At 63.2% G+C, this 53,369-nt stretch carries 54 protein-coding genes and 1 tRNA gene; 19 read left to right on the top strand and 36 right to left on the bottom strand.

What is annotated here, in order from left to right; genetic code table 11:
• Positions 1-108: 108 nt before the first annotated feature.
• From ABH939_RS26795 to ABH939_RS26760, 8 genes are all read right to left on the bottom strand, one after another.
• On the bottom strand, positions 109-306 hold the full coding sequence (locus ABH939_RS26795) for a hypothetical protein (protein WP_003946112.1): 198 nt from the start codon (positions 304-306) through the stop codon (positions 109-111).
• A 152-nt stretch (positions 307-458) separates the two neighbouring features.
• Positions 459-881, bottom strand: a complete 423-nt coding sequence (locus tag ABH939_RS26790) for a DUF2752 domain-containing protein (protein ID WP_007732476.1) — start codon at positions 879-881, stop codon at positions 459-461.
• Positions 882-911: 30 nt separating this feature from the next.
• Complete coding sequence (locus ABH939_RS26785) at positions 912-1,481, bottom strand: RDD family protein (protein WP_021342696.1); 570 nt, start codon at positions 1,479-1,481, stop codon at positions 912-914.
• Positions 1,482-1,602: 121 nt separating this feature from the next.
• A tRNA-Thr gene (locus ABH939_RS26780) sits at positions 1,603-1,675 on the bottom strand.
• Between the two features lie 30 nt (positions 1,676-1,705).
• On the bottom strand, positions 1,706-2,935 hold the full coding sequence (locus ABH939_RS26775) for a DNA polymerase III subunit delta' (protein WP_404650396.1): 1,230 nt from the start codon (positions 2,933-2,935) through the stop codon (positions 1,706-1,708).
• Between the two features lie 33 nt (positions 2,936-2,968).
• Entirely contained in the window at positions 2,969-5,905 is a 2,937-nt protein-coding gene (gene topA, locus ABH939_RS26770; protein WP_003946104.1) for a type I DNA topoisomerase, read from the bottom strand.
• Positions 5,906-6,074: 169 nt separating this feature from the next.
• The gene (locus tag ABH939_RS26765) at positions 6,075-6,659 is read right to left on the bottom strand and encodes a hypothetical protein (protein ID WP_003946106.1); all 585 of its coding nucleotides are present in this window, start codon (positions 6,657-6,659) and stop codon (positions 6,075-6,077) included.
• Positions 6,660-6,842: 183 nt separating this feature from the next.
• Positions 6,843-7,046: a cold-shock protein gene (locus tag ABH939_RS26760; RefSeq protein ID WP_003946117.1), complete on the bottom strand. Its 204-nt coding sequence runs from the start codon at positions 7,044-7,046 to the stop codon at positions 6,843-6,845.
• 456 nt (positions 7,047-7,502) lie between these two features.
• Here ABH939_RS26760 and ABH939_RS26755 point away from each other — a divergent pair, with 456 nt between their 5' ends.
• On the top strand, positions 7,503-9,791 hold the full coding sequence (locus ABH939_RS26755) for a DEAD/DEAH box helicase (protein ID WP_054186588.1): 2,289 nt from the start codon (positions 7,503-7,505) through the stop codon (positions 9,789-9,791).
• Here the strand turns inward: ABH939_RS26755 and ABH939_RS26750 are convergent.
• The 7 genes from ABH939_RS26750 to ssd form a co-directional block, all read right to left on the bottom strand.
• Positions 9,784-10,134, bottom strand: coding sequence for an Rv3654c family TadE-like protein (locus ABH939_RS26750; protein ID WP_064112056.1), 351 nt, complete (start codon positions 10,132-10,134; stop codon positions 9,784-9,786). The two genes, ABH939_RS26755 and ABH939_RS26750, sit on opposite strands and share 8 nt — an antisense overlap.
• Positions 10,131-10,490 carry a TadE family type IV pilus minor pilin gene (locus ABH939_RS26745; RefSeq protein ID WP_003946102.1) on the bottom strand — a complete coding sequence of 120 codons (360 nt, stop codon included), beginning with the start codon at positions 10,488-10,490 and terminating at the stop codon, positions 10,131-10,133. Before ABH939_RS26745 ends, ABH939_RS26750 begins: the two co-directional genes overlap by 4 nt.
• Positions 10,490-10,693: a DUF4244 domain-containing protein gene (locus ABH939_RS26740; protein ID WP_007732448.1), complete on the bottom strand. Its 204-nt coding sequence runs from the start codon at positions 10,691-10,693 to the stop codon at positions 10,490-10,492. The genes ABH939_RS26745 and ABH939_RS26740 overlap by 1 nt, the downstream gene beginning before the upstream one ends.
• A 65-nt stretch (positions 10,694-10,758) precedes the next feature.
• Positions 10,759-11,343, bottom strand: coding sequence for a type II secretion system F family protein (locus ABH939_RS26735; RefSeq protein ID WP_058038260.1), 585 nt, complete (start codon positions 11,341-11,343; stop codon positions 10,759-10,761).
• Entirely contained in the window at positions 11,340-12,128 is a 789-nt protein-coding gene (locus tag ABH939_RS26730) for a type II secretion system F family protein (protein ID WP_058038259.1), read from the bottom strand. Before ABH939_RS26730 ends, ABH939_RS26735 begins: the two co-directional genes overlap by 4 nt.
• Positions 12,125-13,306, bottom strand: a complete 1,182-nt coding sequence (locus ABH939_RS26725) for a TadA family conjugal transfer-associated ATPase (RefSeq protein ID WP_042446712.1) — start codon at positions 13,304-13,306, stop codon at positions 12,125-12,127. Before ABH939_RS26725 ends, ABH939_RS26730 begins: the two co-directional genes overlap by 4 nt.
• The gene (gene ssd, locus ABH939_RS26720; protein WP_372026099.1) at positions 13,303-14,397 is read right to left on the bottom strand and encodes a septum site-determining protein Ssd; all 1,095 of its coding nucleotides are present in this window, start codon (positions 14,395-14,397) and stop codon (positions 13,303-13,305) included. The genes ABH939_RS26725 and ssd overlap by 4 nt, the downstream gene beginning before the upstream one ends.
• Positions 14,398-14,709: 312 nt before the next feature.
• Between ssd and ABH939_RS26715 the strand changes: the two genes are divergently transcribed.
• Positions 14,710-15,528, top strand: a complete 819-nt coding sequence (locus ABH939_RS26715) for an HAD-IB family hydrolase (protein ID WP_003946123.1) — start codon at positions 14,710-14,712, stop codon at positions 15,526-15,528.
• 391 nt (positions 15,529-15,919) lie between these two features.
• Here the strand turns inward: ABH939_RS26715 and ABH939_RS26710 are convergent, their stop codons facing one another.
• The 5 genes from ABH939_RS26710 to ABH939_RS26690 form a co-directional block, all read right to left on the bottom strand.
• Positions 15,920-16,669 (bottom strand): hypothetical protein, encoded by a 750-nt coding sequence (locus ABH939_RS26710; protein ID WP_003946100.1) that lies wholly within the window; start codon positions 16,667-16,669, stop codon positions 15,920-15,922.
• A 56-nt stretch (positions 16,670-16,725) separates the two neighbouring features.
• Positions 16,726-18,450, bottom strand: coding sequence for an ABC transporter ATP-binding protein (locus ABH939_RS26705; protein WP_087503825.1), 1,725 nt, complete (start codon positions 18,448-18,450; stop codon positions 16,726-16,728).
• Between the two features lie 5 nt (positions 18,451-18,455).
• Positions 18,456-19,412 carry an ABC transporter permease gene (locus tag ABH939_RS26700; RefSeq protein WP_019746638.1) on the bottom strand — a complete coding sequence of 319 codons (957 nt, stop codon included), beginning with the start codon at positions 19,410-19,412 and terminating at the stop codon, positions 18,456-18,458.
• Positions 19,405-20,331, bottom strand: a complete 927-nt coding sequence (locus ABH939_RS26695) for an ABC transporter permease (protein WP_003946101.1) — start codon at positions 20,329-20,331, stop codon at positions 19,405-19,407. The genes ABH939_RS26700 and ABH939_RS26695 overlap by 8 nt, the downstream gene beginning before the upstream one ends.
• 125 nt (positions 20,332-20,456) lie before the next feature.
• A complete protein-coding gene (locus ABH939_RS26690; RefSeq protein ID WP_404650395.1) occupies positions 20,457-22,061 on the bottom strand; it encodes an ABC transporter substrate-binding protein in 1,605 nt (534 codons plus the stop codon).
• Positions 22,062-22,425: 364 nt separating this feature from the next.
• Here ABH939_RS26690 and acs point away from each other — a divergent pair, with 364 nt between their 5' ends.
• On the top strand, positions 22,426-24,357 hold the full coding sequence (acs, locus tag ABH939_RS26685; RefSeq protein WP_007732429.1) for an acetate--CoA ligase: 1,932 nt from the start codon (positions 22,426-22,428) through the stop codon (positions 24,355-24,357).
• Between the two features lie 37 nt (positions 24,358-24,394).
• On the opposite strand, the gene ABH939_RS26680 is transcribed toward acs, so the two are convergent.
• Positions 24,395-24,820, bottom strand: a complete 426-nt coding sequence (locus ABH939_RS26680; RefSeq protein ID WP_042446697.1) for a MarR family transcriptional regulator — start codon at positions 24,818-24,820, stop codon at positions 24,395-24,397.
• A 107-nt stretch (positions 24,821-24,927) separates the two neighbouring features.
• On the opposite strand from ABH939_RS26680, the gene ABH939_RS26675 reads away from it, so the two are divergent.
• The 5 genes from ABH939_RS26675 to ABH939_RS26655 all read left to right on the top strand — a co-directional run bounded on the left by ABH939_RS26675 (position 24,928) and on the right by ABH939_RS26655 (position 30,704).
• Positions 24,928-26,007 carry a substrate-binding domain-containing protein gene (locus ABH939_RS26675; protein WP_007732424.1) on the top strand — a complete coding sequence of 360 codons (1,080 nt, stop codon included), beginning with the start codon at positions 24,928-24,930 and terminating at the stop codon, positions 26,005-26,007.
• A 122-nt stretch (positions 26,008-26,129) separates the two neighbouring features.
• Positions 26,130-26,750: an AmiS/UreI family transporter gene (locus ABH939_RS26670; protein ID WP_404650394.1), complete on the top strand. Its 621-nt coding sequence runs from the start codon at positions 26,130-26,132 to the stop codon at positions 26,748-26,750.
• A 26-nt stretch (positions 26,751-26,776) separates the two neighbouring features.
• Positions 26,777-27,814, top strand: coding sequence for an aliphatic amidase (locus ABH939_RS26665; protein WP_063315184.1), 1,038 nt, complete (start codon positions 26,777-26,779; stop codon positions 27,812-27,814).
• A 10-nt stretch (positions 27,815-27,824) separates the two neighbouring features.
• Positions 27,825-28,883, top strand: coding sequence for an AAA family ATPase (locus tag ABH939_RS26660; protein ID WP_404650393.1), 1,059 nt, complete (start codon positions 27,825-27,827; stop codon positions 28,881-28,883).
• A gap of 135 nt (positions 28,884-29,018) precedes the next feature.
• Positions 29,019-30,704 (top strand): purine-cytosine permease family protein, encoded by a 1,686-nt coding sequence (locus ABH939_RS26655; protein WP_404650392.1) that lies wholly within the window; start codon positions 29,019-29,021, stop codon positions 30,702-30,704.
• Between the two features lie 57 nt (positions 30,705-30,761).
• On the opposite strand, the gene ABH939_RS26650 is transcribed toward ABH939_RS26655, so the two are convergent.
• A complete protein-coding gene (locus ABH939_RS26650; protein WP_003946096.1) occupies positions 30,762-32,153 on the bottom strand; it encodes an MFS transporter in 1,392 nt (463 codons plus the stop codon).
• Positions 32,154-32,328: 175 nt separating this feature from the next.
• Between ABH939_RS26650 and nhaA the strand changes: the two genes are divergently transcribed.
• The 3 genes from nhaA to ABH939_RS26635 are packed head-to-tail and all read left to right on the top strand — an operon-like array spanning position 32,329 to position 35,120.
• On the top strand, positions 32,329-33,663 hold the full coding sequence (nhaA, locus tag ABH939_RS26645) for a Na+/H+ antiporter NhaA (protein ID WP_007732414.1): 1,335 nt from the start codon (positions 32,329-32,331) through the stop codon (positions 33,661-33,663).
• On the top strand, positions 33,660-34,169 hold the full coding sequence (locus tag ABH939_RS26640) for a phage holin family protein (protein WP_007732413.1): 510 nt from the start codon (positions 33,660-33,662) through the stop codon (positions 34,167-34,169). Before nhaA ends, ABH939_RS26640 begins: the two co-directional genes overlap by 4 nt.
• 15 nt (positions 34,170-34,184) lie before the next feature.
• A complete protein-coding gene (locus tag ABH939_RS26635) occupies positions 34,185-35,120 on the top strand; it encodes an alpha/beta fold hydrolase (RefSeq protein WP_019746624.1) in 936 nt (311 codons plus the stop codon).
• A gap of 3 nt (positions 35,121-35,123) precedes the next feature.
• Here the strand turns inward: ABH939_RS26635 and ABH939_RS26630 are convergent, their stop codons facing one another.
• From ABH939_RS26630 to nth, 4 genes are read right to left on the bottom strand one after another with little or no spacing between them, the layout of a single operon-like run.
• The gene (locus ABH939_RS26630; protein WP_209911121.1) at positions 35,124-36,314 is read right to left on the bottom strand and encodes a MarP family serine protease; all 1,191 of its coding nucleotides are present in this window, start codon (positions 36,312-36,314) and stop codon (positions 35,124-35,126) included.
• Positions 36,311-37,030 carry a CoA pyrophosphatase gene (locus tag ABH939_RS26625; RefSeq protein WP_007732411.1) on the bottom strand — a complete coding sequence of 240 codons (720 nt, stop codon included), beginning with the start codon at positions 37,028-37,030 and terminating at the stop codon, positions 36,311-36,313. Before ABH939_RS26625 ends, ABH939_RS26630 begins: the two co-directional genes overlap by 4 nt.
• Positions 37,027-37,680: a TlpA disulfide reductase family protein gene (locus ABH939_RS26620; RefSeq protein ID WP_003943500.1), complete on the bottom strand. Its 654-nt coding sequence runs from the start codon at positions 37,678-37,680 to the stop codon at positions 37,027-37,029. The genes ABH939_RS26625 and ABH939_RS26620 overlap by 4 nt, the downstream gene beginning before the upstream one ends.
• A gap of 6 nt (positions 37,681-37,686) precedes the next feature.
• A complete protein-coding gene (nth, locus tag ABH939_RS26615) occupies positions 37,687-38,472 on the bottom strand; it encodes an endonuclease III (RefSeq protein WP_003943471.1) in 786 nt (261 codons plus the stop codon).
• Between the two features lie 80 nt (positions 38,473-38,552).
• Here nth and ABH939_RS26610 point away from each other — a divergent pair, with 80 nt between their 5' ends.
• The 6 genes from ABH939_RS26610 (at position 38,553) to ABH939_RS26585 (ending at position 43,285) form a co-directional block, all read left to right on the top strand.
• Positions 38,553-38,825 (top strand): hypothetical protein, encoded by a 273-nt coding sequence (locus ABH939_RS26610; RefSeq protein ID WP_019746620.1) that lies wholly within the window; start codon positions 38,553-38,555, stop codon positions 38,823-38,825.
• 255 nt (positions 38,826-39,080) lie between these two features.
• Positions 39,081-39,755, top strand: coding sequence for a Crp/Fnr family transcriptional regulator (locus ABH939_RS26605; protein WP_003943506.1), 675 nt, complete (start codon positions 39,081-39,083; stop codon positions 39,753-39,755).
• Positions 39,756-39,883: 128 nt separating this feature from the next.
• On the top strand, positions 39,884-40,354 hold the full coding sequence (locus ABH939_RS26600) for a DUF1348 family protein (RefSeq protein WP_404650391.1): 471 nt from the start codon (positions 39,884-39,886) through the stop codon (positions 40,352-40,354).
• A 15-nt stretch (positions 40,355-40,369) separates the two neighbouring features.
• Entirely contained in the window at positions 40,370-40,930 is a 561-nt protein-coding gene (locus tag ABH939_RS26595) for a TetR/AcrR family transcriptional regulator (protein ID WP_054827456.1), read from the top strand.
• Positions 40,931-41,015: 85 nt separating this feature from the next.
• Complete coding sequence (locus ABH939_RS26590) at positions 41,016-42,308, top strand: carboxylesterase family protein (RefSeq protein WP_404650390.1); 1,293 nt, start codon at positions 41,016-41,018, stop codon at positions 42,306-42,308.
• A 50-nt stretch (positions 42,309-42,358) separates the two neighbouring features.
• Entirely contained in the window at positions 42,359-43,285 is a 927-nt protein-coding gene (locus ABH939_RS26585; protein ID WP_003943516.1) for a LysR substrate-binding domain-containing protein, read from the top strand.
• Positions 43,286-43,343: 58 nt separating this feature from the next.
• On the opposite strand, the gene ABH939_RS26580 is transcribed toward ABH939_RS26585, so the two are convergent.
• The 9 genes from ABH939_RS26580 to ABH939_RS26540 form a co-directional block, all read right to left on the bottom strand.
• Complete coding sequence (locus ABH939_RS26580) at positions 43,344-44,702, bottom strand: MFS transporter (RefSeq protein WP_042446679.1); 1,359 nt, start codon at positions 44,700-44,702, stop codon at positions 43,344-43,346.
• Positions 44,703-44,886: 184 nt separating this feature from the next.
• A complete protein-coding gene (locus ABH939_RS26575) occupies positions 44,887-45,882 on the bottom strand; it encodes an amidohydrolase family protein (RefSeq protein WP_404650389.1) in 996 nt (331 codons plus the stop codon).
• Positions 45,883-45,885: 3 nt separating this feature from the next.
• A complete protein-coding gene (locus ABH939_RS26570; protein ID WP_003943511.1) occupies positions 45,886-46,407 on the bottom strand; it encodes a 3-hydroxyanthranilate 3,4-dioxygenase in 522 nt (173 codons plus the stop codon).
• The gene (locus ABH939_RS26565; protein ID WP_218695416.1) at positions 46,404-46,856 is read right to left on the bottom strand and encodes a RidA family protein; all 453 of its coding nucleotides are present in this window, start codon (positions 46,854-46,856) and stop codon (positions 46,404-46,406) included. The genes ABH939_RS26570 and ABH939_RS26565 overlap by 4 nt, the downstream gene beginning before the upstream one ends.
• Positions 46,853-47,626, bottom strand: coding sequence for a 2-keto-4-pentenoate hydratase (locus tag ABH939_RS26560; protein WP_042950503.1), 774 nt, complete (start codon positions 47,624-47,626; stop codon positions 46,853-46,855). Before ABH939_RS26560 ends, ABH939_RS26565 begins: the two co-directional genes overlap by 4 nt.
• A 42-nt stretch (positions 47,627-47,668) precedes the next feature.
• Positions 47,669-49,144 carry a 2-hydroxymuconic semialdehyde dehydrogenase gene (locus ABH939_RS26555; RefSeq protein ID WP_020905966.1) on the bottom strand — a complete coding sequence of 492 codons (1,476 nt, stop codon included), beginning with the start codon at positions 49,142-49,144 and terminating at the stop codon, positions 47,669-47,671.
• 126 nt (positions 49,145-49,270) lie between these two features.
• Positions 49,271-50,056, bottom strand: coding sequence for an MBL fold metallo-hydrolase (locus ABH939_RS26550; RefSeq protein WP_007732381.1), 786 nt, complete (start codon positions 50,054-50,056; stop codon positions 49,271-49,273).
• Complete coding sequence (locus tag ABH939_RS26545; RefSeq protein ID WP_003943508.1) at positions 50,056-50,526, bottom strand: RidA family protein; 471 nt, start codon at positions 50,524-50,526, stop codon at positions 50,056-50,058. The genes ABH939_RS26550 and ABH939_RS26545 overlap by 1 nt, the downstream gene beginning before the upstream one ends.
• Before the next feature lie 5 nt (positions 50,527-50,531).
• A complete protein-coding gene (locus ABH939_RS26540) occupies positions 50,532-50,696 on the bottom strand; it encodes a hypothetical protein (RefSeq protein WP_003943454.1) in 165 nt (54 codons plus the stop codon).
• 53 nt (positions 50,697-50,749) lie between these two features.
• Between ABH939_RS26540 and ABH939_RS26535 the strand changes: the two genes are divergently transcribed.
• Both ABH939_RS26535 and ABH939_RS26530 read left to right on the top strand, forming a co-directional pair.
• Positions 50,750-51,763 carry an ArsA-related P-loop ATPase gene (locus ABH939_RS26535; RefSeq protein ID WP_037130910.1) on the top strand — a complete coding sequence of 338 codons (1,014 nt, stop codon included), beginning with the start codon at positions 50,750-50,752 and terminating at the stop codon, positions 51,761-51,763.
• A complete protein-coding gene (locus ABH939_RS26530) occupies positions 51,763-52,941 on the top strand; it encodes an ArsA family ATPase (protein ID WP_277377880.1) in 1,179 nt (392 codons plus the stop codon). The genes ABH939_RS26535 and ABH939_RS26530 overlap by 1 nt, the downstream gene beginning before the upstream one ends.
• Positions 52,942-52,959: 18 nt before the next feature.
• On the opposite strand, the gene ABH939_RS26525 is transcribed toward ABH939_RS26530, so the two are convergent.
• The gene (locus ABH939_RS26525; protein ID WP_007732375.1) at positions 52,960-53,283 is read right to left on the bottom strand and encodes a WhiB family transcriptional regulator; all 324 of its coding nucleotides are present in this window, start codon (positions 53,281-53,283) and stop codon (positions 52,960-52,962) included.
• Positions 53,284-53,369: the final 86 nt, after the last annotated feature.

Below are 53,369 nucleotides of genomic sequence, written 5' to 3'. Positions count from 1 at the left end.
ACCCTCGCAGGTGGGAGTCGGTGTCCGTGTCGCTCTGACCTGGACAAAGTTACGCGAAGATCAACACAACACCAAATCGCCAGGTCAGAGCACTGCGGTCGGTTAACTTCACGGAACCCAGTACCTCTCGGCCAGTTCTTCGACGATCGGATCGCCTTCCTCGGCCTGTTCCAACGCTTCGAGATCGTCGTTGATCGACACCAACCGCGGATCGTCACCCTCAGCTTCCTGAATCGGGTGCCGACCGTCCTCGGCGAGTTGCCTCAGCAACTTTTCCTTGACGCGGGCTTTCAACGAATCAGCCATACCGCCAGCATGTGCCGCGCGGGCCCAGTTGTCGAGGCCTACTCGTCGTCCTTCTTGCCGAAGACACGTCGTGCCGTCGGAATCAAGATGATCAGCGCGCCGAGCAGAACGATGAGCGAAAAAACCTGCAGTGCCATGTCGACCTCTTACCGTCACGCCGGCGCGAGCCAGCTCCCCCACGGGGTGTTTCGAACAACCGTAAATGCAACGAGAACTCCGAGCACCACGATCGTCACAGTCGGCCGAAGCACGATCATGCGATCCCGCGTGCCTTTCCAACGGCGCACTGTCCAACCGATCCACGCGATCACCAACACCGCGATAAACGGCACGATCAAGGCATTGCTGGACACTGCGGCGCCAATATCCAGATTAGTCAGGTCATTGACCGCACGAAGGCCACCACACGCCGGGCACCACAATCCCGTCAACGCGTACATCGGACAAACGCCGTAACTACCCGCGCTGTGGGGATCACGGAAGTGGAGTACCGCGGCGGCCGTCACGGCCACTGCAGCAACACCGACGGGTGCGGCCAGCGAGCGTCGTCGACTTGTGACCGCTTCCAACTCCATGGCACCCACTGTAAGAGACCCCGGCAGCGACTAGCGGGCGCGAACGACTACCGACCGGACCACCATGTCGTGCCAGCACTGGTGCTTCGAGTCCCAGAGCGGCCAGAGATAGTTGAGGAAGCATGCCCCACCCAGGATCGCCATCATGATCCAACGAAGCAGCGCCATAACCGGGCCGAGCGGTACACCGTCGGACTCCCGAATCACCGAAATTCCCAGCCACTTCTTGCCGAGCGTCTGTCCGGTGTTCCCTTGTCTGAAGACGAGGTTCCATACCTCGATCAAGAAGATCGCCAGTATGCCGACGACCATGACGATCACGCCGACCGGATTGCCGCCTTCAGCGCTCACGCTGCCGTCGTCGTATGTGGTCACTTCGGATCCGGAGAACGCGATCACTGCTCCGATGCCCGCGAGGATGACGCCGGGGAGCGGAACGACAAAGCCGTCGAGGATTGACGCGAACACCCGCGAGATCCAGCTTGCGTACGGATAGGCGGGCGTCGGCGGCTGATAACCCTGCGGCGGCATCGGCGGCATCTGCCCGTACGGCGGCTGATTCTGCGATGGTTGGCCTGGTCCCCAGTTCTGATCCGACATCGAGGTCTCCCCTGTTCAGGCACGTGTTCGCCGAACTCAGGATAAACCGCACATACGCAAGAATTGGGAACTAACGACAAGAGCCCCACATCCGGATTTCCGGGTGTGGGGCTCTTGGCTGAGCTGCCTGAGAGAATCGAACTCTCGACCTTTTCATTACGAGTGAAATGCTCTACCGACTGAGCTAAGGCAGCGTGCCTTTCGGCGGTGGCGAGTCTATCTGGTCAACCCCCGGATCGCGAAAACGGGGGTCGGAAAGCGGCTCCGATGGAGGCAACCATCGCATCGAGCGCCCACTGCAACTTGACGTTGAAGTCGACGGCCTCGCGGCATTCGAGCACCGCTTCGATGCACTTGAGCAACCCCTCCGGGGACGTTCGTGCAGCCAACTCGGCGGCCTGCCGAGCCATGTCGGGATGGGTCGCCGTCGACGTCGACCCCAGCGAACAGGAGAGCGCGTCCCGGTACATGCCGGCCAGGTCGATCAGCGTCCGGTCGAGAAGATCGCGGCGGGCCCGGGTGTCGCGCGATTTCTGACGCGCTTCGAGGTCCTTGATCAGACCAGCCGATCCGCGCAGAGTCCCGGCTGTTCCCTTGCCGGTTCCACCGCCACCCAAGGAGACCTTGAGTTCCTCGAGTTCCTGTTCCTTGAGTTCGGCGTAGAACGCCTTGGTGTCAGCCTCGATCGACTTCACCAAGTTCTCTGCGGCCTTGTACGCCGTCGAAGCCCCGATCGCGTCTGCGGCAAGTCGAAGCGAACGCTGACGCTCGTTGCGCGCGCTCTCGTCGGTGGCGAGACGCCGAGCCCGGCCGACATGTCCGCCGCTGATCGATGCGGCGATTCTCGCCCGTTCCGGATCCAGCCCGTCGCGGTCGATCAGCACCTGAGCGATCGATTCGACGGACGGCGTCACCAACGGCATGTGCCTACACCGCGATCGGAGGGTGACAGACATGTCTTCCGGATCGGTCGTCGGCGCGCAGAGCAGGATGACCGTGCGGTCCGGCGGCTCCTCGACAACCTTCAGGAGGGCGTTGGCTGCGCCTTCGGTCAAACGATCGGCATCCTCGACCACGATCACCTGCCACCGCCCCGTCGTCGGCCGACGCGAAGCGATGTTGACTATCTCGCGCATGCCTTTGACGCTGATGCTCAGGCCGTCGGGGATGATCCGTCGTACGTCACCGTGGGTTCCACCCATCGTCGTCGTACACGCATGACACTCACCGCACCCTGGTGCACCGTCGGAGGTGCATTGCAGGGCAGCGGCGAAGCAGAGAGCAGCCACCGAACGACCAGAGCCGGGTGGCCCGGTGAAGAGCCACGCGTGGGTCATCTCCGAGCCGCTGGAATCGCCACGAGCCGACAGTGCAGCATCACGCAGGCTCTGCTCGACGTCGTGCTGACCCACCAGCCGACCGAACACACCTCGTTCGGCCACTTCAGTACTCATGCAAAAACCCTAACCGTCGGCACCGACGAAGCCTTACGAGTCCTTCTTCGCCGGAGCCTTCTTGGCGGCGGCCTTCTTTGCCGGGGCCTTCTTTGCGGCTGTTTTCTTGGCAGCGGCCTTCTTGGCCGGAGCCTTCTTGGCTGCTGCCTTCTTCTTGACCGGGCCGCGCGCACGACGATCAGCCAGCAACTCCGACGCCCGAGCATCGGAAATGGATTCGACGTCGTCGTCCTTGCGAAGGCTGGCGTTGGTCTCGCCGTCGGTGACGTACGGACCGAAACGGCCGTCCTTGATCACCATCGGCTTCTCGCTGACCGGATCGACGCCCAACTCACGCAGCGGAGGCGTTGCCGACGCCTGACGCCCACGACGCTTCGGCTCGGCGTAGATCTTGAGGGCCTCGTCGAGCGTGACGGTGAACATCTGCTCTTCGTTGGCGAGCGAGCGTGAGTCCGTGCCCTTCTTCAGGTACGGACCGTAACGGCCGTTCTGCGCGGTGATCTCTTCCTTCGATTCGGGGTCGACACCCACGACGCGCGGAAGCGACAGCAGACGCAGCGCATCTTCCAAGGTGATCGTCGCCAAGTCCATGGACTTGAGCAGCGATCCGGTCCGCGGCTTGGGGCCTGCGACCTTCTTGGCAGCCTTCTTCGCAGGCGCCTTCTTGGCCGCGGCCTTCTTCACCGCAGTCTTGGTGCTGCCCGAGCTGATTTCTTCCGGCTCGGGAGCGGTGACGGGAACGATGTCCGGTTCCGGCTCGGCCGGCGGTTCGGGCAGGATCTCGGTCACGTAGGGACCGAAGCGGCCTTCCTTCGCGACGATCTCGTGGCCCGTCAGCGGGTCGACGCCCAGCTTGCGGCCCTCTTGAGGCGTCGAGAACAACTTCTCGGCGTACTCGGGAGTGAGCTCGTCCGGTGGCAGGTCATCGGGAAGATTTGCCCGCTGCGAGATCAGATCGCCTTCGGGATCGTCCGGATTCTGAACCATGCGCTCGAGATACGGCCCGAACCGGCCGACGCGCACATGAACCTCGCGGCCCTCGGCGTCGTCGAAGAGACGGATGGAGTTGACCTCGCGTGCGTCGATCTCCTCCAGGTTGACTCCGACCATCTTCTTCAGCCCGCCCTCGCGGGCGACCGAACCTTCGGCGCCTGTCTCGCCGCCGAAGTAGAAGCTGCTCAGCCAGTTGCCGCGCTGCTCACGGCCGCCGGCGATCGCGTCGAGATCGTCTTCCATTCCCGCTGTGAAATCGAAGTCGACCAGCCGGCCGAAGTGCACCTCGAGCAGCCCGATGACGGCAAACGCCACCCAGGACGGAACCAGCGCGCTGCCACGCTTGTAGACGTATCCGCGATCGAGAATGGTCTTGATGATCGACGAGTAGGTCGAAGGACGGCCGATGCCGAGTTCTTCGAGCGTCTTGATCAGGCTGGCTTCTGTGTAGCGAGCGGGCGGGTTGGTGCTGTGCCCGTCCGGATCGAGCTTGGTGGCCGTGACTTCCTGACCCTTGACCAGCACCGGAAGCCTGGATTCGGCGTCGTCGGACTGACCGCCGGCCTCTTCGTCGACGCTCTCGACGTAAGCCTTGAGGAAGCCGGCGAACACGATGGTGCGACCCGAAGCGGAGAACGTGCAGTCCTCGCCGGTGCCTGCCGTGCCGGAGATGCGGAGCGTCAACGTCGTACCGCGGGCGTCGGCCATCTGCGAAGCGACGGTCCGCTGCCAGATGAGCTCGTACAGCTTGAACTCGTCGGAGTCGAGCTTGGAGTGCAGCTGACCCGGGGTCTGGAACACGTCGCCGGCGGGGCGGATCGCCTCGTGGGCTTCCTGCGCGTTCTTGACCTTGCGGGTGTACTGACGCGGCGTCGGATGCACGTATTCCGGACCGTACAACTCGGTGGCCTGCGCACGAGCGGCAGCGATCGCCGACTCCGAGAGAGTCGTCGAGTCGGTACGCATGTAGGTGATGTAGCCGTTTTCGTACAGACGCTGCGCGATACGCATGGCGCGCTCGGACGTGAAACGAAGTTTGCGTCCGGCTTCCTGCTGGAGCGTCGACGTCATGAACGGCGGGTAAGGCTTGCGCGTGTACGGCTTGTCCTCGGCGGAGGAAACAGTGAGGTCGACGCCCTGCAACGCTTCCGCGAGACGACGCGCGTACGCCTCGTCGAGCACGGTGACCGCGCTGCCCTTGAGCTTTCCGTCAGCTCCGAAATCACGGCCGGAGGCGACACGCGAACCGTCGACGGAGACCAGGCGAGCACCGAAACTACGCGGGCTGGCCTCTGCACCGGCGTCGAGCGTCGCGGAAATGTCCCAGTACGACGCCGACTTGAATGCCATGCGCTCGCGTTCACGCTGGACGATGACGCGAGTGGCCACCGATTGGACGCGGCCGGCCGAGAGCTTCGGCATGACCTTCTTCCAGAGAACCGGGCTGACCTCGTAACCGTAGAGACGGTCGAGGATGCGGCGGGTTTCCTGAGCATCGACGAGGTCGGTGTCGAGTTCGCGGGTGTCTTCGGCAGCAGCACGGATTGCCGGCTCGGTGATCTCGTGGAAGACCATTCGACGAACCGGAATCTTGGGCTTGAGAGTCTCGAGGAGATGCCAGGCGATTGCCTCGCCCTCGCGGTCGGGGTCAGTTGCGAGGAAGAGCTCGTCGGCGTCCTTCAACAGAGACTTGAGTTCGGCGACCTTGCCCTTCTTTTCCGGGCTCACGACATAGAGCGGCTCGAAGTCGTGATCGACGTTGACGCCGAGACGGGCCCACGACTCGCCCTTGTACTTGGCCGGAACGTCCGCTGCGCCGCGCGGGAGGTCGCGAATGTGACCGACCGATGCCTCTACGACGTAGTCCTTACCGAGGTAGGGAGCGATTTTGCGCGCCTTGGTCGGTGACTCGACGATCACGAGGCGACGAGGGTTACCGGACGCTCCCTGACCGCTGCCGTTGTCCGCTTTAGCCACCTGCTGCCCGAGCCTTCCTTTGGACGTTCACTGCCGTCGGCAGATCTTCAGAACTAGACGTGTGGAGCAAGTTATACCCCGTGTCTCTCTTTACAGAGTGACATACCCGCAAGACATTCGTGCAGATCAGTACAGTATGGGCTCCGTCGGACACGCGGCATGAGCACTGTCAGACGTGTGGCCAGGCGACCGAGGTGTCGACGTGTTTCGGCGCCTCACCGAGGTATTCGACGAGCTTTGTCAGTCTCTTCTTTCCCGACACACGGAGCCCCGGACCCGGTGTCCGGTTACCCAGTTGAGTCGGCGCGATACCAACCCTCATCAAGGCCTGAGCCAGCGGTGCGTGTGTCTCCTTCGCATGGGGGTCGAGGCCGAACACGAATCGTTCACCGCCTTCTTCGAGTCGGCCGGCGGCGACGGCCCACACTCGGAGTTGGCGAGAATTAGGAACCCACCCGACCGGCACCGCCTTCACTGCTCCCTTGGTCCATTGCACGGACAGCGGAAGGAGTGCGGGCGTCGACTGAGTTCGGACGAGTGGGCTGCCTTCTTCGCTACGCGTCACCTCGGCCCCGAGTCCGCACTGCGCGATCAACTCGGCAACGGCCTGTGCTCTCCAGTCCCGATCCACGACGATCGAGATCCGCGCGCGATCCTCCGAGGTCACGACCTGCCCCGGTCCGGCCAGCATTCCGGCGAGGTCCGTCACGGCAGGTGGAATCGACTCGGCAGAGAAAAAGGACAGTTGGCTCACAGAGTGAAACGTAAGCCACGAAGGTACTGACGGCATAGACGACCGGCCGTGGTCGGACAGCTGCGTGCATTACCTCGGACAGAGAAAGACTGGCTCAGCCCGAAAAGATTTGTCCCCCACCGCACGGATGCGATGGGGGACAAATACTGTCCGAACTAATCGCTCAGCGAGTGAGCGGAAAAATCAGACCGCGCGAACGCCGGTAGCCTGGGGACCCTTGGTGCCCTGGCCGACCTCGAACTCCACACGCTGGTTCTCCTCGAGGGTACGGAAGCCGTTGCCCTGAATTTCGGAGTAGTGAACGAAGACGTCTGCGGAACCGTCTTCGGGAGCGATGAAGCCGAAGCCCTTTTCAGCGTTGAACCACTTCACAGTGCCCTGTGCCATGCTTTTCCTTCTCTTTCTAACACCGGATTCGGTGAACAGCCCTTACAGTCCACCGGGCCGGTTCCGACCGCTGTACGTCTTTATTTCCCCCTCAGGAAAGGCAGAGCACCGCGCCCGCAACAACGATCCTGCGAGCGTGCACTTTCTCAAGCCTACGAACACAGAAGCTGCGACCGATTGTCAGTCAACCATGTTCTCCGCGTGCACAACAGTCGAAAAGGGAACTAAAAACGTTAAAAGTTCGCTACGAGAAAAACAGCCCACGATCGTGGTTTCCCGCGCGCGCGCCGAGCACCCGGTTCCACCAAGACCGCCGACCGTTGCGTATCATCAAAACTGCAGGTAGCGACAGTTTCCGATTGCCGCCACACCCCAACGCCGAGCCCGGAGAGTCACGTGAACGCACCTTCCCCGATCCCCGCCCCGGGAGGGAAGCCTGGCGAGACCTACGGGCAGATGCTGCTCGATCGGGTCGTCGCCGGGGTCAGTGGAAGCGAAAAACCACTGATGTTCACCGCGCAGTTACCTGCTCGCGTAGCCGAGTTCACCGAATGGCCGGAGTGGGTGCACCCCAGCGTCGTACGTGCGCTCGCCGAGCACAGCGTGCGGTCCCCGTGGATCCACCAGAGTGAGGCCGCCGACCTCGCTTACGCCGGAAAACACGTGGTCGTGGCCACCGGTACGGCGTCGGGTAAGTCACTGGCGTACCAACTCCCGGTGCTGACGGCCATGGCGACCGATCCGCTCGCAACAGCCCTGTACCTCTCCCCCACCAAAGCGCTGGGCTCCGATCAACTGCGAGCAGTGCTGTCCCTCACCGACTTCGACGTCGAACTTCGCAGCACGAACGCCAGTGCGTACGACGGCGACACCTCGCAGGAACTCCGCACTTGGGCACGTGAGAACTCACGCTGGCTCTTCACCAACCCCGACATGATCCACATTTCGCTGCTTCGTACCCATCAGCGATGGGCGCACTTCTTCCGCAACCTGAAATACGTGATCATCGACGAATGCCACTCCTACAGGGGAGTCTTCGGATCCAACGTCGCGCTCGTGATCCGGCGACTACGCAGAATTGCAGCCCGTTACGGCGCCGAACCTACCTTCATCCTGGCGAGTGCGACCACAGCAGATCCCGGCGCAGCGGCATCGCGGCTGATAGGCGCACACTGCACCGAGGTCACGAAAGACGGATCGCCGCACGGCCCACGCACCGTCGCGCTGTGGGAGCCGCCGCTACTCGAGGCATTGACCGGCGAAAACGGTAGCCCGGTACGACGTCCCGCGGGCGCGGAAGCCGCGCGGATCATGGCCGACCTCATGATCGAAGGCGCCCGCACTCTCACCTTCGTCCGCTCCCGCCGCGGCGCCGAACTGACCGCGATGGCCACCAAACGTCTACTCGCCGAGGTGGACCCGGACCTCGCCGAGCGAGTCGCGTCGTATCGCGCCGGATATCTGGCCGAGGACCGTCGCGAACTGGAAGCTGCGCTCGCCGACGGCACGCTGCTGGGCGCAGCCACCACCAACGCGCTGGAGCTCGGCGTCGACATCGCAGGCCTCGACGCCGTTGTCGTGGCAGGCTTCCCGGGGACCGTTGCCTCGTTCTGGCAGCAGGCCGGTCGCTCCGGGCGACGCGGTGAGGGTTCACTCGTCGTGTTGATCGCCCGCGACGATCCACTCGACACCTACCTCGTTCACCATCCGTCAGCGGTACTCGACAAACCCGTCGAGGCGACGGTGACAGATCCCGGAAATCCGTACGTCCTGGGACCACAACTTCTCTGCGCTGCAATGGAACTCCCACTTTCCGATGCCGAGGTGGACGCGTTCGGGGCTCTCGAGGTTCTGACCAGGCTGTCGGAGGAAGGCAAGATCCGGCGCCGAAAGCACGGATGGTTCGTCACCGCCGATTCGAACCCCCACGGCTCTTTGGACATTCGCGGCGGCATCGGAACTCAGGTGGCCATTGTCGACGGGGAATCCGGCCGGATGCTGGGCACTGTCGACGCGGGCCGCGCTCCGGCCACAGTTCATCCCGGCGCCGTGCACATCCATCAAGGCGAGACCTACGTCGTCGACGAACTGGACCTCGACGTCGGACTCGCACTGGTGCACACCGAGAATCCGGACTGGACCACCTCGGCTCGCGAGACCACCGAAATCACGATCACCGAACAACTCGAGCACAAGAACTACGGCGACATCGCCGTCGCTCTCGTCCAGGTCGAGGTGACACATCAAGTCGTCGGGTACCTACGACGGTTGACTTCGGGTGAAGTCCTCGACTCGATCGAACTCGACATGCCCGCACACACTTTGCCCACCAGGGCAGTGATGTACACGGTCACGCCGGAACTCCTCGAATCCATCGGGGTCCCGCCCGAACGGTTCCCCGGATCACTGCATGCCGCCGAACATGCCGCAATCGGCCTGCTGCCACTGGTGGCGATCTGCGACCGCGGAGACATCGGCGGAGTGTCCACCGCGATGCACGCGGACACCGGACTCCCGACCGTCTTCGTCTACGACGGTCATGCCGGCGGCGCCGGGTTCGCCGACCGAGGGCACAGCGAACTGTCCCGATGGCTCACCGCGACGCGCGACGCCATACTGTCCTGCGAGTGCGCTCACGGTTGCCCGTCCTGCGTCTATTCACCCAAGTGCGGCAACGGAAACGACCCACTCGACAAAGACGGCGCGGTCAAGGTTCTGACCGCCGTGATCGACACGATCAGCTGACCGGACCCGCACGCGCGTAAGCCTGCGCATCCCCGATCCCGAAGCCCGACAACAACACCGGTGCGCGTATCTCGACGACTACATCCCACCCCTGCACCTCGCACTCCGCGAGCACCGTACGCATCCGCTCCGCGATCACCGCGGACATCTCACACGCCGACTCGTCGCCGCCGTCCAAGGCGCCCGCACCGCCGAGAGCCGAAAGATCAGCGGCCGACTGAGCCGTGTGCCGAGCCACCACTGCGGAACCGACATGCAGCATCCCACCGGTCACCATCACGATCGCTGCCAGAACGCAGCACGCCAGAACCGTGGCAACACCTTCGTCGTCACGTAGGTTCACCCCTCCTCCACTCCCGACTCCACAGCTGCCACCGCCTCGGAAGAAATGTCGACCAACGGCAGCAACGCACTCTCGGCGCTGACAACGGCAACGGCAAAACCGTCCACGATCTCCACCGAGATCGACGCATCTTCGGGTGCGATCCGGCGGGCCGTGGCGACCGCAGACTCACGATCACCACGTGCCACCAACCGCGCGGCCTCACGAGCGGCGTCGACACACCGAACCTGCATCGACACCGCCAGGACTCCGCCGATACACAGCACGACCACCGTGACGATCGAAGCCAGAGCAATCGCGGCCTCCACCGTCACGGCGCCGTCGTCGGCTTGCCGAATACCTCTCGTGGACAACATCACACAGCTGTCTTGAGCGCCTTGTCGATGATGCCTGTCAGCGCCGAGACAATGGAGTCGCCAGTGACAACCGTGTACAGGACGGCACCGAATGCGGCAGCCGCAATCGTGCCGATCGCATACTCCGCGGTGGACATGCCGTCGTCCTCGGCAACCAACAGCGCAAATCTGGCCGACACCGTCCTCAACGTCTTCGAAATCATTTCTCCCCCTTCAATCGAAACCTGTGGCAGCACTTCTGCCGCAGGAGCTTTCACTCGGATCCGGCTCACAGCAGGCCGTTACCGAGCACAGTCGTGGCAAGCCCGATCACCACCGGGACGATGCCCAAGGCGATGAACGCCGGCAGGAAACACAGCCCGAGTGGACCGCTGATCAGCACTCCCGCGCGTTCGGCTGCGGCAGCAGCAAGATCCTCGGCGTCACCTCGACTGCGCTCGGCGAGTTCGGCCATGGATGAGGACAGCGACGAACCCGAACGGGCGGAACGCCGAGCCATTCTGGCGAGCGCCTCGGTATCGGGATCGAGAGCGGCTTCGCTCCACGCGGCGTCGGGATCGGCACCGAGCGCCAGAAGGTCGGCGACGCGACGAAGCGAGTCGGCCATCGGTTTCGGTGCCGTCGACGCCATCGCTGTGATCGCGGCGGAGACGGGAAGCCCCGCTCGTAGGCAGGCCCCGAGAAGGTCGAGACTTGCGGCAACTGCGAGTGGATCCGGCTTGTCCGGGACTGAAACCGAATTTTCTGTTGTTGTGTCCGCGAAGAGAATTTCTGCCGCCCTGGCCGAAGCACCGCGCCGATCGGGAATGATCGCGAGCGCCAACGCCATCATCACCACGGATGCCCAACTCACGACGTGACCTTCGCAGCTATCCGGTCGGTCCAGAGCAGACCAGCTGAGACACAAGCGGTTCCGATCACCAGGAGCACGCCGCCGAGCCCACCTCCGAACAGCACGCGCAGCGGCGAAGCCCCCATCAATTGCCCGAGACCGATCCCCAACAGCGGGAGAAAGGCCAACACCGCAGCGGTCGCCCGAGCGCCCGCCAACCCGGCCTCGGTACGCTGACGAAAGCGTCTACGTCCCAACATGTCCGTCCGGACGGCGCCGAGTAGTTCCGCCAGCGCCAGCCCGTGTTGGTCTGCGACCCGCCAGACGGATCCGATGCGGGAGAACTCACGCTCGATGCACGAATCCGGTACCGCGAAGGCCGCTGCGGCAGAACCACCGAGACGCGCCCTGGCCCCAGCGGAACGGAATACGGCACTCACTTCTCCGGTACATTCCTCGCCTGCAACAGAACTGGCCGCTGCAGGATGCGCGCCGACGCTCAGCTCGGCGATCAGCACCTCCAGACCGGAGAGCAGCATCTTCTGTGAGAGGTCCCGGGTTTCGGCTGCATTCGCGCGTCGGCCACGGAGGATCAGGGTCCCGGCGAGGACGACAGCCGCACACCCTGCCGGAAGACCTCCGAGGATCCACGCGGCCGAAATCGCGAGAAATGCGGCGACGAACTGCCACGGAATCTGCCGGGAGGGCTTGCGGACGCTCGGGGTGTACGTGGCGAGCCGAGCACGTGAATCCCGCACCGGCGCAATCGAGACCGCCAACGCGAAAGCCAAGAGGGAAACCGTCACGTCCCGACCTCTCGATTGCGAAGCCGGAACATCCGCTCGAGCCGCTCACGACCCGAACCGCCGTCCGGCCACGCCTGCATGATTCGTACATACCCGTCCGCACCGCGGTCGATGACACCGATCTGTTCGAGACGCCTCGATCCGTCAGCCAATCTGTGCACGTGCAGGATCACTTGAACTGCCGCGGCAAGTTGACTGTGCAACGCGTGGCGATCCATCCCGCCGAGCGCCGCCAACGCCTCGAGTCTGGCCGGCACCTCTTCGGGCGAATTGGCGTGAACGGTGCCGGCGCCGCCGTCGTGGCCGGTGTTCATCGCCGTGAGCAGATCCGTCACCTCTGCGCCGCGGACCTCACCGACGACGATGCGATCGGGACGCATTCGTAGTGCCTGCCGAACCAGATCGCGCACCGTCACCTCTCCGACGCCCTCGACGTTGGGAGCTCTGGCGACGAGGCGGACGACGTGCGGATGCGGCGGCGCCAGTTCGGCCGCGTCCTCGACACAGACGATTCGCTCGCGCGGGTCGACCGCGCCGAGCATGGCGGACAACAACGTGGTCTTTCCCGCACCGGTCCCGCCGATCACCAGAAAAGCCAAGCGACAAGAAATGATGCGATTGAGGAGCTCTCGCGCGTCCGGTTCCACGGCGCCGTGGGCGGACAGCGCGTCGAGACCCTGGGTCGCGGGCCGCAACACTCGCAGTGACACGCAAGTTCCACCCTGGGCCACGGGTGCGAGTACGGCATGAAGTCGTACCCCGAAGTGCCCGTCGCCGACGCCCCGCAGGCGGCCGTCGACCCACGGTTGGGCGTCGTCGAGGCGTCGACCTGCCGACAGTGCCAACCGCTGCGCCAATCGACGCACAGCTGCCTCGTCGGTGAACCGCACCCCTGACCTTTCGAGGCCGACCCCGCGGTCCACCCAGACCTGATCCGGCGCGGTCACCAGTACGTCGGCGACCCCGGGTTCGTGCAGCAGAGGTTCGAGCGGCCCCGCTCCTGTCAGTTCCGTCTGGAGCACCCTGACGACCTCCAACAGATCCGTGTCCGCCAGAACGCCGGAGGACTCGGCTCGCACGGCATCGGCAACGGTGGCCGCCGTCGGCTCGCCGACCGACGACGCCGTCAATCGCTCGCGAACTCGGTCGAGCAGTTCGGCCGTGACCAACGCACTCATGCCGCAGCCCTGCGCGGGCGTGCGCCGGATTCGACGGCGTCGAGTACCGCTGTTGCCGCCACACTCAACGGACAACCGCGGGTCAATTCGAGGCCACCACGCTCGAGCATCGGCGCCAGCGATCGGTGGCCGCGCATCACGGCCGTCAGGGGCAGGCCGAGCATGTCTGCCACATCGGTGCCGCGTAGGCCTCCCGGTGCCGGCCCACGCACGACGAGCCCGACGTTGGAGTTGTGTCGCACCACCCAGGCTCCGACCTTCTCGGCCGCGACGCATGCGGCCACGGTGGCCGGAACCACCACGAGCACCGAATCCGACATCTCCAACACGGCCTGACCTACCTCGCTGGGATGACGTGGCACGTCGCAGACCACGAGCCCGCCGGAACTGCGACCTGCGTCAAGCACGGCGCGAACGGCGGTCACTGTCGGACCGTCGATCTCCCGGCGACTGCTCGCCAGAACCCTCAGAAACTTTCCCTTTGCCGGCAGTGCATCGCGCAGCGCATCCGGGGACAACCGCCCGCCCTCGACGGTCAGTGCACCCCAACGTAATCCGGGAGCAATCTCGATACCCAACAGCACGTCGGCGCCGGAACCGAGTGCGTCGACGTCCACCAACAGCGTCGGGACGTGACGTGCCGCCGACGTCAACGCGACAGCCGCAGCAGTTGCCGAGGCTCCGCCGCCACCACAACCACCCACCACGCTCACGACGGTGCCGTCACCACTGACGTCTACGTGATCGGCCAGAACTGCGACCAGCGCGTTCTCTTCCTCGGGCAAGGACAGAACGCTGTCGGCTCCGATCGCGGTGGCGCTCTTCCAATCGTCGACGGTCGGTGTTCCGTCGCACACGAGGAACACTCGCGTTCGCTTGGGGGAACGAGCCAGAGCATCTCGCGCCGCCGACGCGTCCAGTACCACCGCCGAGGCCCGGTTCCACTGTTGCCGGGACACGGGATGCTCGGCCTCGTCCAGCCGGCGGTCCACCGCGGCAGCGACGCGTCGCACGCTCGCGAGGATTTTCGCGTCGTCGACGAGAACCAGAATGGGAGCCCCGGTTTCCTGAGAGCTGATCGTCGTGTTCATGACTGCAGAGCCTGAACGAGCACCGGCACCGAAAACAGTGGGCCGAACAACCCTGTGGACAACTGGGAGGTTGGGGAGAAACAGGCCTGAGACAGAGGACGACCCCCGCCAATGGGGGGAGGAGGCGGGGGCCGTCTGAGTTCAGCCCCGGGGGGTCGGGCTGAACAAGTTCGAACGAATCGAACAGCAACGATCTTACACCCGCCATCGGCGAGAAATGCAAGCCTGAGCTGCACTGAACTGCTGTTTTTCGCCGAAAGAGGACGCTTGCCGAAGAGCACACGAACCGCCTGTCGGACTATCCTCAATCCTGTGACCGACAAGCCTGCGAACGGACTGAATACCGGGCGGACAGCCGCTTTCTTCGATTTGGACAAAACGATCATCGCGAAGTCGAGCACCCTGGCGTTCAGCAAGCCATTCTTCGCACAGGGTCTGATCAATCGACGCTCGGTTCTCAAGAGCAGCTATGCGCAATTCCTGTTTTTACTGTCCGGCGCCGATCACGATCAGATGGAGCGCATGCGCGAGCATCTGACGGCGATGTGTGCGGGCTGGGACGTGGAACAGGTGAAGGCCGTCGTCGCGGAGACTCTGCACGACATCGTCGATCCACTCGTCTTCGCCGAGGCGGCCGATCTGATCGCAGATCACAAGCTGCGTGGACACGACGTCATCGTCGTGTCTGCTTCGGGGGAAGAGATCGTCGCACCGATCGCCCGCGCCCTCGGCGCCACCCATTCCGTCGCGACGTCGATGAGGGAGGAAGACGGCCACTACACCGGCGAGGTGGACTTCTACTGCTACGGCCCCGGCAAGGTCGAAGCCATGGAAAAACTCGCCGCGGAGTACGGTTACGACCTCGCCGCCAGTTACGCCTACTCCGACTCGGTGACGGATTTACCCATGCTCGAGGCTGTCGGACATCCGACCGCAGTCAACCCCGATCGAGCGTTGCGCAAGGAAGCGGCCGTAAACGGTTGGCCCATACTGACTTTCTCGAATCCGGTCTCACTTCGTGCCCGATTGTCGGCCCAGTCCACGACCACGGTGGCTACTACCGCTGCGGTGGGAATCGCAGCTCTGGTGGCCGGCGCCATGACCTTCGGGCTACTGCGCCGGAAACGCTGAAATCCAAGGCCCACAAACAAAAATTGGTACTTGCTGTGAGCCCGGACACAGGGTACAAAGGAGTTACGGAAGAACGGAAGGCCAGGAACGGCTCGGAAGAGAAGGACCGTTTCCCCAACCGAAATTCCTAGCACGGGCACTAGGGCACCCACGCGGAGCACAAGCCACTATAAGGGCAGAAGCGTTGTGGGCCTGCGAGATTCGTTCAATTTGAGCGAGGACCCCGCACAGGTTGCGGGGACGACCTCAGAAAGCGCGATCCCTCGCCGAGGCCACCCACACAACCCACCGAGCACGCTTGGTAACGAGTAGTCCGTGCTGACGGGCGGCGAAGTCGATTTATCGGCAGCGCCGCCCGTTCGTTATGTTCCGACAGGCGCAATTTGCCGGACTATCCGGTAGCGGCGTCGGCAATCGAAGTCGCCTCTCGCGCACCGGCTTCGAGAGCACCACAGCACAGAATCACCCAGCTGCCGACGCCCGCCGGATTTCCCGAAGCGAATCCTGCCGCGCCGTCCGTGTACGCCTGTGGCCGCCGAAGCCAACTGACCTCGGGGACCCCGAGATTGTGCGGATCCAGTCCCGACGAGACCGCAACCAGGCGCGAGGCCGCGCGGGCGACGATGCCGTCAGCGGTGCCGAACGGGCTCAGCGCCAAGAGTTCTCCGTGTACGACGGCCGCCAGAACAGGTGCCGGTGCACTGGTTCCGCCTGTAACGAGTTGGGCGAGAGCGTCCAACCGCTCCCCCACTCCGCGATCCGACCGTGGCCGCCCCAGTTGATCTGCGTCCTCGACGAGATCCGCCGCGGCCAACAGGTGCAGCCGGGCCAGAGCCTGAAGTGGGGCGCGCTTCCACGTCGACTCCATGAGCGGAAGGCTGTCGCCGTCGAGAGCCTGAGCCACGCGCAGAGCACCCGCGAGAATCGGATCACCGGCCATGCCCTCGGTCGGCAATTCGGTGGTGCCACCGGCGAGCGATGCGGAAGCGCGCGCGGCACGAACCGCGGCTTCGGCGGCAGTGGTGGGCCAACCGCGACGGTTGGTCTTGTGCCGATGAACCTCACCCAGAGCATCGCGCGCATGATCGGCGGCGGCGCGTACGCCTGGAAGATCGACGAGGGGCTGCAAGGGGTCCGTCACGATCAACGACGGTACCCTTGCAGCCCCTCTGCGGACTTGCCTACCTACCTGTTGCGTCAGCTTCCCAGCTTGATGGACCCACCGGGAATCGCGTCGAGCAACTTGCGGGTGTAGTCCTGTTGCGGATTACCGAACACGTCGTCGATCGGTGCCGATTCGACGATCGAGCCACGCGACATCACCAACACGTTGTCCGCGATCTGACGAACCACGGCCAGGTCGTGCGTGATGAAGAGGTACGTCAACCCGAACTCTGCCTGCAGGTCGTTGAGCAGGGTCAAGATCTGATCCTGCACGAGCACGTCGAGAGCGGAGACCGCCTCGTCGCAGATCACGACCTCCGGTTGCAGTGCCAACGCTCGCGCAATTGCGACGCGCTGACGCTGTCCGCCGGAGAGCTCGTTCGGGAACCGTCGCATGACCGACTGGGGCAGACCGACCTTGTCGAGAAGTTCGCGGACGCGAGCCTCCCGTTCGGCTTTGGTCCCGACCTTGTGGGTACGCAGCGGCTCTTCGATCGTGCGGTAGATCGAGTACATCGGGTCGAGCGTGCCGTAAGGGTTCTGGAAGATCGGCTGCACTCGACGACGGAACGCAAATGTTTCCTTCGCACCGAGTTTCGACACGTCCTGACCGTCGAAGACCACGTTGCCTGCAGTGGGCTCGAGCAGACCGAGGACCATCTGTGCGACCGTCGACTTACCAGAACCCGATTCGCCGACGATTGCAGTCGTGGTTCCGCGGCGGACCTTGAAGGACACGTCGTTCACGGCTGTGAAGTCGGTGGTCTTGCGGAAACCCTTGCGCAGCTTGAACACCTTGGTCAGATGATCGACGACAAGAACGTCGTCGGTCACCTTGCCGAAGGACTCTGCCGCACTTTCCTCGGCCTTGACCGCTTCGGCGACCTCTTCCGCCTGTTCGCGAATCTCGGCGCGCGCCACCGACGAGCTGAGCCGCTTCGACGCCAACGACGGCGCAGCCGCGACCAGCTTCTGCGTGTACGGATGCTGCGGGCGCTTCAGAATCTCCAGTGCCGGACCGGATTCGACGATACGACCCTTGCTCATCACGATCAGATGCTCGGCGCGCTCGGCGGCCAGGCCAAGATCGTGAGTGATGAGCAGAACGGCGGTGCCGAGTTCCGTAGTCAGACCGTCGAGGTGGTCGAGGATCTGACGCTGGACGGTGACGTCGAGCGCCGACGTCGGCTCGTCCGCGATCAGGAGCTTCGGACGAGCGGACAACCCGATCGCGATGAGTGCGCGCTGACGCATACCGCCCGAGAACTCGTGCGGGTACTGCCCCAACCGGCTCTCGGCTTCGGCGAGTCCTGCCTCCTCGAGCAGTTCGGCGGCCCGAACCTTGGCTGCCTTGCCCTTGGCGATCCCGTTGGCGGCCAGTGCTTCCTCGATCTGGAAGCCCACTTTCCACACGGGATTCAGATTCGACATCGGGTCCTGCGGAACCAAACCGATCTGGCTTCCCCGGATGTGGACGAAGTCCTTCTCCGAGACCTTCGAGATGTCCTTGCCGTCGAAGATGATCTCGCCTGCCGTCACCTTGCCGGTGCCGGGAAGCAGATTGATGATCGAGTGGGCGGTGGTGGACTTACCCGAACCCGATTCGCCGACGATCGCGACCGTCTGACCCGGGTAGACGGTCAGGCTGACGCCTCGAACTGCCGGAACCGGACCGGAATTGGACTGGAAAGACACCTCGAGATCACGAATCTCGAGCAACGGAGTTTCCTCCGAGGTGAGAGTTTCCTTGGTGGTCATCGTGCTCACCGCTTCCGCGACTTGGGATCGAGGGCGTCGCGCAGAGCGTCACCCATCATGATGAATCCGAGAACGGTGATCGCCAAAGCCGTTGCCGGGTAGAACAGAATGGTCGAACCCTGACGCAGCGTCACCTGAGCGTTGCTGATGTCGCCGCCCCACGAAACCTCGGTGGACGGAAGACCGATACCGAGGAAGGACAGCGTCGCCTCGGCAACGATGTACGTACCGAGCGAGATGGTGGCGACCACGATGATGGGCGCCAACGAGTTCGGGATGACGTGGCGGATCAGTGTCTTGAGCTTCGAGACACCCAACGCTTCCGAGGCCATGACGTAATCGTTGTTCTTCGCCGAGATCACCGCGCCTCGAGCGATTCTTGCCATCTGCGGCCAGCCGAAGAGCGCCAGCACGCCGACGACGGTCCAGATGGTGCGATCGGTGAACAGCTGCATCAGGACGATGGCAGCCAGGATCAGCGGGATGCCGAAGAAGATGTCGGCGACACGGGAGAGGATCGAATCGGTCCATCCGCCGTAGAAACCGGACAGCGCACCGAAGATCACGCCGATCACCAGCACCGACGCCGTGACGCCGACGCCCACGAGTACGGATGCGCGAGCACCGTAGATGGTGCGCGAGTACACGTCACAGCCCTGGCGGTCGAAACCGAACCAGTGCCCTGAGGTCGGCCCCTGCATGCTGTAGGTCAGGTCGCAGAACCGCGGATCGGTGCTCGTGAACAAGCTCGGAAACGCTGCGATGACGATGACCGCGAGGATGATGATCGTCGAGATGATGAACAGGGGGCGCTTGCGTAGGTCGCGCCACGCATCGGTCCACATGCTGGTCGGCGCCTGATCGAGTTTGACGGCGTCCGTCTCCCCGGGTGCCGCAACTTCGGGCGGTGCCACGAAATGACTTTGCCGGACGGCGCGTCCGGTCTTCACGGTCTCAGACATAGCGGATCCTCGGATCGAGCGCGGCGTACAAGAGGTCGACGAGCAGATTTGCGATCAGGTAGATCACGATGAGAATGGTGACGAACGAAACCACCGTCGGCGCTTCACCTCTGGTCACAGCCTGGTAGATCGTGCCGCCGACGCCGTTGATGTTGAAGATGCCCTCGGTGACGATGGCGCCGCCCATCAATGTTGCGAGGTCGGCGCCCAGGAACGTGACCACGGGGATCAGCGAGTTGCGCAACACGTGCACGCGAACCACTCGTCCACGGGAAAGTCCCTTGGCGGTGGCAGTGCGCACGTAGTCGGCACTCAGGTTCTCCGCCACGGATGTTCGGGTCAGTCGCAGGACGTACGCGAACGAGACCGAACCCAGAACCAGGGCGGGGAGCAGGAGATTCTTGAAGCTGGTGTTGCCACCGACCGTCGGCGGGACGATGCCCCATTTGACGCCGATGAAGAACTGAGCCAGGAAGCCGATCACGAAGATCGGGATGGCGATGAGAACGAGGCTGAACAGCAGGACGGTGCTGTCGAAGAATCCGCCCTTACGCAGGCCGGCGATGAGGCCGAAGCCGACACCGAAGACGGTCTCGACGATCAGTGCCATGAAGGCAAGTTTCATCGTGATCGGAAATGCCTGTGCCAGAACTTCACTGACAGGTCGTCCGGAGAACGACGTGCCGAAGTCCAGCGTGAAGATGCCCTTCAGGTACAGCAGGTACTGCTGATAGAAGGGGAGATCGAGGTGGTAGCGCTCCCGAAGCTGTGCTGCCACAGCCGGACTGAGCGCCTTGTCGCCCGCCAACGCGGCAATCGGATCACCGGGAAGCAGGAAGACCATGGCGTAGATCAGAAGAGTGGCCCCGAGAAAAACCGGGATCATTTGAAGCACTCGGCGACCGATGTACCAGAGCATCGGATCACCTCCTTGTCGATGATCGTGTACGTCAGCGGACAGTCCGGTGTGAACACGAGTTCGGGACGGCAGGCAGGGCGCCTGCCGCCCCGAACTCACGTTTCAGATGCGGATCGTTCTACGCGTCAGTTCTTTTCGATGTCTTCGTAGACCGGAACACCGTTCCAGCTGATGGTCACGTTGGAAACGTTCTCCGACCATCCACTGGCAGCGTTGCGGTACCACGTCGGAACTGCGGGCAGGTCCTTGAGCAGGACTTCCTGGGCCTGATCGAGCAGTTCCTGAGCCTTCGCCTGATCGGTCTGGCCGGCCGATTCGCGCAGGAGGCGGTCGAACTCGGGGTTGGAGTACTCACCGTCGTTGGAGCTGCCGCCGGTCTGGTAGTTCTGCGCCAGGAAGCCGTACTGCTGCGGGTAGTCGCCCTGCCAACCGGAGCGGAAAGAGCTCTGGATGGTGCGGTCGGTGGCTTCGGTGCGGATCTGAGCGAAGGTGGCGTACTGCTTGCCCTTTGCGTCGATACCGAGGGTGTTGCGGATGCTGTTCGCCGTGGCATCGACCCATTCCTGGTGTCCGCCGTCGGAGTTGTAGGCGATCTCGAAGCTGCCGGACCACGGTGCGATGGCGTCGGCCTTGGCCCAAGCAGCCTTGGCCGCCTCGGGATCGAACTTCACGTTGCTGTTACCGGTCAGCGAGTCGTTCCAGCCCTTGATTGCGGGGCTGGTGAAGTCGAGTGCAGGCGTCCTGGTCTTGTTGAAGATCTGCTGGGTGATCTGATCGCGGTTGATCGCCATCGAGATCGCCTGACGGCGGAGCATGCCCTCTTCGCCGCTGAAGTGCGGCAGGCGACCCGGGATCGTGAACGTCTCGATGGTTGCCGACGGCTGGTTGACGGTGCGTCCGGGCAGGTCCGACTCGAAGGTCGTGACGGCGCTCGGCGGAACCTGGTCGAGAACGTCGACGTTGTTGGCCAGGAGATCGGTGTACGCCGTGTCGAGGCTGTTGTACATGATGAAGTCGACGCCGGCGTTCTTCGGCTTACGGTTGCCGTTGTAGTCCGGGTTCACGACGGTGTCGATGCGGACGTTGTGCTGCCACGCGCCGGTTCCGTCGAGCTTGTACGGGCCGTTGCCGATCGGGTTCTCACCGAAGGCGGTCATGTCCTTGAACGCGACCTCGGGCAGCGGGTAGTACGCCGTGAAGCCGAGGCGATCGGGGAACGCCGACTCGGGCTGCTTGAGTTCGATGGTGAAGGTGGAGTCGTCCACAACCTTCAGACCCGACATGGTCTGTGCCGTCGGAACCTCGGCGGCAACTTCGTCGTAGCCCTTGATCGGATCGAAGAACGATGCCTGAAGCTGAGCGTTGGTGGAGAGGGCGCCGTAGTTCCACGCGTCGACGAACGACTTCGCGGTGACGGGGGTGCCGTCCGTGAAGGTCCAACCGTCCTTGAGCTTGACGGTGAAGTTCTGACCGTCGGTGCTCTCGATGGACTCGGCAACCTCGTTCTCCGTACCGCCGTCTGCGGTGTACGAAACGAGACCGGAGAACAGCGAGTCGAGGACGCGGCCGCCCATGTTCTCACTCGTGTTCGTGGGGATCAACGGGTTCTGAGGCTCGCCCGCCCAGGCGTTGACGACGCCACTGGACGATCCGCCCGACGAACATGCCGTGATCAGCACTGCCGTCATTCCGAGCGCGACCGCGCCCGTCGCTATGCGTGAGATACGCAAAGGAATTCCTTCCACATCTAAGTGACCCCGAGCATGCTCGCGGCCTGCCGACAGCCGTAACTGCCGGCGTCGTGTCGCCTACAACTGAAAGTGAACGTGACTTCGAGTTGTGGTCGAATAATGGTTTGACAATAGACACATCCGACGCGGGGCGCGCATCGCACCCATTGTCCGCAATTCCGAGGGAAATCTGTCCGCGCCCATTCACTCGTCGGCGGAAGCGACCACCCGTCGCATCAATTCGACCGATCGTCGCAGGACAACGGGTTGCAACGTGATGCAACGGTGCGTTTACGCGAGCTTGTGACTACCCTCACACGGAGTCAGAAAAGTGTCGATCAAAGTGGAAAGAAGGCCGTCAGCCATGACAAGCGCAGCCGAAACAGACGTCCCCCAGGCATATCCGCCGAGCGCAGAGTTCGCTGCGGCCGCCAACGCGGGACCGGAGTTGCAGGCTGCCGCAGATACCGACCGCCTCGCTTTCTGGGCGAATCAGGCTGAGCGCCTTCACTGGCACGAGAAATGGACCGACGTCCTCGACTGGACCGACGCCCCCGTCGCCAAGTGGTTCGTCGGCGGAAAACTCAACGTCGCCTACAACTGCGTCGACCGCCACGTCCTCGCCGGCAACGGCGACCGCGTCGCCATCCACTTCGAAGGCGAACCAGGCGATTCCCGCGACCTGACCTACAACGACCTCCTCGCCGAAGTCAGCCGCGCCGCAAACACTTTCACCGACCTCGGCCTCGTCGCCGGTGACCGCGTCGCGATCTACATGCCGATGATCCCCGAAGCGATCGTCACCATGCTCGCCTGCGCCCGCCTCGGCCTGACCCACTCGGTCGTCTTCGCCGGATTCTCCGCCACCGCCCTACGCTCGCGCATCGACGACGCCCAAGCCAAACTCGTGGTCACCGTCGACGGGCAGTGGCGACGCGGCGCAGCAGCACCCATCAAAACAGCGGTCGACGAATCCGTCGCCGGCGCCGAATCCGTCCAGAACGTGTTGGTGGTCAACCGGACCGGCATCGACGTCGACTGGACCGACGGCCGCGACCTGTGGTGGCACGAAACCGTCGCACAGGCCTCACCCGAGCACGAGGCGCAGGCCTTCGACGCCGAGCATCCCCTGTTCATTCTCTACACCTCCGGCACCACCGGAAAGCCCAAGGGCATCATCCACACCTCCGGCGGCTACCTCACCCAGGCCTCGTACACCCACCACAACGTCTTCGATCACAAAGCGGGACAAGACGTCTACTGGTGCACCGCCGACATCGGCTGGGTCACCGGACACTCCTACATCGTCTACGGACCCCTCTCGAACGGCGTCACCCAGGTCGTCTACGAAGGCACCCCCAACTCCCCGAACGAGCACCGCCACTTCGACATCATCGAGAAGTACGGCGTCTCCATCTACTACACCGCACCCACCCTCGTGCGCACGTTCATGAAGTGGGGCCGCGAGATCCCCGACGCCCACGACCTGTCCTCGATCCGCCTCCTCGGATCTGTGGGCGAGCCCATCAACCCCGAAGCGTGGCGCTGGTTCCGAGAGGTCATCGGCGGCAACAAAGCCCCCATCGTCGACACCTGGTGGCAGACCGAGACCGGCGCGATCATGATCTCCCCACTCCCCGGTATCACCGCCACCAAACCCGGATCCGCCATGGCACCACTGCCCGGCATCTCCGCGAAGATCGTCGACGACGACGCCAAGCCCCTCGGCCCCGGCGGCAACGGCTACCTCGTCCTCGACGAGCCGTGGCCGGCGATGCTCCGCGGCATCTGGGGCGACATGGACCGCTACCGCGACACCTACTGGTCCCGCTACGCCGAAGAAGGCTGGTACTTCGCCGGTGACGGCGCCAAGTACGACGACGACGGCGCACTCTGGGTCCTCGGCCGCGTCGACGACGTCATGAACGTCTCCGGTCACCGCATCTCCACCTCCGAAGTGGAATCAGCACTGGTGAACCATCACGGAGTCGCCGAAGCCGCCGTCGTCGGTGCCGCCGACGAGACCACCGGACAGGGCATCGTCGCGTTCGTCATCCTCCGTGAAGGCGTCGAGAACACCGGCGACGTCCTCATCGCCGAACTCAAGGCTCAGGTCTCCACCGACATCAGCCCCATCGCCAAACCGCGTCAGATCACGATCGTGCCGGAACTGCCGAAGACCCGATCCGGCAAGATCATGCGCCGCCTCCTGCGCGACGTCGCCGAAGGCCGCGACCTCGGAGACACCTCGACCCTGGTCGACCCCAAGGTATTCGACGCCATCCGCGGCAAGTAGGACCTTCGGCCCCTGTGCGCCTTTTTGGTAGTCCCCACTACCGGAAAGGCACACAGGGGCGAAGCCCCTCTCGCAACTTCACTTCCTCTTTCGACGTCAGCCAGGACTCCTCGGCTACGCGGATGTCTGCGGCAACCCTCTTGTGCAAGGACTTTCCGCGCGAGGAGAGAAACACGCGTACCTTCCGACGGTCGTCCTCCCCGACTTCGCGGTAGATAAGCGCCAGCGAGACCAACTTGTCCGCAACTCGCGTCAGCGTCGGAGCCGGTGTTCCCGTTCGATCGCGCAACTCAGCCATCGTCAGCCCCTCGGTCGACGCCAGGGCTTCGAGCGTCATCCAGTGATCGAGAGTGAGATTCTCTGCCGCCAGCGCCTTCTCCGCCGCTGCCGCGGCCATTCGAGCTGCTCGGACCAGCGCAGTCGTCAGCGACGCATCAAGAATTCCGGAGTCACTTTTTCCCACTGATCGCTCCCCCGCTGTTGCGCAGTTCACACTTCTCGGGCAATACTTTCAAATGAAATGATAGTAACCCAGGCCAGGCCGCTGACTCCCGATTCCGGCGGCGACGCATGAGCGCTACCGGCGCGCTCGAACGCGCGCGCAGCGCGGTGTGGCGCCTGGGCATGGTGGTTCCCCTTCAGGGGCCGGCCGGACTGTTCGGCCCCTCCTGCGAAGCAATCAGCGAGTTGGCCGCCCGCGACCTCAACAACTCCGGTGGCGTGCTGGGACGCGAAGTCCAGATCGAAGTGATCGACGGCGGCGCTTCGCCGAGCGTCGTCGCCGCCCGCGTGGGACAACTACTCGACGCAGGCGACATCGACGCGGTCAGCGGTTGGCACATCTCCTCTGTCCGCCACGCTCTTGCACCCGTGGTCGCGGACCGCATTCCGTACTCGTACACCTCGCTCTACGAGGGCGGCGAGGTCAGATCCGGCATCTACTGCTCCGGCGAAACACCACGGCAGCAGATCGCGCCGGCGCTGAAGTGGCTGCGCGACAACGTCGGAGCGCGTAAGTGGTTTGTCGTCGGGGACGACTACATTTGGCCGCACAGCTCTCTCGGAGCCGTGAGGCAATTCGCCACCGAACTCGATCTCAGCCTTGTCGGCGGTTCGTTTGTCGACCTGGGGCGCGGAAACATGAAGCAGTTGGTCGAGACCGTCTCGAACTCCGGTTGCGACGGCGTGATCATGCTCCTCGTCGGCCAGGACGCCGTCGATTTCAACCGCGCCTTCGCCCGCCGCGGCCTCGACGAGTCGATGATCCGGTTCAGCCCGTTGATGGAAGAGAACATGCTGCTCGCGAGCGGGCCGAGGGCAACCCGCAACCTGTTTGCCTCCGCCGCGTACTTCCGTTCGATGGTTGACGGCAACTCCATGGATCTTCTCGGGCGCTACGTTGCACTGCACGGCGCGCACGCTCCGGCACTGAACAATGCCGCCGAATCGTGTTACGAAGGGATACATACCCTTTCGGCCCTGGTTCGACGCGCCGACAGCACTCATCCGCGTGACCTGGACGCCGTCGTCGAGGGTGCCGCGTACGACGGGCCTCGCGGAACCGTCGAGTTTCGTGATCGTGTTGCACGGCAGAAGATTCAGCTCGCCGTCGCCGACGGACTCGACTTCTCGATCATCGCAACGCTCTGAGATTTTCCCTGAGATCTCCCTCTTGACTTCTGTGGCGCGCATCACTTAGTTTCATTTGGAATCATTTCATTTGAAAGTAACCCGTCCCGAAGTAACCGTCCCGAAGTAACCGGAGGTGCCCGATGGGCAGTGTTGGTTTGCTTTACGTGGGAGCCGTCCTCTTCGTCAACGGACTGATGCTGCTCGGCACAGTTCCCGTTCGATCCGCCTCGGTCCTCAACCTCTTCGTCGGCGCACTTCAATGCGTCGTCCCCACCGTCATGTTGATTCAGGCTCAGGGAGATTCGAGTGCCGTCCTGGCGGCCTCGGGGCTCTATCTGTTCGGATTCACCTATCTCTACGTGGGCATCAGCAATCTCGCCGGCTTCGAGCCGGAAGGAATCGGGTGGTTCTCGCTGTTCGTCGCGTGCGCCGCGCTCGTGTACTCCTTCCTCTCTTTCACAGTGAGCAACGACCCCGTCTTCGGGGTCATCTGGCTCGCATGGGCAGCGCTGTGGACGCTGTTCTTCCTGGTACTCGGGCTCGGCCGCGAGAATCTCAGTCGCTTCACCGGCTGGGCAGCGGTCCTCCTGAGCCAGCCCACGTGCACGGTCCCCGCATTTCTGATCCTGACCGACAACTTCCACACCACACCCGCCGTCGCGGCCGGTTGGGCCGGAGCACTTCTGGTTCTCCTGAGCCTGGCCAAGATCCTCGCTGCACCCAAAACCGCAGTACCCCAATCCCGTCCAGTCTTCAACTGATCGACACAACCAAGGAGTGAAAGACAATGCGACACGGTGACATCTCCTCGAGCAACGACACGGTCGGCGTAGCAGTGGTCAACTACAAGATGCCCCGCCTGCACGATCGCGCCGGTGTCCTCGAGAACGCGCGCAAGATCGCCGACATGATGATCGGCATGAAGACCGGCCTCCCCGGAATGGATCTGGTGGTCTTCCCCGAATACTCCACGCAGGGAATCATGTACAACGAGGAGGAGATGTACGCGACAGCAGCCACCATCCCGGGCGACGAGACCGCGATCTTCTCCGCAGCGTGCCGCGAAGCCAACACGTGGGGAATCTTCTCCATCACCGGCGAACAGCACGAAGACCACCCGAACAAGCCCCCGTACAACACGTTGATCCTCATCGACAACAAGGGCGAGATCGTTCAGAGGTACCGAAAGATCCTGCCCTGGTGCCCCATCGAAGGGTGGTACCCGGGAGACACGACGTATGTCACCGAAGGCCCGAAGGGGCTGAAGATCTCGCTCATCATCTGCGACGACGGCAACTACCCGGAGATCTGGCGCGACTGCGCGATGAAGGGTGCAGAACTGATCGTCCGTTGCCAGGGGTACATGTACCCCGCCAAGGACCAGCAGGTGATGATGTCCAAGGCAATGGCCTGGGCCAACAATTGTTATGTGGCAGTTGCCAATGCGGCCGGATTCGACGGCGTCTACTCCTACTTCGGACACTCCGCGATCATCGGATTCGACGGCCGGACGCTGGGTGAAACCGGCGAAGAAGAATACGGAATCCAGTACGCGCAGCTTTCCGTCTCAGCCATTCGCGACGCACGCGAGAACGATCAGTCCCAGAACCACATCTTCAAACTCCTCCATCGCGGCTACTCCGGTGTCCACGCAGCAGGTGACGGAGACAAGGGCGTCGCGGACTGCCCGTTCGAGTTCTACAAGCTGTGGGTCACCGACGCCCAGAAGGCTCAGGAACGCGTCGAGGCCATCACCCGAGACACAGTGGGTGTAGCGGATTGTCGCGTCGGAAACCTGCCGGTCGAGAAGACAATCGAAGCGTAAGGATCTCACTGTGCCTTATATCACCGACATGCTCCATGACCGGAACAGTGCAGCAGCACCACCGCCGGCCGAGGAACGAACCGAACCCGTACCGGTCGGGGCCTTCGACGCTCGCAAGCTCTCGAAAGCCCTGAGTTCCAAGATCGTCGGACAACAGGCCGCCGTCGACGCAGTGGTTCGTGCGATTTCGATCGCGCATGTCGGTGCCACGGATCCGACGCGTCCGCTCGCCAACATCCTTCTCGTTGGCCCGACCGGCGTCGGCAAGACGGAATTGGTGCGGCGCGTGGCCGCAGAACTACGGTCAGGACCCGATGATCTGTGCCGCATCGACATGAATACTCTTGCGCAAGAGCATTATGCGGCGTCGTTCTCCGGGGCTCCACCTGGATATGCCGGTAGCAAGGAGTCCTTCACGCTGTTCGACAAGAACACCGTCGAGGGCGATCCGTACACCCCCGGAATCGTCCTGTTCGACGAAGTGGAGAAGGCCGACCCCACCGTGCTGCGTGCGCTCCTGCAGGTCCTCGACAACGGCGAACTCCGGTTGGCGAACGGTCAGCAGAAGATCTCGTTCCGCAACAGCTACGTGTTCCTGACCTCGAATCTCGGCTCTGCTGCGGTGGCAGAACATCGGCGATCCCACCTGCGGCAGCTCGCCGATCGCGTCCGGATCGATCGACCGCGCCATGGTCATCATCTGGTGCAACGCGCGTTGGAGAAGTTCTTCGACCCCGAATTCTTCAACCGCATCGACGAAACCGTGATCCTCGACGAGTTCGACGAACAGACCGCGGAACAAGTGACCCGTCTCGAGATCGAACTGATCACGACTCGGTTGGCCAGGAGAGGCGTCGACGTCGACGTGGACGACAGCGCCGTCGCACTGTTGCAACGGCGCGGATTCGATCCGGTGTACGGAGCACGTGGCCTGCGCCGGACCATCCGGAACGTCTTGGCCGACCCGGTGGCCGCCGCCGTTCTCGACCTACGACCAGTCGGGACGCAGCCACTCGCCTTGCAGGCGCGGGCAGTTGGTGATCAGATACAGGTAAAGAAAGTCCCATGAGTGCTCGCTCACGTTGCGGATCGAATCCGCAACGTGGGCGACACATTTCAAACATGTCCGCGTAACGCCACCTCCCTAGGTTGGGTGCCTGCACCACAAAGTGCACATGCACAGGCACCCAGGGGAAGTGACGTCATGACAGCAGTGAACGAGCAGGTGTCCGCCGGCGCACCGGACAGGGCAGATCTCGGTGAGAACGCCGCACTGAAGGAGACTCTGGAGGACTACACCCTCCGATTTGCGCCACGCAGCTACCGCAAATGGGGAACCGGCGTCGTCGCGACCTCCGCGCTCGGCGGAATCGCGTATCTCGCAGACTTCTCGATCGGCGCCAACATCGGCATCTCGTACGGCACCGGTAACGCATTGCTGGGCATCGCCGTGTTTGCCGTCGTCATCATGGCCACCGGCTTCCCACTCGCCTACTACGCCGCGCGATACAACATCGACCTCGATTTGATCACGCGCGGAAGCGGTTTCGGCTACTACGGCTCCGTGGTCACCAACGTCATCTTCGCGACGTTCACCTTCATCTTCTTCGCGCTCGAAGGTTCCATCATGGCCCAGGGTTTGAAACTGGGGCTCGGGATCCCACTCTCGATCGGCTACGCGGTCTCGACCCTGATGGTCATTCCACTGGTCATCTACGGAATGAAGGCTCTGGCAAAGCTCCAAGTGTGGACGACGCCTCTGTGGCTCGTCATGATGGTGCTGCCGTTCCTGTATCTGCTGTTCAAGCACCCTGATTCGGTGAGCGCGTTCTTCGCCTTCGGCGGTGAGGACGGCGCAAACGGCAAGGGCGTCAACTTCGGATCGGTGATGCTGGCTGCGGGTGTCTGCTTGTCGCTGATCGCACAGATCGCCGAGCAGATCGACTACCTACGCTTCATGCCGCCCAAGACGCCGGAGAACACCCGTCGTTGGTGGGCTGCAGTAATTCTCGCGGGGCCCGGCTGGGTCATCTTCGGCGCGTTCAAGCAGATCGTCGGACTGTTCCTCGCCGTGTACATCATCGCGAACGTCGTCGACGGATCCTCGATCGCCAACCAGCCCGTGCACCAGTTTCTCGAGATCTACCAGGACATGATGCCGCACTGGCTGGCCATGACCCTTGCCGTGATCCTCGTGGTCATCAGCCAGATCAAGATCAACGTCACCAACGCGTACTCCGGCTCACTGGCCTGGACCAACTCGTACACCCGCGTCACCAAGACCTACCCCGGACGCATGGTCTTCGTTCTGGTCAACCTGGCGATCGCACTGATCTTGATGGAAGCCAACATGTTCGACTTCCTCAACACGATCCTGGGCTTCTACGCCAACTGCGGTATCGCCTGGGTCGTGGTCGTCGCCTCGGACATCGCGATCAACAAGTACTGGTTGAAGCTCTCCCCGAAAGTCCCCGAGTTCCGACGCGGCATGCTCTACGACGTCAACCCCGTCGGCTTCGTGTCGATGCTGCTGGCCGCGGGAGTGTCGATCCTGGTGTTCTTCGGCGCTTTCGGTTCGACGATCAAGCCGTTCTCCCCGATCGTCGCGATCGTCATCGCACTGGTGATGCCGCCGGTCCTGGCCGTCGCCACCAGGGGAAAGTACTACCTACGACGCACCGACGACGGCATCGATCTGCCGATGTTCGACGAGTACGGGAACCCCTCCGGTGAAACGCTTCTGTGCTGCGTCAGCGGAATCGAATTCGAGCGTCCCGACATGCTCGCGTCGAACGTGCCCGGTCCGAACGGCGAGAAGCAGTACATCAGCTCCCTGGCCTTGAGCACCGACAAGACCGGTGAGCATGTCCTGCCGGCTCAGCTTCCCTGACAACTGCTGTGCGCCTTTATTAACCGCCGGGGGTTAATAAAGGCGCACAGCAGGGGGTTATGCCCCTACATCGTCGAGCGACTCACCCTTCGTCTCACGCATGACCAGCAGCGCGACAAAAGTCAGCGTCGCCGCTACGAGAAGATAGATGCCGACCCAACCGACGCCGTAGTTCTTCGCGAGGTAGACGGCGATGAACGGCGCCACCGCTGCGCCCAGAATACTGGCCGTGTTGTACGCGATTCCCGAGCCCGTGTAGCGGACGTTGGTCGGGAAGAGTTCCGGGAGAACGGCACTCATCGGGCCGAAGGTCAGGCCCATGAGCAGCATGCCCACGATGAGGAACGCCAACATGCGACCGTCGTTCATTCCGTCCGGTTCGAGGAAGACACCGAAGGTCAAGCCGAACACCATGATCAGACCGGTGATGATCAGCAAGGTGATACGACGCCCGTAACGGTCGGCGAGCCAACCCGAGACCGGCACGGCAGCAGCGAAGAACACGACTGCGATCAACTGCAGGACAAGGAAATCGGTGTACTTGAAGCCCGCACCGGTTCCACCGTCGGCCGGCGTCTTGCCGGTTCCGTGGCTGAGAACCCAGGTGGTCATGATGTAGAACAGCGTGTACGTCGCGAGCATCACGAACGTACCGATGATCAGCTGACGCCAACTGGTCTTGAATACCTCGGCCACCGGAGTCTTGACCTTCTCGCCGCGCTCGACTGCACGCGCGAACACCGGGGTTTCCTCGAGCTTGAGCCTGACGTACAGGCCGATCATCACCATGATTGCGCTGAGCAGGAACGGAATTCGCCACCCCCAGCTCAGGAAGGCACCCTCGAGGTCCGGGCTGGAATTGTCGTGGTTCATGAACAACGTGATGATCAGAAACAGTCCGTTGGCCATGAAGAAGCCGATGGGCGCACCGAGTTGCGGCCACATCGCCGCCCAGGCCCGCTTGCCTTCCTTGGCCGTCTCGGTCGCGAGCAGCGCCGCACCCGACCATTCGCCGCCGAGCCCGAGACCCTGGCAGAAACGCATGAGCGCCAACAACGCCGGGGCCAGCAGTCCGATCTGGTGATAGGTCGGCAGTAGTCCGATGAGGAAGGTCGCTATGCCCATCGTCAGCAACGAGCCGACCAGAGTTGCCTTGCGTCCGACGCGGTCACCGAAGTGCCCGAAGAGAATCGAACCGAGGGGACGGGCGACGAACGCGAGTCCGAACGTCGCCAACGACGCGAGAAGCGCGGTGGTGTCGTTGCCCTTCGGGAAGAACAGGTGCGGGAACACCGATACTGCCGCTGTTGCATAGATGTAGAAGTCGTAGAACTCGATGGACGTACCCACCATGCTGGCGACCACGATTCGGCTGCGCGGCACTCCGGCGACGGTATCTGCGTCGCCGCCCTCCGGCTTGGGTGGATTCTCACTGACTGACGTGCTCAAAACATGCTCCTGCGCCGTTATACGAAAAAAATGTCCAATTGGTGGGATAGTGTCCCAATCAGTAGGAATTGAACACCCTCGGGGTTTTCCGACGCAAATTCGGTTCGCGAATTCGGCTCAGCGGGCAATCCGCGATAAAATTCCGTAAAGGTGAGCCGGGAAGTCTGGTCGGCACGTGCATTCGATGCGTCACAACGTCGATCACGTTCATGTCTGTTGCATCCGAATTCGGTTGCACGAACAAAGGTCGTCCCCACGCGTGATCTCCACCCTGCGTTCCGAACTGTCCCGCTACCTCCGCACCGAAACGGTGGGCGGATCGATCCTCCTGATCGCTGCCGCCCTCGCTCTGATCTGGGTGAACTCTCCTTTCGGTGAGAGCTACATCGCACTACGTGACTTCCAGATCGGTCCGTCCGCACTCCATCTCGACCTCAGCTTGGGCACGTGGGCGCAGGACGGACTGCTTGCCGTCTTCTTCTTCGTTGCCGGCCTCGAACTCAAACGTGAACTGGTGGTCGGCGAACTCGCGGACCGCAAAGCCGCGATGCTCCCGATCATCGCGGCGTGCGGCGGCGTCCTGGTCCCCGCGATCATCGCGGCGTCCATCGGTTTCGGCACGCCCGGCATGGACAAGGGCTGGGCTATTCCCGTCGCGACGGACATCGCTTTTGCCCTCGGCGTGCTCGCGCTGACCGGCTCGAAGATCCCGGCGAGCGCCCGAGTTTTCCTGCTCAGCCTGGCCGTCGTCGACGATCTGCTCGCGATCATCCTCATCGCCGTACTGTTCACCGGTTCCCTCGCGATGTTGTGGCTGCTGACCGCGGCCGCAGCCCTGGCTGCCTACGCCTACGCCCAACACAAACGCATCACGACGCCGTTCCTCTACGTCCCGCTGGCACTACTGACCTGGTACGCGATGCACGAAGCGGGGATACACGCCACACTCGCGGGCGTCGCGCTCGGCTTACTCACCCGGGTGAGGCGCGATCCGGACGAGGAGTACGCGCCCGGTAGCCGTCTCGAGCATCGCATTCAGCCTTACTCCGCAGGCTTCTGTGTCCCCGTCTTCGCACTGTTCGCCTCCGGTGTTCCGATCAACGCGGCGGTACTCGGCGACATTTTCACCGACCCCGTCGGGCAATCGGTTGTCGTCGGTCTTCTGGTCGGCAAAACCGTCGGAATCTTCGGAATTTCCCTGCTCGCGATCAAATTGGGGATAGCAACCAAACCCAAGACACTGGAATTGAGAGACATGTTTGCCCTCTCAGTTCTCGGTGGCATCGGGTTCACCGTTAGCCTGCTTGTAGCAGACCTCGCATTGGACGGGGTCGGCGATGGCAGCGAGGCCGAGATAGCGAAGGCCGCAGTTCTCGTGACATCGTTGGTGGCATCGCTGATCGGATCAGCGCTGCTGTGGCGACGTGGACGAGTTCATGCGGCTCGAGACGACGCTTCCACCGCCATTGCCACGGACGCGAGAGAACTACCTGGAGAGGTCGACAAGTGAGCTTGACCAACGGAGAGAGCCAGCGCTTCACCGGAGATGGAGTACCGAACACGGTCTCTTCCATCCCTCTCACCGATGTGGACGCCCGCACGCCGGGCGAGGCCACCATCGGGGCCCTCGTCAAGGACGCGACCGCACAGGTCTCCACCCTCGTGCGCGCCGAGGTCGAACTTGCCAAGGCCGAGGTGACGGGCGAGGTCAAGAAGGGTCTGCAGGGCAGCGTCTTCTTCATCCTGGCCTTCACGGTTCTGCTGTTCAGCTCGTTCTTCTTCTTTTTCTTCCTGGCCGAGATGCTCGACACCTGGGTGCCGCGCTGGCTGGCGTTCCTCATCGTCTTCCTGATCATGGTGGTGACCACCGCGATTCTGGCGCTGCTCGGTTATCTGCGCGTGCGCAAGCTGAGGGCTCCGGAGAAGACGATCGAATCGCTCAAGCAGGCCAAGAACGTCATCCCCGGCAGCCATGACGACGCAAAGCCGTCGGTCGATTTCAACGCGCGCCGGTAGCGAGTCTGATCGAAAGTGGCAGCCCCAGATCCATCCACCGTCAGGTTCGACGGCCCCTGGATTCACCGGGACATTCACGCCAACGGCATCCGGTTTCACGTCGTCGAGGTAGGCGACGCGGAGCCGGATGCTCCGTTGGTGGTCCTGTTGCACGGATTCGCCGATTTCTGGTGGTCCTGGCGCCATCAGTTGACGGCACTGTCCGAGCAGGGATTCCGCGTCGTCGCCATGGATCTTCGTGGGTACGGCGATTCCGACAAGCCCCCTCGCGGCTACGACGGTTGGACGCTCGCCGGTGACGTAGCCGGCCTCATTCGTGCGATGGGTTACGGCAAGGCCACGCTGATCGGTCATGCCGACGGCGGGTTGGTGTGCTGGGCGACCGCGCTCCTGCATCCACGCCTGGTGCGGTCGATCGCGTTGATCTCGTCGCCACACCCGATGGCACTCAAGAAAGCAGTCGTGCGCGACCCATATCAGCGCCGCGCGCTTTTGCCCTCGTTCCTGGCCTATCAGGTACCGCTACGCCCGGAACGTCGGTTGACGGCCGACAACGGCGCCGAGGTGGAGCGTCTGGTTCGCTCGCGGTCCGGCCCCACCTGGCCGCAGCAACCCGAGTTCGCGGACGTGATGACCAAGATGCGGGCCGCGATCCGGATCCCGGGCGTCGCGCATTCCACGCTGGAGTACCAGCGCTGGGCCTTCCGCAGCCAGCTCCGGCCCGAGGGTCGTCGTTTCATGCGTTTAATGGATCAGGTTCTTCGCATTCCGATCGTCCAGATTCACGGCGAACTCGACCCGTACGTGCTCACCCGTACCGTGCGACGCGACAAGCACTGGGCTCCCGGCGAAAAACTGCGCACCATTGCCGGAGTTGGTCACTACGCGCATCAGGAAGCCCCCGAGCGCGTCAACCGCGAACTCGAGGACTTCCTCCTTACGGAGAAGTGACCGCTACAGAATGCAGGCGCCTGTCGGCACCGGCGTCGACGCCGAGGCAGCCGCGTTCAACTGGCGCGATACTTCCTGGGCGGTGAGGACGAATCCGGTGTCGCTGTCGTCGACGGCAGCACCGAACACGACGCCGAGGACGCGCCCCTGATCGTCGACCATCGGCCCACCAGAGTTGCCCTGCCGGATGGATCCGCGGACGGTGTAGACCTCACGTTGAGTGGTTCCGGCCTTGTAGATGTCCGGTCCGTTCAGGTTCAGGACCTCACGAACGCGGGCTGCGCTGGCCGTGTACGGACCGCCGCCGGGGTAACCGAGCACCAACGCGTTGTCGCCGGTCCGAGCCTGCTCCGGAGCAAACGGCAGCACCGGTGCGTCCAGTCCGGGAACCGCCAGAATCGCGATGTCGACGGCGGAGTCGAAGAGAACCACCTGCGCGGGCAGCGCGCCCTCCATGGTGTCCACCGTGATGCTCTCGGTTCCGGCAACCACGTGGGCGTTGGTCATGACGCGTTCGGGGGCGACGATGAATCCGGATCCCTCGAGCGCGCGCTGGCAACTCGGTGCGACGCCGTTGATGCGTAGAACACTCGGACGCAACTGCGCCGCCAACGGACTGGCCAGAACGCTCGCGTCGGGTGCTTCGACCTCGGTGATGGGCGTACGCCCGAACGGGCCGATGACGTCCGGCAGACCGGAGGTGTCGAGCAACGCCGAAAACTCCGTCGGGATGCGGCGCAGCCACTGCGGCGCCAGTTCGTCCACGCTGGCGAGAACATCCGAACCACGAACAGCGGCGGCAATATTCGGCTGCGACGAAGAAGTGAGCGGAATCGCGAGCAACCACGCCGCGACCACGACGGCCACCGCCTGTAGACCCGCACCGATGACGCTGTCGACGGATCGCGCCGTCGGACTGTGCATTCCGCTGCGCGCCGCGCGTCCGAGCACCATGCCGGCGACTTCGCCGATGATGACCAACACCACGATCAGCGAGATGCCCGCGAGGATGCGCAGCTTGCCTTCGGTGACGTGCACGAGCAGGTGCGGCGCCAACAGAATCCCGGCGACGGCGCCGAGGATCACGCCGACGAACGCCAGCGCCGACGCCACCGCGCCCTGACGCCATCCGGACGTGGCCGCGATGAGGGCGACCAGAACGATGGCGATGTCCACCCAACGAGAACCTGTCATCGCGGCACCGCCGAATCCTCGACACCTTCACCGAACTCGGACAGCGCTGTGTCCAGGTCTCTCACGTCCTCGTAGTTCCACGGAATCTCCCAGCCCGACACCGTGAACAGCGCCGCGAGGATTCCTGCTGTGAACCCCCAGACCAGCATGCCGTCGGCGCGGAACGCCGGGCCCTGGTATCCGAGGGGATGGCGAACCTGAAACCGGTTGTCGGGGTCGAGCAACGTGCGCAGCGGCACCCTGGCCACCCGTCCGACCTCGCCCTCGTCCTGAATGCCCACCGTCGTCGGCTGCTCCCAGTAGCCGAGCACCGGCGTCACGTCGAAACCCGACGGCGGGATGAAGATCTCCGGCAGCACGGTGAGCGGCTGAACTCCGCTCGGATCGAGCCCGGTCTCTTCCTGAGCTTCACGCAGCGCGGTGCCGACGGGGCCGTCGTCGCCCGGATCGGCGGCACCGCCCGGGAATGCGACCTGTCCGCTGTGCTGACGCATCGTCGACGCCCGTTGGGTCAGCAGGACGTCTGCGCCCTCCGGCAAGCCGCCGACGGCGAGAGGGTCTGCCTCACGCGGTCCGCCGAAGAGCACGAGCACCGCGGCCGGACGCGTCACGGTGCCGCGCGGCGCGCGACGCTCGAGGACTGGGTTGATCCGATGGGGATCGGTGGGCTGGGTGCTGGCGACAGCGCGCAACCACTCGGGAACCGGTGTGCTCATACGACGACTCCCAGATATTGCGCCGCAGCGGCGGCGATCTCGTCCGCACTGCGGAAGGGTTGGGGCAAGACCTTGGCGACTGTTCCATCCGCGCGCACGAGCACCGACACCGGCAGCACCGGCGGTGCGCCCACTGCGATCCGTACCTTGCCGTCACCGTCCTGGACGCCGGGCAAACGCACCGAGTAGTCGATGAGTCGCGTCAAAGCGTTCTCCTGATTCGGATCCGAATGCACGGTCAGCACGTTGATGCTGCCGTCGGCGCGCTCCGCAAATTCCTGAAGGTACGGAAGCTCTTCGGCGCATGGCGCGCACCAGTACGCCCACAGATTGAGCAGAGTCGGCTTTCCGCCCACCGCTGCGGCAAGGTCGACGGGCGCTCCGTCGGAGACGCAGTCGAGGGTGATTCCGGCGAGAGCCGAGCCGGCAGGCGCTTCGCCGGTCGGAGTCGGGCAGGAAGCCAGAGCCGCCTGGCTACGGAGTTGATCGAGCGATTCCGACGACGGAGTGAACGTCGGCGGCTGATACGCGGACGAGGACGGGCCCGTCGACGTGGGCGTCGTGTCGTCTCCTCCGCGCGGCCAGATCGCCACGACGAGAGCCGCGACGACCACGAGCGCAGCGAGAGACCATCTTCCGGCACTTGTCATCGGCGATCACAACCCTGCCAGGGCGAGCAGATGATCGGTCTCGGGGCCTTTCACCAGGGCCGCGGCCTCGGTTTTGTCGGTCGGGCCGAGACCGTACGACGGGCAGTCCTTGGCCAGAACACACACACCGCACGCGGGCTTGCGCGCGTGGCAGACCCGTCGGCCGTGAAAGATCACGCGATGCGAGAGCAGAGTCCATTCCTTACGTTCGATCAGTGCCCCGACGGCGTGTTCCACCTTGACGGCATCTTCTTCCTCGGTCCACTTCCACCGACGCACGAGCCGACCGAAGTGGGTGTCGACGGTGATTCCCGGAATGTCGAAGGCATTGCCCAGCACGACGTTCGCGGTCTTGCGTCCGATGCCTGGGAGTTTCACCAGATCTTCGAGCTTGTTCGGGACCTGCCCGTCGTGGCGTTCGAGTAGCGCCTGACCGAGTCCGATCAGCGACGTCGTCTTGTTCCGGTAGAAGCCGGTGGAGCGGATGTACTCCTCGAGTTCGGTCCGATCGGCTTCCGCGTATGCCTTTGCGTCGGGATAACGGGCGAAGAGTGCCGGCGTGACCATGTTGACGCGGACGTCGGTGCATTGCGCCGACAGGATTGTCGCCACTGCCAGTTCCAACGGAGTCGTGAAGTCGAGTTCGCAGTACACGTGTGGGAAAGCCACAGCGAGCTCACGATTCATCCGACGCGCCCGGCGTACCAATCCGAGGTGTGATTCTTCCTTCCGCGCACCCCCCGAACGCGGTTTCTTCCGCTGCTCTGAACTGCCTGTCGGGGTGGTCTGCACTCAGACAACTGTACGGATACGACATGAGTGGAGACTCCGTCGTGTCGATTCTGAGACCTTCGACGTGTTTACTTCCCCCTATGCAAGGACTCGCAGTAATTCTCTTTCCGCTACTGCTTATGCTCTTTGCCCTGGCGATGGAACGAGTCGAAGGGCGATTGCGTCGGCTCTCGGTCCAAGAGCATGAAGTAGAAGACTTCCTCGACCAGGCAAGTCACGACGACGTCGCCCGCCTGGCAAGCGATGGGTTTCCCCATGCGTTCGCCCGCTTCCACCGGAAGCGTAAGGGCCGTCAGTCGGAGGCTCCCGAGAGCGCCAGCCTGGGCGAAATCCGGACACAACGGGCAAGTTGACGGCCATACAAAGTAGTCACCGCAGCGGATTCCGGAAGAATTTTCGGCTCTTACGTGGCATCAATCACTCGTCGCGAGCTAACGGGACGTAGACTTCGATGCCGTACCTGTTGCATTGAACACAGATTGCATTGGACACAGTGTCTCACTCATGAGGGCTGAGCCTGTGTACGACGGTTTGTGCGCAGCGCGGGTACAAAGATAGATAGCGCAAAAATGACACCACAAACGAACAAATCCCAACAAGGAGCGCACGTGGACGACGTCCTGGCAAGAGCCGGCATCTTCCAAGGAGTCGAGCCCTCAGCGGTAGCGGCGCTGACAAAGCAGCTGCAGCCCGTCGACTTCCCCCGTGGACATGTCATCTTCAACGAAGGTGAACCCGGTGACCGCCTGTACATCATCGTGTCCGGCAAGGTGAAGATCGGTCGACGCTCACCCGACGGTCGCGAGAACCTGCTGACGATCATGGGCCCGTCCGACATGTTCGGCGAACTGTCCATCTTCGACCCCGGCCCCCGCACCTCGACGGCTACGACCGTCACCGAGGTTCGCGCCGTGAGCATGGACCGCGACGCTCTCAAGGCATGGATCCAGCAGCGCCCCGAGATCGCCGAGCAGCTTCTGCGCGTTCTCGCCCGCCGTCTGCGTCGTACCAACAACACCCTGGCCGACCTGATCTTCACGGACGTTCCCGGCCGTGTCGCCAAGGCGCTCCTGCAGCTCGCGCAGCGCTTCGGCACTCAGGAAGGTGGCGCCCTGCGCGTCACTCACGACCTCACGCAGGAAGAGATCGCCCAGCTCGTCGGCGCTTCCCGCGAGACCGTCAACAAGGCGCTCGCCGATTTCGCACACCGCGGATGGCTTCGCCTCGAAGGCAAGAGCGTCCTGATCTCGGATTCCGAGCGTCTCGCTCGTCGCGCGCGCTAGTTTCTTCCTGTTCGACTCTTTCGGCCGCTCCCGCTTCGGTGGGGGCGGCCGAAGTCGTTCACTGGACTCTTGTTGTACCTATCGGTAAAGTTTGTACCGATAGGTACAAATCTGATCGAGGCCCCGCAATGACCGTCCGAGCACCGATTCCGCCCTTCACTCACGAAGCTGCCGTCCAGAAGGTCCGCCTCGCCGAGGACGGATGGAACTCACGCGATCCACACAAGGTGTCGCTGGCCTACACGCCGGACAGTTGGTGGCGTAATCGGTCGACGTTCGTCACCGGCCGATCCGAGATCGTCGAACTTCTGACCGAGAAGTGGACCCGCGAACTGGACTACCGGTTGATCAAAGAGTTGTGGGCACACAGCGACGACCGCATCGCAGTGCGATTCGCGTACGAGTGGCACGATCACGACGGGCAGTGGTTCCGCTCCTACGGCAACGAGAACTGGGAATTCGACGCCGACGGACTCATGCACCACCGTCATGCCAGCATCAACGACGTTCCCATCGAGGAGTCCGAGCGAAAGTTCTTCTGGGATCCGACCGGACCACGCCCGCACGATCATCCGGGCCTGAGCGAGTTGGATCTGTGATGAAAGGATGAATCCATGGCCAGACAGGTAGCTGAACGCTCGGACACGATTCCCGCTCTCGCAAACGTGTTTCGAACCTACGGGTTCGACGGAGCAAGCCTGGCCGTGATCACCGAACACACCGGTTTGGGCAAAGGCAGTCTCTACAACTTCTTTCCGCGCGGGAAGGAAGAGATGGCCGAGGCGGTGCTCGACGAGGTCGACAGATGGTTTCGCGCCGAAGTCTTCGAACCTCTTCGAGCAGAATCGGTTCCACCGAGGCAGCGCATCCAGAGCATGTTCGCTACCGCGGGCGACTACTTTCGGTCAGGGCAACGCATTTGCCTGTTCGGCGCATTTGCACTCGGTGAAGAGCGAAACCGCTTCGGCGCCAGGGTCCGAACATACTTCGACGAATGGACGGCGGCTCTCGAGGCGGCACTCGTCGGTGCCGAAGATTCCATCGGACTCGCCGAAGAAGCCGTGGCCGGGATCCAAGGGGCGATCGTGATGTCCCGGGCACTGGACGACGGTTCCGTATACAGCCGAGTGACGACGCGACTCGAAGATCGACTGGTACAGGCACTCACGCCGTAACGCATACCGCACGACCACAAAGGCATTTGTGCCGCGGCATCCACCTGGCATGCTCGAAAAAGCATGCACAAGAAGAAAGGAACCCATGCCCTCGTTCGAGACGGTGATCGCATCCACCCCTTCGGGGAAGGTCCGCGGCCGAAAGCGTGACGGTTCCTACTACTTCGGTGCGATCCCCTACGCCAGCGCACCGCGCTTCGAGAAGCCTCGACCGGTGGAACCGTTCTCCGACGTCTTCGACGCCACAGCGCTTGGAACGGTCTTCCCCCAACCACCTTCACGACTCGAACGCATCATGGGGCCACCGCTCCCCGAACCGGAGCACAGCGAGGACAGCTTCACCGTCACCGTCACAACCCCGTCGCTGACCGGTCATCGCCCGGTGATGGTGTGGCTTCACGGTGGCGGGTACTCCAGTGGCGGCGGCTCACTCCCCTGGTACGACGGCGGCGCTTTGTCAGCCGAGGGCGACGTCGTCGTGGTGTCGGTCAACTATCGCGTCGGCGTGCTCGGATACCTCCTCCTCGACGGCGTCAGCGAAGGCAATCTCGGGGTACACGATCAGATCGCGGCGCTCGAGTGGGTGCGCGAGAACATCGAGGCATTCGGCGGCGACCCAGACTCGGTCACCGGATTCGGGCAGTCGGCCGGCGCCCATTCCATTGTGAATCTGTTGAGCAGTAACAACTCTCGAACCCTGTTCCATCGAGCAATTCTGCAGAGCACCCCACGGCCGGACCTCAACTTCACGCAGGCTGCCGCGATCGAGAACGGGGAGACGTTTGCCCGACTGCTCGACGGAGATCCTCGGACCGCGCCGCTCTCCCACATTCTCGACGCATTCCGCGGCACGGCTGTCGAGTTCAGCCGGCGGTCCCCCAATGTCGTGCAACCGCCCTTCGCGCCGATCTCCGAACTGGAACCGGTGATCCGAACTTTCGAAACAGCGCCTGACGTCATCGTGGGATACACCCGAGAGGAGGGATCTGCTTTCGTGCGCGACGTAGCGGGAGTACCCGATCCCGAACACGTCGCCGAAAAGGCACTGACACAGAACATGTTTGCCGAACCGGCAATGGAGCTGGCCGAGACCATCACAGCGGCCGGCGCGTCGGTGTACACGTATCGCTTCGACTGGGCACCGACGGACGACGTCTTCGGGGCCACTCACTGCATCGAACTACCCTTCGTGTTGGGAACCGAGCAGTCCTGGCAGGGCTCACCGATGCTGGGCAGCAGCGACTGGCAGAGCATCGACGCACTGGGCCGTCGGATACGCCGGCACTGGACGTCGTTTGCGCACACGGGAAGTCCGGACAGCAGCGAAACCTGGGAGAAGTACACCTCGTCCCAATCGATCGGAATCACCTTCTCCTGAGCAACTTCGGGCGCCTACCCACCCGGAGAAATCCCGTCTAGGATTGCTCCATGGACATGCCCAAGCTCCTCGACGGGCGACTCAAACTCCGCCATCTCCTGCTCGTCGACGCATTGAGCCGTCAGGGCAGTGTGGTCGGCGCCGCTGCCGCACTTCACATCACGCAACCTGTCGCGACTCGGAGTCTGCACGACATCGAGTCCATTCTCGGCGTCTCGCTCTTCGACCGCGGCCCACGCGGCATCACCCCGACCATTTTCGGCGAGGCCTTCACAACTCATGCACGGGCCGTGATCGCGCAGCTGACCGAAGCCGGGCGACACGTCGTCGAACTTGCCGACGCCAATCGCGGAACCGTCATCGTGGGAACACATCTCGCCGGATCCAACGTGCTGCTTCCCGGCGCTATCGCGCGCCTGAAGGTTCACCACCCGTTGCTCACCGTCGTCGTGCGCGAAGGTACGCCAGAGCAGTTGCTCACCGATCTGGAAGCGGGCCGAATCGACCTGATCGTCGGCCGGCTCACCTCACCTACCGATGACACCGCGACAAGACGGAACCTCTACGCCGAATCCGTCGAACTCGTCACCCGCGTAGATCACCCGCTCGCTCACCGCGAGGACGTCCAACTCGAAGAACTACGCGGCTTCCCCTGGATCCTTCCCGGGGTCGAGACAGTGCTCCGACGCGAACTCGAGGAGTTCTTCGCCCGGAACGGCTTGCCGTTGCCCGAAAATCGGGTCGAGGCAACCTCTTTCCTCACCGTGCGTCAGCTACTGGTCGAGACCGACATGATCGCGGTACTACCGAGCCTCATCCCCCGCGACGATGCGCGCTTGACCACCCTGTCCATCACACTCGATCCGATCGGGCACAGCGTCGGCATCACCTCGTCGGCGACTCGCACGTCGAGTCCGTCCGCGCAGGCCCTGATCGCGACGCTGGAGTCCTTTGCAACTGAGCTCATGCGACCGTGAAACGCCGATCGGCCCGTTCCCTCCAGAGGGAACGGGCCGATGTCGGATCAACCAGGACTCAGGCGTTTTCGGAGACGCGAATCTCCTCGTGCTCCAAGCCCCGCGACGAATCGGGGACAATCTTGAACAGTGCGATGGCGCCGACCAGGCTGATCGTGCACACCCCGGCGAGATACCAGGTCACACCGACCGAAGATCCGGTGGCGTCGAGCAGAGCCGTGGCGATCATCGGTGCCAGTCCACCGCCGAGAATTGCACCGCTCTGGAGGATCAGAGACGAGCCGGAATAGCGGACCTTGGCCGGGAAGGTATCGGCGATGATGCTGCCCTGGACACAATGTGTGACCGGAACGATCAGGCCCATGCCCAGGAACGCGATGACGGCGACCATTTTGTTCTCGGTGTTGAGGAGCGGGAAGAACACGATGCACCACAACAGGATTGCGGCAGATCCGCCGATGAACATGTGCCGACGCCCGTACTTGTCGGCGATCTTTGTCCAGAACGGGATGGAAAGGAACCACAGGACTGCTGCCGCGGTCACGCTGAGCACCAGGAATTGCTTGTCGTAGCCCAGATGTTGAGTTCCGTACGACAGGGTGAACACCATGAAGGCGTACGCCACGGCGGAGTTCGCCAAGCACGCGGCAAGCGTGAGAGACAAACGGGGGAAGCCGACCTTGAGCGACTCACGCAGCGGGAAGCGGACTATTTCGCCCTTCTCCATGATCCCGGCGAATGACGGCGACTCGGTGACGCGCAGGCGAATCACCAGACCGATCGCCACCAGAACGAAGCTGAGCAGGAACGGGATTCGCCAACCCCACGAAGCGAATGCCGAGTCCGACATCACGGCGTTGGTCGTCAGGAAGATGCCGTTGGCGAGAACCAGTCCGGCGGGTGTGCCCATCTGAGGGAAACCTGCATAGAGATTCTTCTGCCCCGCCGGCGCGTGCTCCATCGACATGAGTGTCGCGCCGGCGCCTTCACCGCCCAGACCGATGCCCTGAACGACGCGCATCGCCACCAGGAGGACGGGCGCCCAGAAACCGATGGAGTCGTAGTTCGGGATGAGGCCGATGAGTGTGGACCCGATGCCCATCATCACCAATGAGACCACGAGCGTGGCCTTGCGCCCGATCCGGTCACCGAAGTGCCCGAACACGAGTCCACCCACCGGCCGTGCAATGAACCCGACGGCGAAGGTGCTGAAGGCAGCCAGCGTGCCGGCCGTGGGGCTCAGGCTCGGGAAGAATTGTTTGTTGAAGATCAACGCGGCGGCTGTGCCGTAGAGGAAGAAGTCGTACCATTCGAGAGTTGTGCCGGCCAGGGTTGCCATGGCAACTCGGCTACGGGCCGCTTTCTCCGGCAACGGCTTTCCGTCGCTCGTAGTGCTGTTGGATATCTTGTCTGACATCGCGGAACCTATCGATTGGATGGGGCAGGCGGACGATGAAGTCTGTAGTCACCGACCCCGTCTTCGGGATTGTCGGTATCACGAGCGTCGTCGATCGTTGTGTTTGGAATTGTGCTCGCTCGAGACATGACTCACAAATGCCGAATTCACCGTCCGCCATACCGGAAAAGGTATAGCCGGGGCCTCAGACGAGACCCAGGAAGCGTTCGGCATTCCCCCGCGAAATCAGTTGGCGCGCAGTATCGTCCAAGAACTCACTCTTGCGAACCACCTCACCGACCGGACGCTCCCCCAAGGGGTACGGGTAATCACTACCCACCATCACACGGTCCCCCCCCACCGTGTCCACCAACAGTCGCAGCGCACGCTCGTCGAAGACGACGGAATCCACGTAGAACCTTCCCAGGTAGTGCGAAGGCGGGAACTGCGACGTACCGATGATGTCGTTGCGGCCGTGCCAGGCGTTTTCCATCCGTCCCAACCAGAACGCGAAAGATCCACCACCGTGCGCAAATCCGATCTTGAGACGATCGTCGATCTTGTCGAACACCCCACCGAGAATCAGTGCGAGTATCGACAGGTGCGTTTCGGCCGGCATCGCAGTGAGCCACTGCGCCATCCAGCGATCGAGGCGCGGAGAGTTGGCCATGTCCCACGGGTGCACGAATACCGGCACGTCCAGCGACGCGCAGTACTGCAGGAACGTCACCACGCCCTCGCTGTCGAGGTCCAGATCGCCGACATGATTGCCGATCTCGACACCGCGGTGCCCGTTCGCGATGCACCGCTCCAACTCACGGCACGCTGCGTCGGTGTCTTGCAGAGGCACCTGGCAGAACGGAATCAACCGATCCTTCGCCGGCTCCACGATCTCGAGTGCGAGGTCGTTGAAGATCCGTGCAATGCGACTTGCCTGCTCACCGCTCCGGCCGTAGTTGAAGAACGCCGGAGTAGGTGAGACGACCTGCGTCTGCACGCCGTCGGCATCCATGTCCCGAAGCCGCACCTCGGCGTCCCAGGCATCGGATTGGATGCGACGGAACTCCTTGGTGCCCATCATGATCATTGCTTCGGTTTCCGACTCGACCTTCAGCCACGGCGCTTGCGGCCCCGCGTCTTCGGTCAGATCCGGCCACCCGTTGGGCACGTAGTGGGTGTGGATGTCGATCAGGTTGCTCATAGCTCAGCCCTTGCCGGGATGGAGCGTGCCGCACTTGTCACACGTGCGGGCTTCTTCGCTCTCGTAGAACTTGACGAACACCGGCGGAAGGTCGGCCACGATGTCGCGCACCTGAAGTTCGACCTCGTGAATCTTGTGATCACATTCGAGGCAGTACCACTGGAACTTCTCGAGCGTGCCTTCCTTGCGGACGCGTTCGATGACCAGGCCGATCGAGCCCGCGGTGGGACGCTGCGGCGAATGCGGAATGTCTCCTGGCAGCAACCAAGTTTCACCCTCGCGAATGTCGACGCGCTGAGGACCGTCTTCGGTCATGACATTGACGTGGATGTCGCCTTCGAGCTGGTAGAACCACTCCTCGTACGGATCGAGGTGGTAGTCGGTCCGCTGGTTGGGGCCGCCGACGACCTGCACGATGAAATCGTCTCCGAGCGCCATCGTCTGATTGTTGACGGGCGGCTGCAGGAGGTGGCGGTTGTCGTCGATCCACTTCTTGAAGTCGATGACGGGAGGAATCGTGGTCATGATGCATTCTCCGTATCTTCGGACGCCGTGCGTCGGGAGGCGGGCACGTACGCCACGCCGGAAATTTCGATGAGCAGGTGAGGGTGGGGCAGCTGGTGAACAGCCACAGTCGTTCTCGTCGGACCGTTTTCGTCGAACAGTTCGGCATACACCTCGTTGTATCCGCCGAAGTCGTTCATCGACACCAGGTAGGAGGTGACCTGAACCAGATCACTCAGTTCTCCACCCACTTCGGCGAGAATCGCCGCGATGTTCTCGATGACGGCACGCGTCTGCGCCCGAATGTCGAGCGCCGTGGTTCCCATCTCGTCGACCGCGACGCCGACAAACGTGTTGTCGGGCCGACGCGAACTAGTCCCGGAGACATAGACGAAATCGCCGACCACCTTGACGTGGGGGAACTTTCCGCGCGGCTTCGCCAGCCTCTCGATGACCTGCGCCCCACTCATCGCTTCACACCTTTCACCGTGACGGTTCCGAGTCCGTCGATCGTGCACTGTGCGACGCCCTCGTCGAGTCGCACAGCTGCTGTGGCGGCACCGGCCAGAATTACCTGCCCGGCGCGCAACGGGATTCGGCGTCGGCGGGCGATGTCGAGCAGTGCATGCAAAGCGCGCGCCGGATCGCCGAGAATGGCCGACGTGGACCCGACTACCGTCTCACCGCCGACTTCCATACGTACGGAACGGTCTTCGACGTTCTGTAGCGGCAGCCACCTCCCGATCACGTACCCGGCAGCGCTGGTGTTGTCAGCGACGACGTCGGTGTAGGTGAAGCGGAAGTCGCGGTACCGCGAGTCGATGATCTCCATTGCGGGAGCCAGCGCGTCGACGCAGGTTTCGATGTCGACGTTCGGATCGTCGAGATCGACGTCCTTCGACAGGCGGTATGCCACTTCGGGTTCGATCTTGGGATGAATGAACGTCCTCAGGTCGACTTCGCCGCCGTTGCTCACGCACATCGCGTCGGTCAACTGACCGACGATCACTTCGGAGACACCCATCTGCGCCATCTTCGCTTGGCTTGTGAAACCGAGCTTGATACCCACAATCGATTCGCCACGGCTGGTCCGCCGTTCGAGGAGTTCGTTCTGGATCCGGTAGGCCTCGTCGATGTCGATGGTGTATTCGTCGGCGAGGCTCGGGGTGTCGGTGCGAGTCTGCGCAGCGTCGTCGAGGCGACGCGCGAGCGCGGATACGGTGTCTTCGGGGGCTGTCATCACGCCTCGCTCATTTCTGGAAAACTTTTGCGGTTTCGATGTTCACAGTTGCACACATACATTCGTCGGTTCGGTGTAGAAGTGCAGCGAGGACTCGCCGCCCTCACGTCCGATGCCGGACAGGCCCATACCGCCGAAGGGAGATCGCAGTTCGCGGGTGAACCACGTGTTGACCCAGGAGATTCCGACGTTCATCTTCTGCGCGACGCGGTGTCCGCGGCGCAGGTCGTTGGTCCACACAGAGGCAGCGAGGCCGTACTCGGTGTCGTTTGCCAGGGCGATCGCCTCGGCTTCGGTCTCGAACGGAATGAGTGCTGCGACGGGTCCGAAGATCTCCTCGCGCACGACGCGATCCTTGTTGGTCAAGCCTGTCCACAGGGTGGGTTCGATCCAGGATCCGCCCGACAGTTCCTGTCCGAGGTCCGGAATACCGCCGCCGGTCAGCACTTTCGCGCCTTCCTGCTCGGCGATCTCGAAGTAGTCGAGAACCTTCTTCCGATGCGCCTGCGAAATGAGCGGTCCGGTCGTCGTTGCATCGAGCGTCGGGTCGCCCAGACGCAATCCTGCTGCCCGCTCGACGAGTCCACCGGCGATGTCGTCGAAAATACTGCGGTGCACGTACACCCGCTCGGTGCACAGGCAGACCTGGCCGGTATTGGTGAACACCGATTTGGTCAGGCCCGTCAGAGCTTCGTCGATGTCGACGTCGTCGAAGACGATCGCGGCGTTCTTGCCGCCGAGCTCGAACGAGACCGGACGGACTCGCGGCGCAACGGTTTTCATGACATGCGAACCCGTTGCCGAAGATCCGGTGAAGGTGACCCCGTCGATACCGGGGTGCGTGGTGAGGAACTCGCCGGCCGAGTTCGCACCGAATCCATGGACGACGTTGTAGACGCCGGCAGGCAGGCCGACCTCTTCGAGCACCTCGGCCAGCAACGACGCAGTCGCCGGGGTCTCCTCGGAAGGTTTGACCACCACGGAGTTTCCGCACGCGAGCGCGGGCGCAACCTTCCAGGTCAGGAGAAGCAGCGGCAGGTTCCACGGAACGATCACGGCGACGACGCCGAGCGGCTTGCGGATCGCGTAGTTCAGCGCCTGCTTGCCGCCCGCGAGATCCGTGACAAACGATTCCTGTCCCGCCGCGGCGACGATGTCGGCGAAGGTGCGGAAGTTCGTCAGGGCGCGCGCGACGTCGAGTTCGCGTGCCTGCGTGATCGGCTTGCCGGTGTCCGCCATCTCTGCGGCGACGAACTCTTCGAATCGCTCCTCGATCCGGTCGGCAGCGCGTCGCAGCAGAGCCGTCCGCTCTCGAACCGGCGTATCGGCCCAACCGTTGTCCAGAGCACGTCTGGCAGAGGTCACGGCCCGATCGACCAGGGCCTTGTCGGCCTCGTGGACCCGGGCGAGAACACGGCCCGTTGCTGGGTCGACCTGATCGAAGCTCGACGACTCGTCGGGTTCGACATAGGAGCCGTCCACGTAATTGCGGATCCATCCGTCGCATTGTGAGGTCATGGACTAACTATTGGGCCGTTACCCATATCAAACAAATGCAAAAACTGCCGCCAGCTATACCTCGATCGGCATAGATGGCGGCAGTTCGGCCACACAACTCAGCTCTTCGTGTCGGCGCCGAGCGCCTCAGCGTCGCAGATACGCCAACTGCACGTTGACGGATTTCTCCGCGACCGGCCACAGCTTCGGGTCGACGTCGGAGTAGACGTGCTCGACTACGTCGCGCACCGAGGCAGACTCGCCCAACGTCGACAGAGCAGCCCGCACCTGATCCAGACGCTCCTCGCGGTGGGCGAGGTACTGCTGCGAAATCGCCTGCAGATCGGGTAGGTCCGGACCGTGCCCGGGAAGAACCGTCAGTCCTTCGCCGAGTGCGGCCAGCGATCGCAGCGAGGTGAGGTAGTCCCCCAGATCGCCGTCGGAGTCGTCGAGAACTGCCGTGCCGCGGCCGAGAATGGTGTCGCCCGTCAGCACGCTCGCATCGTTCTCGATGACTATCGACACCGAATCCGCGGTATGGCCCGGCGTCGCGAGGATCCGCAACTTCAGGCCCGCTACCTCGATCACTTCACCGTCGACAAGCGCCGAAGCGCCCCCGCGAAGAAAAGTAGGGTCGACGGAACGCACTGGAGCCGAAGTCAATTCGTGGAAACGGTCCACCCCGCCGGTGTGGTCGTAGTGCCGGTGCGTGATCAAGGTCAGCGCTACCGGACCGATACCAGCGACACGTTGCAGGTGTTCCTCGTCGTTGTCGCCTGGATCGACGACAACACACTCGACGCTGCCCGGAGCATGCAGAATCCAAGTGTTCGTACCGTCCAGCGTCATCATGCCCGGGTTGTTCTCGAGCAAGACCGAAGCGATGTCGGTGACGCGGCGTAGCTGCGCGTAGGCGGGATGGACCGTCGACATCAGCGAACTTCGACGATCAGTTCCACCTCGACGGGTGAGCCGAGGGGAAGTTCTGCCACGCCGACTGCCGAACGGGCGTGGATACCGGCGTCGCCGAGCACCTCGCCGAGGAACTCGGATGCGCCGTTGATCACGCCGGGCTGGCCGGTGAATCCTTCGGCGGATGCCACGAAGCCGACAACCTTGACGACGCGAACGACGTTGTCGATGCCGACCAGGGCGTCGATGGCAGCAAGAGCGTTGAGCGCGCAGGTGCGAGCCGCGGCCTTGGCGTCCTCATCCGACACGCCCGCGCCGAGCTTGCCGGTCAGCGCCAGTTTTCCGTCGACGAACGGGAGCTGACCCGACGTGTACACGTGGTTGCCGCTGCGAACCGCGGGAACGTAAGCAGCGACGGGTGCCGCGACGGCGGGAAGTGCAATGCCCAGTTCGGCGAGACGCTCCGACCAGGTCTGTGTTGCCTCTGCCATGTGATTCAGCCCTTCGGACGCTTCATGTACGCGACGTGCTGCTCGCCCGACGCGCTCGGCAGGACGGCGACGAGTTCCCAGCCGTCGACACCCCAGTTGTCGAGAATTGCCTTCGGATTGTGGACCAGCAACGGAGTCACGGTGTATTCCCAGGAAGTTATTTCGCTCATGCGGTGAGCCTATCCCGCGTACATCTTCGGCCCCAGACTTATAGGCTCGCGGTGTGGTTGCATCCCAAGATGAGCTGAGCAGGACCTGGCCCGAGTCTGCGACGAAGGCCCGCCTGCACTTTGTGTCAGGTAAAGGCGGAACCGGTAAGTCCACGGTTGCCGCCGCGTTGGCGCTCGCGTTGGCCGAAGGCGGCAAGCGCGTTCTCCTCGTGGAGGTCGAGGGCCGCCAGGGAATCGCGCAGCTCTTCGACGTACCACCGCTTCCACCGCAGGAGACCAAGGTCGCGGCCGCCGAAGGTGGCGGTGAAGTGATGGCTCTGGCCGTCGACATCGAGACCGCGTTCCTCGAATACCTCGAAATGTTCTACAACCTCGGCTTCGCCGGCCGGGCGATGCGTAAGTTCGGCGCCATCGAATTCGCCACCACAATCGCTCCAGGCCTTCGCGACGTTCTGCTCACCGGCAAGATCAAGGAGTGCGTCATCCGCACCGATCGAACCGGCAAACGCGTGTACGACGCCGTTGTCGTCGATGCTCCCCCGACCGGGCGGATCGGCAGCTTCCTCGACGTCACCAAGGCGATGGCCGACCTCGCCAAGGGCGGCCCGGTGCATTCGCAGAGTGAAGGCGTCGTTCGGCTGCTGCACTCGCCGGAGACCGTCGTACATCTTGTTGCGCTTCTCGAAGCGCTGCCCGTTCAGGAAACCGCCGACGCCGCCGCAGAACTGGCGCGTGACGACCTCAACCTCGGTGCCATCATCGTCAACCGCGCCAGCCCGAGGTTCTTGCCCGAAGACCAACTCTCCGGTGCTGCAGCCGGCAACATCGATGCAGCTTCGATCCGGTCGACGCTCTCCGATGTCGGCATCGATCTGTCCGACGACGACTTCGCCGGCCTGCTCACCGAGACGATCGAGCACGCGTCGGTGCTCGAAGCTCAAGAATCCAGTGCGGAGAAGCTCCGCGAGATCGACGGCGCGCGGGTGCAACTTCCCGCACTCGCCGACGGCGTCGATCTCGGTGGGCTCTACGAGCTGGCCGAATACCTCACGGAACAGGGCGTGTGATGACCGAGACCACCGAGAACGTGACGGTCGGCAGTTCCAGGACCGGCCGACGCGCAGCTCCTGCCCTCGATATTTCGGCGATCATCAAGGACCCGACGGCCCGAATCGTGGTGTGTTGCGGCGCAGGTGGCGTCGGCAAGACCACGACGGCTGCGTCGCTGGCGTTGCGGGCAGCCGAAGAGGGCCGACGCGTAGTCGTCCTCACCATCGATCCGGCCCGTCGCCTCGCACAGGCCTTGGGTGTGGCCGAACTCGACAACACTCCGCAGCCGGTGAAGCTGGGTCCCGAGGCCACGGGCGAACTCCACGCGATGATGCTGAACATGCGTCGGACTTTCGACGAGATGGTCATCGAGCATTCGAGCCCTGAGAAGGCCGAGCAGATCCTGGCGAATCCCTTTTACCAAACCGTTGCCACGTCGTTCTCCGGAACGCAGGAGTACATGGCGATGGAGAAGTTGGGGCAGCTGGCGTCGAACGACGCGTGGGATCTGGTGATCGTCGATACCCCGCCGTCGCGCAATGCGCTCGACTTCCTCGACGCTCCACAGAGGCTCGGAACATTCCTCGACGGACGGATGATCCGGCTGCTCTCGGCACCCGGCCGTGGCCTGACCAGGCTCGTGGCCGGCGCGATGGGATTGGCTCTGAAGGGTGTCTCGACCATCGTGGGAAGCCAAATGCTTTCGGATGCATCGGCATTCGTGCAGTCGCTCGACTCGATGTTCGGCGGTTTCCGTGAACGCGCCACGAAGACCTACGAGTTGCTGCGTCAGCCGGGGACTCATTTCCTGGTGATCGCAGCGGCCGAGCCCGACGCTCTCCGTGAGGCGGCGTTCTTCGTCGATCGCCTTGCGGGTGACTCGATGCCGTTGGCCGGTCTGGTTCTCAACCGCACTCACCCGACGTTGACGGCTCTGCCTGCCGATCATGCGGTGACCGCCGCCGACAAACTGGAAGCGAAGGAAAATGCGACCGAGGCCGAGGCCCTCACCGCAGCCGTTCTCCGCATCCATGCCCATCGGGCAGTGATCGCGAAGCGAGAAATCGCCTTGCTGAGTCGATTCACCGCAGCTCACCCGAAGGTGCCGCTGATCGGTGTTCCGTCGCTACCGTTCGAGGTCTCGGACCTCGAGGCGCTGCGCGCGGTGGGAGATCAGCTCACTCGTAAGGGCTGATCCCCCGATCGACCTGGATCAGACTGCTGAGTGATGCTGGCGCTGGTCTTCGAAGAACTCGGACCAGGAGTCGACGTCGGGGTGCTGCTTGAGCAGTGCACGGCGCTGACGTTCGGTCATTCCGCCCCACACACCGAACTCGACACGGTTGTCGAGAGCATCTGCTCCGCACTGCATGAGGACCGGGCAGTGACGGCAGATGGTGGCTGCCTTGCGCTGTGCGGCGCCACGAACAAAAAGTTGGTCGGGATCGACCTCGCGGCATCGCGCCTGAGTTACCCAGGCAATTCGTGCCTCGGCCTGCTCGATGTCCAAACGGCTACTCGGGGTGGCTGTGTACATTCTGGGTCCCCTCTACAAAGTCTGACCGTCGCCATGAGGCGAGCAGCGCACCATCTCAGCCGTCTCGCGGTAGCACGTGAAAGCTG

The sequence above is a fragment of the Rhodococcus sp. 27YEA6 genome (assembly GCF_044908235.1).
Classification (GTDB): Bacteria; Actinomycetota; Actinomycetes; order Mycobacteriales; family Mycobacteriaceae; genus Rhodococcus_F; species Rhodococcus_F qingshengii.
The sequence above is the reverse complement of the archived record's forward strand: the minus strand, read 5'-3'. Positions and strand labels throughout refer to the sequence as shown.

Bases quoted from the DNA above. Each gene is read 5' to 3' on its own strand.
- ABH939_RS26705 (WP_087503825.1), bottom strand. From the start codon at position 18,450: ATGACCACCAAGGAAACTCTCACCTCGGAGGAAACTCCGTTGCTCGAG.
- ABH939_RS26695 (WP_003946101.1), bottom strand. From the start codon at position 20,331: ATGCTCTGGTACATCGGTCGCCGAGTGCTTCAAATGATCCCGGTTTTT.
- ABH939_RS26555 (WP_020905966.1), bottom strand. From the start codon at position 49,144: ATGACCTCACAATGCGACGGATGGATCCGCAATTACGTGGACGGCTCC.
- ABH939_RS26775 (WP_404650396.1), bottom strand. From the start codon at position 2,935: ATGAGTACTGAAGTGGCCGAACGAGGTGTGTTCGGTCGGCTGGTGGGT.
- ABH939_RS26740 (WP_007732448.1), bottom strand. From the start codon at position 10,693: ATGATTTCGAAGACGTTGAGGACGGTGTCGGCCAGATTTGCGCTGTTG.
- ABH939_RS26790 (WP_007732476.1), bottom strand. From the start codon at position 881: ATGGAGTTGGAAGCGGTCACAAGTCGACGACGCTCGCTGGCCGCACCC.
- ABH939_RS26545 (WP_003943508.1), bottom strand. From the start codon at position 50,526: ATGGCAGAGGCAACACAGACCTGGTCGGAGCGTCTCGCCGAACTGGGC.
- ABH939_RS26600 (WP_404650391.1), top strand. From the start codon at position 39,884: ATGACCGTCCGAGCACCGATTCCGCCCTTCACTCACGAAGCTGCCGTC.
- ABH939_RS26670 (WP_404650394.1), top strand. From the start codon at position 26,130: ATGGGCAGTGTTGGTTTGCTTTACGTGGGAGCCGTCCTCTTCGTCAAC.
- ABH939_RS26525 (WP_007732375.1), bottom strand. From the start codon at position 53,283: ATGTACACAGCCACCCCGAGTAGCCGTTTGGACATCGAGCAGGCCGAG.
- ABH939_RS26675 (WP_007732424.1), top strand. From the start codon at position 24,928: ATGAGCGCTACCGGCGCGCTCGAACGCGCGCGCAGCGCGGTGTGGCGC.
- ABH939_RS26655 (WP_404650392.1), top strand. From the start codon at position 29,019: ATGACAGCAGTGAACGAGCAGGTGTCCGCCGGCGCACCGGACAGGGCA.
- ABH939_RS26565 (WP_218695416.1), bottom strand. From the start codon at position 46,856: ATGAGTGGGGCGCAGGTCATCGAGAGGCTGGCGAAGCCGCGCGGAAAG.
- ABH939_RS26745 (WP_003946102.1), bottom strand. From the start codon at position 10,490: ATGTTGTCCACGAGAGGTATTCGGCAAGCCGACGACGGCGCCGTGACG.
- ABH939_RS26590 (WP_404650390.1), top strand. From the start codon at position 41,016: ATGCCCTCGTTCGAGACGGTGATCGCATCCACCCCTTCGGGGAAGGTC.
- ABH939_RS26725 (WP_042446712.1), bottom strand. From the start codon at position 13,306: ATGAGTGCGTTGGTCACGGCCGAACTGCTCGACCGAGTTCGCGAGCGA.
- ABH939_RS26560 (WP_042950503.1), bottom strand. From the start codon at position 47,626: ATGACAGCCCCCGAAGACACCGTATCCGCGCTCGCGCGTCGCCTCGAC.
- ABH939_RS26620 (WP_003943500.1), bottom strand. From the start codon at position 37,680: ATGACAAGTGCCGGAAGATGGTCTCTCGCTGCGCTCGTGGTCGTCGCG.
- ABH939_RS26630 (WP_209911121.1), bottom strand. From the start codon at position 36,314: ATGACAGGTTCTCGTTGGGTGGACATCGCCATCGTTCTGGTCGCCCTC.
- ABH939_RS26595 (WP_054827456.1), top strand. From the start codon at position 40,370: ATGGCCAGACAGGTAGCTGAACGCTCGGACACGATTCCCGCTCTCGCA.
- ssd (WP_372026099.1), bottom strand. From the start codon at position 14,397: ATGAACACGACGATCAGCTCTCAGGAAACCGGGGCTCCCATTCTGGTT.
- ABH939_RS26575 (WP_404650389.1), bottom strand. From the start codon at position 45,882: ATGAGCAACCTGATCGACATCCACACCCACTACGTGCCCAACGGGTGG.
- ABH939_RS26580 (WP_042446679.1), bottom strand. From the start codon at position 44,702: ATGTCAGACAAGATATCCAACAGCACTACGAGCGACGGAAAGCCGTTG.
- ABH939_RS26625 (WP_007732411.1), bottom strand. From the start codon at position 37,030: ATGAGCACACCGGTTCCCGAGTGGTTGCGCGCTGTCGCCAGCACCCAG.
- ABH939_RS26540 (WP_003943454.1), bottom strand. From the start codon at position 50,696: ATGAGCGAAATAACTTCCTGGGAATACACCGTGACTCCGTTGCTGGTC.
- ABH939_RS26610 (WP_019746620.1), top strand. From the start codon at position 38,553: ATGCAAGGACTCGCAGTAATTCTCTTTCCGCTACTGCTTATGCTCTTT.
- ABH939_RS26700 (WP_019746638.1), bottom strand. From the start codon at position 19,412: ATGTCTGAGACCGTGAAGACCGGACGCGCCGTCCGGCAAAGTCATTTC.
- ABH939_RS26585 (WP_003943516.1), top strand. From the start codon at position 42,359: ATGGACATGCCCAAGCTCCTCGACGGGCGACTCAAACTCCGCCATCTC.
- ABH939_RS26795 (WP_003946112.1), bottom strand. From the start codon at position 306: ATGGCTGATTCGTTGAAAGCCCGCGTCAAGGAAAAGTTGCTGAGGCAA.
- ABH939_RS26665 (WP_063315184.1), top strand. From the start codon at position 26,777: ATGCGACACGGTGACATCTCCTCGAGCAACGACACGGTCGGCGTAGCA.
- ABH939_RS26755 (WP_054186588.1), top strand. From the start codon at position 7,503: ATGCTGCTCGATCGGGTCGTCGCCGGGGTCAGTGGAAGCGAAAAACCA.
- acs (WP_007732429.1), top strand. From the start codon at position 22,426: ATGACAAGCGCAGCCGAAACAGACGTCCCCCAGGCATATCCGCCGAGC.
- ABH939_RS26785 (WP_021342696.1), bottom strand. From the start codon at position 1,481: ATGTCGGATCAGAACTGGGGACCAGGCCAACCATCGCAGAATCAGCCG.
- ABH939_RS26570 (WP_003943511.1), bottom strand. From the start codon at position 46,407: ATGACCACGATTCCTCCCGTCATCGACTTCAAGAAGTGGATCGACGAC.
- ABH939_RS26760 (WP_003946117.1), bottom strand. From the start codon at position 7,046: ATGGCACAGGGCACTGTGAAGTGGTTCAACGCTGAAAAGGGCTTCGGC.
- ABH939_RS26550 (WP_007732381.1), bottom strand. From the start codon at position 50,056: ATGTCGACGGTCCATCCCGCCTACGCGCAGCTACGCCGCGTCACCGAC.
- ABH939_RS26530 (WP_277377880.1), top strand. From the start codon at position 51,763: ATGACCGAGACCACCGAGAACGTGACGGTCGGCAGTTCCAGGACCGGC.